Below are 57,671 nucleotides of genomic sequence, written 5' to 3'. Positions count from 1 at the left end.
GTGAACGGGTGCGGGTCAGACGGACTCGCACCCGTTTTCTTATGCGGCGATGCGTAAAGCGGGCGTAGTAGAATCTGAACCACTGATTAGACCCGTACAAAAGGAGATTCCCATGCATGACGTCGGAATGAACATGAGCCAGCTTACCATGAGCGTCAGGCAGGTCGACGACACGATCGAGCTCGCCCACGAGTGGAGCCATCAGCTGCTGCATGCGACCGAGAACTTTGACATGGAGCGCATTGGCGCCAAGCTCGAGGCCGCCATGGCGGCGCTCCACGAGGCGCACGACGCACTCGAGGGCTACGAGGAGGCCATCGAGGCCGACCATAACTCCGTTGGCTCCGTAAAGCTGGTGTAGCGTGGCCGAGCACGAGCACGCCTGCGAGCACGAGCATCCGCACGGGCCGACCGGCGACGTGGGCTGCCGCCTCAGCGGCTCCGCCTCCGAGCTGGTCCGTTTTTCGGTCACCGCTCCCGACGACCTGCTGCGCCGCTTTGACGAGCAGATCGCGCGCCGCGGCGACGTTGCTAACCGCTCCGAGGCCGTGCGCGACCTGATTCGCGCCTCGATCGCCAAGGAGCAGATGCGAACGCCCGACGAGCAGGTCATCGGGTCGCTCACCATGATCTATGACCACCATACCGGCGATCTGACGCGCCGTCTGGACGAGGTGCAGCACGACTACACCGACGAGATTGTCTCGACCATGCACGTGCATCTGGACCACCACAACTGCTTGGAGATTCTGGCGCTCAAGGGTCGCGGCGAGCGTGTCTACGAGCTGGCTGACCGTCTGCTGGGCCTGCGCGGCGTTAAACACGGCGAGCTCACCTGCGCCGCCACCGAGCAGAGCCTGGGGCTGTAGCGGGTCTTTGCGCGGCGCACCTGCCAAGAAGGGACAGGTTTGTTTTGGCAGGTTTAACGTTTTACCTACCAAAATAAACCTGTCCCTTTTTGGCAGGTCTCGATGAAGGAGGGTCGCATGCGACATGCGCATATCCATGTAACGGGCATTGTGCAGGGCGTCGGCATGCGACCGGTTGTGTATCGCGAGGCCATGGCGCACGGCATTTGCGGCTGGGTGCTTAACGCGGGCGATGGCGTGCATATCGAGGCGCACGCTCTAAGCGAGGCGCTCGACGAATTTGTCGCCGCGCTTTCCGAGCATACGCCTGCGGCGGCTCGTGTGGAGCATGTCGAGGTTATGGACCTAGCGCCCGGCGACTGGGACGCCGCCAACGAGCGGGGCTTTCGCATTGTGGCATCGCAGGATCAAACCGCCCACACGACGCTCGTCTCGCCCGACATCGCCACGTGCGACGACTGCCTGCACGAGCTGTTCGACCCCGCCGACCGACGCTTTCACTATCCCTTTATCAACTGCACCAACTGCGGACCGCGCTTTACCATCATCCGGTCGCTGCCCTATGACCGAGCGGCCACCTCGATGGATTGCTTTCCCATGTGCCCCACCTGTGCCGCAGAGTATGGCGACCCGCTTGACCGGCGGTTTCACGCGCAGCCCGATGCCTGCTTTGATTGCGGGCCGCACATTACGTGGCGCGAGGCCGGCGAAGCCGCCGCGTCGCTGACCGTCGGCACCACGCGCAAGACCAGCGACGCCATTATCGACCGCTGTGTTGAGCTGCTGGCCAACGGCGGTATCGTCGCCATCAAGGGTCTGGGCGGATTTCACTTGGTATGCGACGCCTCCAACGAGAAGACGGTAGCCGAGCTTCGCCGCCGCAAACGCCGCAGCAACAAACCGCTTGCCGTTATGGTACGCGGCCTTGCCGATACTGAACGCCTGTGCCATGTCAACGACGTTGAACGCGGCTTGCTGACCGGCAGCATTCGCCCCATCGTGCTGCTGCACCGACGTGCCGTTTGCGAGAGCGGCGGCTCCCCCAACGCGCTCGCGCCGTCCGTCGCGCACAACCTTCCTGAGCTTGGCGTTATGCTCCCCTACACCCCGCTTCAGCATCTGTTGCTTGCCGCGGCAGAAGCCCGCGGTATGCACGCGCTCGTCATGACCAGCGGAAACCTGAGCGAAGAACCCATCGAGACCGATGATACCCTTGCATGGGAGCACCTTGTTGCCGCCGGCATCGCTGACGCGCTACTTGGCAACGACCGTGCGATTCTCTCGCGCTACGATGATTCCGTGGTGCGCGTGGTCGGTGGGGTCGCCATGCCCGTTCGCCGCGCTCGCGGATATGCACCCCAGCCGCTGCCGTTGCCGGCGCTCGACGGCGCTCCGTCCTGCGTGCTCGCCTGCGGGCCACAACAAAAGGCCACGATTGCGCTCACGCGTGAAGGGACGAACGGCGAGGCAACCTGTTTTGTATCGCAGTATATCGGCGATGTTGAAAACGGCAGGACCTTCGATGCCTGGAACGCCGCGCGCACGCGCTTGGAAGATCTCTTTGACTTGGCGCCCGCCGCCTTGGCCTGCGATCTACACCCCAGCTATCTATCGAGCCAGTGGGCGCGCGAGCAGGCGCGAAAATGCAATCTGCCGCTCGTCGAGGTGCAGCACCATCATGCGCACATCGCGAGCGTAATGGCAGAGGCTATCGCCGCGGGCCAGCTTACAACCGACGCGCGCGTCCTTGGCATCGCCTTTGACGGCACCGGCGCCGGCACCGATGGGACCATTTGGGGCGGCGAGTTTCTTGTTGCCAGCCTTGGCGGCTTTGAGCGCGCCGCGCATTTGCGCACCTGGACGCTCCCCGGCGGGGCGGCCTCCGTGCGCGACGCCCGCCGCAACGCCTTTGCCCTGCTCAGTGAGCTCGGCCTGCTTGAACATCCGGGGGCCGAGCGGCTCTTGGACGGCCTAGACGAGCAAACACGCAGCGTGACGGCAACGATGATCGAGCGGAACATCAACAGCCCACGCACGAGCAGTATGGGGCGTCTCTTTGACGCCGCCGCTGCAGTTTTGGGCATTTGCGGGCAGGCAACCTACGAAGGCGAGCCCGCCATCGAACTCGAAGCCGCCGCCTGGCGCGCGCTCGGCAGCAAAATTACCCATGTTCCCGGCGATAAAGACGGCTGTTCCGCATCTGACCCATCGCGACTGGACAGTTTGTTCAGATTTGTATTAAAAACAGACCCTCTAACCAACGGTTTTGGCTCAGATTACCCCGAAGAGGACTCTCCAGGCACCTCATTTGCGATTAATTCGCCCGCCGGATACCCCAAATCAACCCATTCGGGGTCCTCGCAGACGATTTATACCACCCATTACCACTCTAAAAAGTACAAATCTGAACTAACTGTCCAAGCAACCTCGAGCAGGTCTCTTGTCCTGGGCCCCAGCTCACTTTTTGCGGCGCTTTTGGAGGGAACCAGAGCCAGTGTGCCCGCCGACAGGCTCGCACTCGACTTCCATGTCGCCGTCGCGCGCTCCTCGGCACGCATCGCCAGCGAGATCTGCACCCGTGAAGGCCTCGATACCGTTGCGCTCTCGGGCGGTGTGTTCATGAACCGACTTCTGCTCCAGCTCCTCACCCGCGAGCTCAAAAGCGCAGGTCTTACTGTCCTTATCCCCCATACCGTGCCCGTCAATGACGGCTGCATCGCCTACGGTCAGGCGGCGGTCGCAAGCGCTCGTCTTGCGCAGATTGCATCGCAGTAGCTCGCTCTCGCACACCGCTGCGCCCAGCCGTCTCACAGGCGTAACGCGTTTGCCCGCGAACCCCGCGAGCGCTACCATCAACTGATGGATTATCGAGCGCCTATCCAGCGCAAAGCGTCTAAAAGGGGAACAATATGTGCCTTGCCGTCCCCGGTAAAGTAGTCAAACGCGACGACGGCCTCAAGGCCACCGTCGATATGATGGGCGTCGAGCGTCCGGTGTCGCTGCGACTCGTGCCGACGGCGCAGGTTGGCGACTATATTCTCGTGCACGCCGGCTTTGGCATCCAAATCGTCGACGAGCAGGAAGCGCAAGAAACGCTCGAGCTCGTTAACGCCATGACCGAACTGGCCGAAGAAGACCAACTGGCCAGCAACCCGGCCGAGGCATACTAGTGGCGGCCGGACAGCCGGTGCGCTCCGGTATCGACTTTTCGGCATTTCGCGACCCCAAGCTGGCTCGCGAGCTCATCGAACGCATTCGCGGTCTTGTCGACGACCGTACCATCAACCTTATGGAAGTCTGCGGCACGCACACCGTGAGCATCGGCCGCTATGGCTTTCGCTCCATTATGCCGGCCGGGCTCAAGCTGCTGAGCGGCCCGGGCTGCCCCGTCTGCGTTACCGCCAACCGTGACATCGACCACGCGATCGCGCTCGCCAACATAGACGGCGCCATCATCACCACCTTTGGCGACATGATGCGCGTGCCCGGATCGTCCACCTCGCTCGCAGCGCAAAAGGCGGCAGGGCGCGATATCCGCATCGTCTACTCCCCGCTCGATGCGCTCGACATTGCCGAGCAAAACCCCGATCGTCCGGTCATTTTTATGGGCGTGGGCTTTGAGACTACGACGCCCACCATCGCCGCTGCCATCTTGGAGGCCGAGACGCGCGGGCTTTTGAACTTTTCGGTCTATTGCGCCCACAAGACCACGCCGCCGGCGTTGCGCGCCATCGCCAACGATCCCGAGACCGCCATCGACGGCTTTATCCTGCCGGGCCACGTCGCCACCATCACGGGCTTGGCGCCCTTTAGCTTTTTGGTCGACGAGTTCGATACCCCGGGCGTGGTCACGGGATTTGAACCGGTCGACATCCTGCAGGGCATCTGCATGCTGGTCCAGATGGCTGTCGAGGGCAGGCCCGCGATCGACAACGCCTACCGCCGTGGCGTCAACGCAGGCGGCAACCCCGTGGCGCGACAGCTGGTCGAGCAGGTGTTTGAGCCATGCGACACCACATGGCGCGGGCTGGGGCCGATTGCCGACTCGGGCCTTTCCATCCGCCCTGAGTTCTCGCGCTTTGATGCCCGTACCCGCTTTGACGTGCCCGTTGAGGCGACGGTCGAGCCGCGTGGGTGCCGCTGCGGCGACGTGCTGCGCGGGGCCATTACGCCGAGCAGCTGCCCGCTCTTTGGCCGCACTTGCACGCCCGAGCACCCCGTCGGCCCGTGCATGGTGAGCTCCGAAGGCAGCTGCGCGGCGTACTACCGTTATCGCGACTATTAGGTTCCGCCGTTCTAACGAGCGGCGGACCGGTCGACGCTGCGCCTCACCCATATAATTCCACCCTCGATTGGAGTTTTCGATATGTCCCGTACTGCCACCGATAGCACCGTCCTGTTGGGCCATGGCTCCGGCGGTCAGATGATGAAACGCATCATCGATGAGGTCTTTTTGGATGCCTTTGGGGCGCCCGAGTTGCTCGAAGGCAACGACGCCGGCGTCGCCGCGCTGCCCGCGAGCGGGCGCATCGCCATGTCGACCGACAGCTTTGTAGTCTCGCCGCAGTTCTTCCCCGGTGGCAACATCGGCCGTCTCGCCGTGTGCGGAACCGTCAACGACGTCGCGACCTCGGGCGCCAACGTGCGCTACCTCTCGTGCGGCTTTATCCTCGAAGAGGGCTATCCCATGGATAAGCTCCGCCAGATTGTGCAGACGATGGCCGAGACGGCGCGCGAGGCGGGCGTGTCCATAATCACGGGCGACACCAAGGTGGTCGAGCGCGGCGGGGCCGACGGCGTCTACATCAATACCGCCGGCGTGGGCGAGGTTCCCACGGGCGTGGCGCTCAGCGGCGCCAACTGCCGCCCCGGCGACGTTATCCTGGTGTCAGGCACACTGGGCGACCACGGGATCGCCATCATGAGCCAACGCGAGGGCCTGGCGTTTTCGAGCACGATCGAAAGCGACGCCGCGCCGCTCAACCACCTGATTGCCGACGTTTTGGCCGCAGCGCCCGGCACGCGTTGCTTTCGCGACCCCACGCGCGGTGGCCTGGCGTCCACACTCAACGAGTTTGCCCAGGCCAGCGGTGTTGCCATGGAGATCGACGAGGATGCCGTGCCCGTGCGTCCCGACGTGCAGGCGGCATGTGAAATGCTCGGCTACGATGTGCTGCAGGTGGCAAACGAGGGCAAGATGGTCGCCGTGGTGCCGGCCGAGCAGGCCGATGCGGCTCTAGCCGCCATGCGTTCCGCCCGCTACGGCGAGAACGCCGCGATCATCGGCCGCGTGCTGCCACTTGCCGAGGGCTCCCGTCCCGCCGTGCGCGTGCGCACCGGCTGGGGCTCGACCCGCATCCTCGACATGCTCGTGGGAGAGCAGCTGCCGAGAATTTGCTAACGACGGCATCCGTGCGCCACCGCGCTTTGAACAATGCGCTTTTGATCGCTCAGCACAAGAGACCCCCACGACCGAGTTGAATCGGTCGCGGGGGTCCTTGCATTTGCGAGCTTTGCCGTTATCTACACTCGGAACTTTGGATACGTCAGCAGTACGAGCGAGACGCTCACGCCCAGCTGTATGAGAATCTGGCGAACGTCGCCGACGCCTCCAAGCGCCATGATAGGCAGCAAGGTAACGAGCATCGACGTGGCTTTTGCCCGCCTACTCCCCGCAGCCGCTCTCGATTAGCGCCACGAGGGCATCGACGGCGGCCGCCTCGTCGGCGCCGTCGGCTGCAATCTCAATCTCGCAACCACAGGCCATTCCCAGGCTCATAACCATCAGGATCGACTTGGCGTCTTTGGCGTCTCCGCCCACCTTACCAACGGTGATCGAGCTCTCGTACTTGCTCGCCTCCTGCACAAACAGCGATGCAGGGCGCGCGTGGATGCCGCTCGGATTCTTGACGACCGTCGTCTTGGAAACCATCTCTACTCCTTACTCCACCACGATGTTATCGGTTGCGGTGTCGGCGCCGTTGCTGGCGATGAGTTTCTTGTAGTAGAAATAGGACTTCTTTCGCCCCAGCGCCATGCTTCCATTGCCAAAATCGTCAACATCGACCGAAACAAAGCCGTATCGTTTGCTTACCTCGGAAGTTCCGGAACTTACCAGATCAATCGGACCCCACCACGCATAACCAAATACATCCACACCATCCTTAATTGCTTCAGCGAGCTGCTCGACATGGCGCTTCATATAGTCGATACGATAGTCGTCCTCGACATATCCATTCTCGTCGAGCTCATCTATGGCTCCAAGACCGTTCTCAGAGATAAAAATAGGCAAATGGTAACGATCGTAAATATGATTAAGAGTGATACGGAAACCAATGGGGTCGATAGGCCATCCCCATTCCGACGCCTCAAGATAGGGATTTTTAATTGCCGTAACCAAAGAGCCCGAGGGCTTGGGGACCGGCTCACCCTTATAGCGCATGATGTAGGTCATGTAGTAACTGATCGTTACGAAATCGACAGTACCCGACTTGAGCACCTCAGCATCACCCGGCTGCATATCAATATGAATATCGTTCTCATCAAAGAAACGATCCATGTAATACGGGTATTCGCCTTTAGCCTGGACGTCACTGTAGAACCAGTTGAAGTGGTCTTCGAACAGAACCTGGAGCTGATCTTCGGGCTTGGGGGTCTCAGCATAGTTCTCGAGTCGGCAGAGCATGTTTCCGATCTTTGCATCCGGATCAATTTCGTGGCACTTCATAACGGCCTTGGCGCTCGCAACAAATTGATTATGGGAAACCTGATACTTAAGCTCCCAATTGTCGCGATACGGATTCTCCGGAGTCTTAGAATCCTCTTCGCTCATAATGACGCCACTGCAGGTGAAAGGATTGGTAAGAACATTGTTGATTTCGTTGAACGTAAGCCAGTATTTAACTTTCCCCTTGTAACGCCTAAAGCAAGTCTCCGCATAACGCTCAAATGCTTCGACAGTGTGGCGGCTTTTGAAACCACCGTATGCTTCGGCAAGATGAAGCGGGGTATCGAAGTGGCACAGCGTCACCATTGGCTCCATACCGAGCTTGTGGCATTCATCAAACACGCGGTCATAAAAAGCCAAACCGACCTCGTTTGGCTGAGCATCGTCACCGTTGGGGAAAATGCGGCTCCAGCTGATCGACATGCGGAAAACCTTAAATCCCATACCCGCAATCTCGGCCAGTTGCTCCTTATAGCGATGATAAAAATCGATTCCCCGACGCTTGGGAAGATTGTATTGCTCGGGATGTAGCTTCATTTGCTCCAACATCTCGGCGGTAACGGAATTATGCGGGAGAGGCTGACCTTCATATCCACGATTCGCCTCGCGAGAAATAAACGGAGCGAAATCAGAGGTTGCAAGCCCGCGACCCCCCTCATCAAACGCACCCTCAATCTGATTTGCAGCCGTTGCTCCTCCCCAGAGGAAGCCATCAGGAAATGCGCTCTGCTTCTTAACAGTATCCATAAATCTAGTTCCTTAAAGATGGAGTTCTTAAAAATAGAGGGAGACCTTTGTCGCAATCTCCCTCGCGTCAACCAATTGGAAGATTCGAATTACTGACCGGCGCGGATAGCCAGTGCGCGCACAATCGGCATCATCTTTTTAACCATATGAAGTTCAGCACTAATGGTCATGAGAGTGTCCTGAGCATGCGTAAAAAGCAACGAGTACTCGACTTCCTCACCTGCCGCTTGGGCTTGAATCGTGGCAGTCTGCACTTTATGCGCGGTCAGAATCTTTGCATCCGCTTGGGCAAGGTGCTCCTCTGCCGCATCAAAATCAAACTCCGCCAAGCTATCCAACGCCTGGTCAATACAAGTCCTACCGTCACCAGTATTTAAAATGACTTCCATAGCCACAGCGCTGATGTCAATTGCGTCACTCATCGTTCGCTCCCGTCGTTGTAGAATCTGCAGCTGCCAGCACAACTTTTTCGGATGGACCATTCTCAGAAGCAGTCTCGGAAATGTTTGCAGCCTTCCTTGCCTCACGAGCGACACGTTTTGCCGCCTTCTTCGCAGCGCGCTCAGCCTCGATTTTCTGCTCGTCCTCTGCGGCATGTTTGTCGAAAACCTTAAAGAAGGGATACCAAATGATTGCCGCAAGAATCAGGTTCACCACGACAAGCACCACGTTGCGAAAATCTCCGTTGGAAAGGAAGTAAGCCGAAACCGCGTTGGGAAGGAAGTTCATCGCAAACATCTGGGTATGGAGACTTGCCCAGTCGAACTGCAGCCACAGATAGGCATTTGCGGGCAGAATGATAGCTTGAAGAATAACCGGGATGAACAGATAGGGATTATTAACGATAGTGGAAAAAACCAGAGGCTCATTGATATTAAAGAGGGACGGCACGAACGTCGCCTTACCGAGCGTGCGGTTCTTTTTGGATTTCGAGAACAGCATCATAAACGCCAGAGGCAAAGTGTTGAGCTCTCCGCCAATCATGTAGTAGCGCGAAAGGCCATACGCATTGATGTTGGTCGGCGTAGCCCCCGCGGCAACTGCAGCCATATTCTCAGCCATACCACCCTGGGTGATCGGAAGCGTCACCGAAATAAACGCCCAGCCCGAAACACCAAAGAAGTAGAACACGTCCATCACCAAAGCCATAAACACAACGCCGGGGAGAGACTGGCCAAAACTGGTAACGGGTGAAAGAATCAGCGCAATTACGGTAAAGACATCAATTCGAACAAGAAACGTCAGCAGAAACGCAATTGTAAGGCTCAGCAAAATTGGGATAATGCTGTCGAACCAGCTTTTAACAAAATCAGGGATAACCGATTCTTCACCGAAGAAGCTATGATGCGCTGCGAACTTGTAGATTGCACCGACCGTGATACCCACTGCCATAGCCGCAAACATGCCGCTCGAGCCGAACTTCCACATCTCGAAGGCCATGCCCTCATCGACCGTCTGGGGATTCATGCACAGCATAAAAGCGCCGACGCCGGTAAAGCCAGCGATCAGGGCCCTACCTTTATCGTCCTCCTTGACACAGACGCTGTGAGGAATGATAAAAGCGATGAACATTCCTACGAGACCAAACGAGTAGGTATTAAGCGCTGACAGGTCAGGTAGAGCGGGCACAAAATTACGAACCACATTAAAAAGGCTCGGAATTGCCGAGACCATTGTAAACGGAACGATATACAAAACGGCATTGGCAACGATTCCAAACCAATAGCTCGACGTAAGCTTATTGACAACGGGGACAACGTTCTTTTCGATGCTCCCTTGGACTTTTTCCATCACATTAGACATATCAAGCACACCCTATTCGCCATCAAAATCTATGTCGAGAAGATCGTAGGCATCTTCGAGAATTCCCTCGCCATCAAGCGACGCATAATAATCAGGGTCGATTGACATTACCTTTACACCGTAAGGCTCAAGCATTTTTTGCGTCGCCGGAACCTCGGCGGCAAAATGCGGCCCCAAGAGGAGGGCATCGATCTTATCGGCATAGTCCATAATTTCAGATTTGCTGACCGCATTGATGGTGCAGTCAAGGCCCTTGGACTTTGCGACCCTGCGCATGCCCGCCGCCATAAAGCCGGTCGAGGCACCGATGCCGCAAGCGAGGAGAATACGGACGGTGCCGTTCTCGTCTGCCATGGGGTACTCCTTTCCCAATAAGCGGGCCCAAGGCAGCTCCGATGCCGCCGCAGTCCCCGCCATGTTCTTGAGCGTCCGTGTCGACCCGGCCGCCCTTGACCGTGACCGCACTATACGCGGCAGAGGGTTCTTGCCGCCAACCGTCTTTTTGCCGCATGGCGGCAAGGCGGCAGATTTTCCGCTTGCGCGGCAAGCCGGGCGGTTTTCCGCTTGGGCGGCAAATTGAAAAAGACGCCCCGTCTTTCCCTGAGATACCATGGGGCGGTACACCCTATCTGCCGATCATCTCTGGGAGAAAACCATGTCGAGCGCCAAGCAGAACCGCATCAACCGCATGATCAATGTGCTCGAAAACAGCAGCTCCTGGATATCTTCCTCTATGCTCGCCAGCTTGTTGGGCGCAAGCGAGCGCAGCATCCGCAACTATGTTGCCGAGGTCAACGAGGCCGGTACACGACATATCGAATCATCTAAAGAGGGGTATCGTCTTGCTGCAACAACGTCGGCCGCCGGCAATGCCCCGGCCTCCCTCCTCGGCAACGCCGATATCGTCCCCGCTGGCAGCGATTCGCGGCGCGACTTCACCATCTCGCGCCTTGTGAACGCGCGCGACGGACTCTCCGTCTTCGATGTGTCCGACGAGCTCTTTATCAGCGAAAGCACGTTTCAGAGTTCCGTGATGCCGCAGGCGCGGGCGCTCGTGCGACAGTTTGACCTCAATATCGAGACACATGACTACCGCATGACGCTCACGGGGCGTGAGGCCGACAAGCGCAAACTTCTCGGCCACATAGCCACGCACAACTCCTATGGCTACTTCACCTCGACCAAGACGCTCGAGAACATGTTTCCCGGCTTTGATGTGCAAGGAATCCTCTCGAGCCTGGTCGAGATTTGTCAGCGCTCGGACCTGTTTATCAACAACTACGCGTTCTCCAACCTGCTCATGCACCTGCTGGTGATCATTATCAGGCTCACCTCGAACAACGAGCTCAGCGAGGTGGACGGCCCCATCGACGGAGACGGCCTGGTGGCGCAGCTTGGGCAGCGTGAGCAGATTGTGCGCTGCGCCCAGTGCATCGCCGCCTACTTTGAGAAGGAGTTTGGCTGCGCCGTCCCGCGTGCCGATTTTCAGCAGATCCTGCTGCTTCTGGCGCTTTCCGTCGAGCGCTGCGATTTTGGCGACCTCAACCGCGAGAAGCTTGCAAGCATCATCGACCGCGATTTTATGGACATGGTCCTGGGGATTCTCGACGAGTGTGGCGAGCGCTACAACCTGCCGCGCTTTATCGACGAGCCTATGCGCTTGCAGCTCGTCCTGCATATGTTTAACGCCTACCAGCGCGCCGTCTACCACGTAAGCTACCCCAACCCGCTCGCCGCGCAAATCAAAAGCGAACACGCACCGGTCTACGACATGGCGGTCTATATCGCCCACCGTTTCTCGACCGCCATGAATGTTGAGGTAGGCGAGAACGAAATCGCGTTTATCGCCTTTCACATCGGCGCCTACTTTGAGAAGTTCTCTGCGCCCGACGGTGCCATCACCTGCACGGTGATTATCGAGGAGTATCACGATTTTGCACGCAGGCTCGTCGACGACCTCAAGTCCGAGTTTGGCGACGACATAAGTGTTGTTGCCGTGATGAGCTGTGATGGCTACCTGGCCGATCCTCCCGAGAGCGATGTGGTGATTGCAACGATCGACGTGCCGGTTTGCGGCGGCAGCACCAAGATCTTGATTGGGCCAATCCTCACTAAGCAAAACGTGCGAAAGATCCGCGACCGGCTTTGCGCTATCCAAGAGCAACGGCGGCGCCTCTATGCCCAGGGCCTTTTGGGGCGCCTGCTACAGCCGGGGCTGTTTATGCGCAACGTAGACGCAAACGACGCCACAAGCTGCATCGACCGAATGGGAGAGCTTTTGGCCGCTCAGGGGCTCGCAACGCCCGAGTATATCGCTGACGTGCATCTGCGCGAGAGTGTCTCGTCGACGGCGTTTACCGACAGCCTTGCCATGCCTCACGCGATCTCGGTATATCCCGAGCGCTCGTTTATCGCCGTGGCCCACAATGACGCCTCGATTCCCTGGGGACGCCACGACGTGCGGTTTGTGCTGCTTATAGGCATCGCGCAGGAAGACATGGGGCTCTTTAGAGATGTGCTCGACCTGATTATCGAGGTGTTCTCCTCGGTAGAGACAACGATGAGGCTCATGCAGACCGACACGTTCGAGGAGTTTCTGGCTGCGCTTACGCATGATATCGGGTAGAGGGCTCGACCCGCATTCTCGACATGCTCGTGGGAAAGCAGCTGTCGAGAATTTGCTAGGGCGGAATCGCATGAGTGGCGCGATGTCACCTGATATCCCTGGAGATGTTCAGATTCCAAGCACACCCAACGCGAAAGCCCAGTATTATGGGGTGCGTTTTGAAACCCAACGACGGGAGCTTTCATGGCGGCAGCTTTTTCCCATGTGATCTTCGATCTGGACGGCACCATCCTCAACACGCTCGAGGACCTGGCAGCCGCCGGCAACCATACCTGCGAGGCGCACGGCTGGCCCACGTTTGCCGTTGACGAGTACCGCTACAAGGTGGGAAACGGCATGCTCAAGCTGGTTGAGCGCTTTATGCCCGCCGAGTACGCGGGCGACGGCCGTATGTTTGAGCAGACGCTTGCCGAGTTTAGGGCTTATTACGGCGAGCACAAGGAGGACCACACCGCCCCCTATGCCGGCACGATCGAGATGCTCGACCGCCTGCGCGCCGCGGGTGTGCAGCTTGCCGTGCTCACTAACAAGGACCACGTCTCGGCGGCCCCGCTTATCGAGAAGTATTTTGGTTCCGAGCGCTTTGCGCTGGTACAGGGCCGTGTCGATGCGTTTCCGCCCAAGCCCGAGGCACCCGTCACGCTGCATGTGATGGAAGAGTTGGGCGCCGACCCGGCGACCACGCTCTACGTAGGCGATTCCAATGTCGATATCCTGACCGGCCACAACGCCGGTCTTAAGAGCGCAGGCGTCAGTTGGGGCTTCCGCGGCCGCGCAGAGCTGGAAGCCGCCGGCGCCGACTACGTGGTGGACAGCCAGGCAGAGCTCGCGGCGCTGGTGCTGGGCGAGTAGCGAGCGGGCACCAGAGCGAACAAATTGGCATGAAAAGAGGACGGCATAGACCTTCTGGTCATGCCGTCCTCTTTGAATGACAAGTTGTCGCTCTGGTGCCCACGCAGCGTCGAGCAGCTGCGGCGTTTGGTAAAACGCCGCAACGAACTAGTTCATCATCGCATTCATCATCTCGGTGGTTGCGGAATCGTCGGCAGACCACTCGTTATCCTCGTTGGCGGAATACTTAAAGGTGACCTTGGTGTCCTTGGTCTTAGCGGCCTTGGTCACGTCGACCATCACCTGGCCGGCCATCTTGTACAGCTCGTCCTCGGAAGGCATCGTATCGAGTGCGGCGATCTTCTCCTGATACTGGGTGGCGAAATCTTCGACGATCTTGTTCATGGACTTGCAGGTGATGGTGACCTCGGCGGTCGCGGTGCCCTTGTCCTCATCGACCGTCACATCACCGATCTTGTAATCAAAACCCTCGAGATAGCTCTTGGCATACTCCTTGGGATCGATGCCCAGCTGCTCAAACTCGTCGCCCGAAGCCTCTTCCAGGCCGGAGAGGAAATCATCGCCGCCGTTCTTGATCTCGTCAAACTGACTCGTAAGGTCGTTGGTGATGAGCTCCTCCACCGAAGGCCCTCCGCAGCCGGAAAGCAAAACCACGCACGCGACCAGGGCAGCCATCAGGGGCGCAAGCAGCAGCTTCTTTTTCATGACATTCCTCCAAACAAGCGGCGCTGCGTTTCCCGCGCAGCGCACGTCGCAACAGTAAGTCCATATTAGCGGCTCCGTTCAACCCCCTACGTCGCAAAAGCGTGGGCGGCTCAATTTGACGAGTGAATGGCCCATAAAGCAAGCCCCCTGCAATAAAATGCGCCTGCTCGGCCTATTAAAAAAGGGTGGCCGGATAACCCGACCACCCTTGTGCATCTTCTGGATGCCGCAGACTACTTGCGGACGACCTTAACGATGGCGTCACCGGCGACGACGGCAGACTCGGCCTCGACGGCGAGCTCGACATCGGCAAACTCGGCGGTGTTGGACACGGCCACGACGACGCAGTCCTTGTAACCGGCGGCAGCGATCTTGGCGCGGTCGATCTTGAGCAAGGGCTGGCCGGCCTTCACGACGTCGTCGGCCTTGACGAAGCCGTCGAAGCCGTCGCCATTCATGTTGACGGTATCGACGCCAACGTGCACCAGAACCTCGATGCCGCTATCGGACTGCAGGCCCACGGCGTGACCCATGGTGACGGTCACCTTGCCGTCGCAGGGAGCGTAGACCAGGTCGTCCTCGGGCCACACGGCGCAGCCCTTGCCCAAAACCTCGCCAGCAAAGACGGGATCGGGCACGTCGGCCATCTTGATGACCTTGCCCTTGACGGGCGAACACAGCACGTCGGCGCCGGCAGAAGCAGAAATGGAGGCCGGAGCAGCGGCAGCCACGGGCTCAGCCTTCTTCTTGAACATATCAAACAGACCCATACGTTTTCTCCTCTTGATTAAGCGCAACGTTATGCGCATACCTATGGTGATTATAGTGCCAAATGGCCAAAATGCTAAGGCGAGGGCCCAAATCACAAGCCCTTCCAAGCCCTTCCAAAACCTTTTCCCATGGGGACTCATATTGTCGATTAAGCCTCGATAAGCCCCAGGTGAACAAAAGCGTTCCAGATGCCGTCGTCATCGACGTCGGTGGTCACGTAGTCGGCGGCCGGTCCGGCGTTCGGCGGAACGCCGGAGCTCAATTATTCCAAGCCCTCGGTGCCGTTGGACTTGATGATCTTCTGGTATGCGAAGAAGCTGTCCTTGCGGCGGCGCTCGTAGGTACCGGTGCCGTCGTCGTACTTATCGACGTGGATGAAGCCGTAGCGCTTGCGCATCTCGCCAGTGCCGGCGGAAACCAGGTCGATGGGACCCCACCAGGTGTAGGCTATCAGGTCAACGCCATCGGCAATGGCCTCGCCCATGGCCTTGATGTGGCTCTGCAGGTAGGCGATGCGATACGGGTCATGGATGGAGCCGTCCTCCTCGACCTCGTCGTAGGCGCCCATGCCGTTCTCGACCACCATCAGCGGAATCTCGTAGCGGGCGTAAATCTCGTTGAGGGCGATGCGCAGGCCCAGCGGATCGATCTGCCAGCCCCAGTCGGTGGGGACGTTCTTAAACGACTAGTCAAACAAGAATGTCCCCAACGACTAGTCGTTTAAGAACGTCCCCAATGACTACTCTGGCAGCGGCAGCAAGCGGGCCGCATTCGGAGCAAGACAACGCCGCAAGTAGAGGACGGACAGCGAGCGACGTCCAGGGCGAACAAGTTGGCATGAAAAAGGCGAGGCATTGACCTTCTGGTCATGCCTCGCCTTTTGAATGACAAATTGTCGCCCTGGGCGGCGCGCAGCGTCGGCCGGTTACGGCGTTTGGTAAAACGCCGTAACTACTCCTGTGCTCCGTACTGCTCGTAGTAGGCGTCGATGGCAGTCTTAAGTTCGTCATCGATGACGACCTTGCCATCGATCTCGTGATTGTAGAGGGTCTCGACGACCTCGGCCATGGAAACGATGCTCGCGACGGGGAAACCGTACTTTGCCTCGATCTCCTTCTGCGCGGTGGTCACGCCGCCCTTGCCGACCTCCATGCGGTTGAGGGACACAATCAGGCCCTTGATTTCGACGTCGGCGGCAGCCTTAACCTTGGGATAGGTCTCGTCGATGGACTTGCCGCTGGTGGTAACGTCCTCGACCATGACCACGCGGTCGCCGTCCTGGGGCTCATAACCCAGCAGGTTGCCCTTATCGGCACCGTGGTCCTTGGCCTCCTTGCGGTCGCAGCAGTACTTGACCTCCTTGCCGTACAGCTCGTGGTAGGCAATTGCGGTCACGACGGCCAGCGGAATACCCTTGTAGGCCGGTCCAAACAGCACATCAAAGTCGTCGCCAAAGTTATCGTGGATGGCCTGGGCGTAATACTCGCCCAGCTTCTTGAGCTGGTAGCCTGTCACGTAAGCGCCGGCGTTCATAAAGAACGGGGACTGACGGCCGCTCTTGAGCATAAAGCTGCCGAACTTAAGAACGTCGGACTCAACCATAAACTTGATGAACTCTTGCTTGTAAGCCTCCATGCGGGCTCCTCTCGTAATCGCGTACGTGCCTTCCAGTTTAGCGCAGGCGAAACGTCGATGCGGGTGCGCTTTGGAGCCACATCCCCCGTTAGAGTAAGGAACTGGGCGGCGGCTCATACGCTAGTCCTTGGGTGCCCAGGACCAGAAGAAGTTGATAAGGGCCACACGCGAGGCGGTACCGGTCTTTTTGTTGATCGAGGAAATGTGGCGGTAGAGCGTGGAGCGCGAAAGGAAAAGCGTTACGGCAATGTCCTGAACGCTCTGATCCGAAACGACCAGGGCCTCAAGAATATCGCGCTCGCGCTCTGTAAGCCCAAAGGCGGCGACGAAGGCATCGAGGCGCTCATCAGGCGTGAGCTCCGCTGCCTCCACGAGCGCGGGGTCGGAACATGCGGGCGCAAGATCTCCACCAAGATTGTCGGCAGCAAGCGCCAGCCCGTCCCGCATCACGGCATCATCGGTTCGTTGCCCCAACTGTCCCAGCAGCGTAATCGCAATACCCACAAACATCACGAGTGCCGCGCCGACTGCAGCCAGCACGTTTTGACTCGAGATAATCGCCACAGCCGGCGCCGTCACGAGCATCGAGCACACGTTATTGACGACGCGCCCCATGCACGGCCAAAAATATGACCAGTGCGCATAGAGCGAGATAGCGGCGAATTTTGTGGTAAAGAACACCACAAAGAAGCCCGAGCCCAGATAAAAGATAATCGTGGCAGCAAGCTCGTTACCACCATTACCATCGATGATGAGCACAAAGAACGAAAGCGTGGACAGCATGGCGACACATGTCATGCCGATATTCATATACGAACGGCCGTGCAGGTCAAATAGGGCGCCGGCGGCCAACGAGCTCGCAACAAGCAGCAGGCGCGGCCAGTCACCCAAATCAACGGCTCCGGTAGCATGCAAGGTTGTGAGGCCCGCGTTGAGAGCGGCGAATACGCCGGAAAGATACGCCGTCGCCACGGTCAGGCGAACTACGGCGCGGCGGAATGCCGCCTTTGCCTCGGGATCGTCATGCCACTTGGCGCCATATTCCAAGGCATCTACCGAAAGCCCGGCAACACTGGGTTCAAAGTTGGGATCGGACTCGTCGCGCAGTTTGGCGCGTCGGACACCGTGTAGCAACGCTACCTGCGCGATCGTACAGACAACCAGAACAGCCTGCTGAGGAATGCCGGCAGGCATCACCATATGGTTGAAGACCTGCACCAGAACGCCCATGGCGTAAGAAAGTGCGGCGGCGCGCGCCAAGCAGGGCGTCCGCGCAAAGCGCCGCGCAAAGTTTGCATGGGCAGTCGATCCGCAGTAGCCCAGCGCGCAGCACGCCACCAAACCGCCGGCGATTACCACCTCAGTCCGAACCGCCATAATCAACAGCAGGAATGCCGCCACCAGCAAAACACCCGTGACGTCACTCGTTGCATCGATGGCATGGGGACGGCGATAGTACAGAACGGGACGCACAAAAAAGCCAATCACGCTCGCGCCGAGGACAAGGCTCTCATAAATAACGACCTCGTTCGGAGACACGAGCTCGGCCATGCGAGTATCAAAGAGATACTCGCACGCCAAAAACGTGAAGAAGAACAGCGCCAGGCATATAATCTCCCGAATGCCCCGACGCAAATATGCGGTTGTGTCTCCCATGCCCCTCATGGTTAACCCCCAGCCGCTCAATTGTCTGGAATTCCATTTTAATAAAGAACCAGTCTCAATATCGAAGCCAGGCTCGAAATGCCGCTAATTTCGACCCCACCGTCCACATCACGCCGCGATTTTGAGCCGCATGGACCAGAAGGGACACGCGAGACCTCTAGCTCGGCTAGGAGCGTCTCCCACTACCACTCATTTAAGTACGTCCCCAATGAGTGGCCGAAAATGGGCCATGTGTCCCAGTTGTGGAGACTCCTTGAGCCGTCTGGGTATCGTGAAAGATCGCGCGCTCACCCATCATCAAAAGTGACACACGCTACCTGTTGATGGGAGGCAGCCATGGGCTTCTTTGACAAGATGTTCGAGAAGAAAGAGTGCGCGATTTGCGGTACCGAACTGGGGCTTTTGGGAAAGACCAAAATCAACGAAGGCTACCTGTGCAAAGAGTGCGCAGGCAAGCTCTCCCCCTTCTTTAGTGGTTGGCGCTCCAGCACCGCGAACGATATCCGCGAGCAACTCGCCTACCGCGAGGCCAACGCCGAGCGCCTGGCCTCGTTCAACCCCACGCGCACGCTCTCTGCCGGGCGCACCAACATCATGCTCGATGAGGACGCGGGCCTGCTGATCATCACTTCGCAGAGCCGCTGGCGCGACGCCAATCCCGACATCATCGAGTTCTCACAGGTACTCGGCTGCGATATGGATATCGACGAGCATCGCACCGAGATCTATCGCGAGACCAAGGACGGCGAGCGCGAGAGCTACAACCCGCCGCGCTACGACCTGGATTACGACTTTAACCTGACCATTCACGTCAACACGCCGTACTTTACCGAGATCAACCTGCGCGTGAACGACTCCACCATCGATCAGCGTGGCTCCATCGAATATCGCGAGGCCAAGCGCCAGGCAACCGAAGTCCGCGATGCGCTGGTACAGCTGCGTCAGGAGACACGCGACAGCGTCGTGGCCGCCAAGGCCCCCAAGACCGCGGTCACCTGCCCCTTCTGCGGTGCAACCACCATTCCCGATGCCAGTGGACGCTGCGAGTACTGCGGCGGCGCCATCGGCGCATAGCCTCCGGCACGGAAAGGACCGATCATGGCCTTCGAGAGTGTCAACTATCAGTGCCCCGCGTGTGGCGGCCCCCTTCACTTTGCCAGTGCCGAACAAAAGCTTGTCTGCGACTACTGCGATTCGCGTTTTGAAGTCGAAGAAGTCGAGGCCCTCTATCGCGAGCGCCAGGACAAGGCAGATGCCAAAGCCGATGCCGCAGCCGCGGCCCCCAAACCTGCTGTCGACGATGCCGTGCAGGATCTGGCCCAAAACGCCGGCTACATCTGCTCGTCGTGCGGCGCCGAGCTGGTCTCGGACGGCACCGTCGCCGTTACCACCTGCCCATACTGCGGCAACTCCGCCGTGGCGCCCGGCCAGCTCTCGGGCGACTTCTCACCCGACCTGGTGATTCCGTTTAAGCTCGGGCGCGATGATGTTATGGCAGCACTCAAAGAGCACTACAAGGGCAAAATCCTGCTGCCCAAGAGCTTTGTCACCGGCAACCACATCGACGAGGTCCAAGGCGTTTACGTGCCGTTTTGGCTCTACGGCGCCCGCGTGGACGGCGAAGTGTACTTCGATGCGACCAACGAGACCGTGACCGAGGAATCCGACCGCACCGTCACGACCACCGACCACTACGACGCCTACCGTAAGGGCAAAATCTCGTTTGAGCGCGTGCCCGTCGACGGATCGTCCAAGATGCCCGACGGCCATATGGATGCTATCGAGCCGTTTGACTACGACGCGCTGCGCCCGTTCTCGGTCGCGTATATGCCCGGCTACATCGCCAACCGCTACGATGAGGATTGCGAGACCTGCAAGGCGCGCGCCGAGCGTCGTATGGAAGAAAGTACGATTTCGGCCCTGCGCGAGACCGTCGTCGACGAATATGACGATGCCACGGTCGAAAGCAAGCAGCTCGACTACACCTGGGAAGACAGCAACTACGCTCTGTTCCCCGTGTGGATGCTTTCCACCTCGTGGAACGGCAAGAGCTACCTGTTTGCCATGAACGGCCAAACCGGCCGCATGGTCGGCGAGCTGCCCTGCTCCAAGCCCAAGCTCGCCATCGCCTCGGTGCTGTTCTTTGTGATCGGGTTTGTCCTCTCCCAGATTCTCTTTATGGGCGAGAACGCCTTCAATCCGGACTACCTCACCTTTGATATCGAGGGCATCCTCATCAACATCGTCGCGCCGCTGATCATCGTAATCATCGGAGACGTGCTGCTGGTAGGCCAGCTCAAGACGGCCAACGAGGCCACCCACGCCGATTGCTACTGCGGTGAGCTCGACTTGACCGAGAAGCACGACACCTTCAGCCACACCGAGACCACCGTTGTCATGAAGGACAACAAGGACGATTAGCCATTCTAACCAATACCACCCGGCCTTTGACGAGAAAGGAAGATCACCATGGGACTCTTGAAAGCTGGATTGGGTGCTGCCGGCGGCGTCATGGCCGACCAGTGGAAGGAATATATCTATTGCGAATCGATGCCCGCTGACGTCTTGGCCTGCAAGGGCAGCAAGCGCACCGGCGGCCGCAGCTCCAACACGCGCGGCGAGGACAACGTCATCTCCAACGGCTCCGTCATCGCCGTCAACGACGGCCAGGGCATGCTCGTGGTGCAAAACGGCAAGATCATCGAGGTCGCGCTGGAGCCCGGCGAGTTTGTCTTTGACACCGGCAGCGAGCCGAGCGTCTTTAGCGGCAACCTGGGCGACTCCATCAAGGAGACGTTCGCCAATATCGGCAGCCGTTTTACCTTTGGCGGCGACGCGGGCAAAGACCAGCGCGTCTACTTCATCAACACCAAGGAGATCATCGGCAACAAGTACGGCACCGCCTCGCCTGTGCCCTTCCGCGTGGTCGACAACAACATTGGCCTGGATGTCGACATCTCCGTTCGCTGCAACGGCGAGTATTCGTACCGCATCACCAACCCGCTGCTGTTCTACACCAACGTGTGCGGCAACGTGACCGATAGCTACACGCGCGATAAGATCGACAGCCAGCTTAAGTCCGAGCTGCTCACCGCTCTGCAACCCGCCTTTGCCAAGATCTCGGAGATGGGCATCCGCTACAGCGCTATCCCCGGCCACACCACCGAGCTCGCCCGCGCGCTCAACGAGGTTCTCTCCGCCGACTGGCGCGACCTGCGCGGCGTCGAGATCGTGAGCTTTGGCGTCAACTCCATCGCCGCCTCGCAAGAAGACGAGCAAATGATCAAGGACCTGCAGAAGGCCGCAGTCATGCGCGATCCCACCATGGCAGCCGCCAACATCGCCAGCGCCCAGAGCGATGCGATGCGCGCGGCAGCCGCCAACCCCAACGGCGCGATGGCCGGCTTTATGGGCATGGGCATGGCGGGCGGCATGGGCGGCATGAACGCCAGCCAGCTGTTCGCCGCCGGCCAGGCACATCAGCAGGCCGCCCCACAGCCGGCTCCGGCACCCGCCCCCGCACCGGCTCCTGCCGCTGCCCCCGCGGCCGGCGCATGGACCTGCAGCTGCGGTGCCACCAACACCGGCAAGTTCTGCCCCGAGTGTGGCAGTCCCGCACCCGCCCCGGCACCGGCCAAGTGGTTCTGCCCCAACTGCGGCAGCGAAAACGGCGGCAAGTTCTGCAGCAACTGCGGAACGCCTAGGCCCTAACCCCTCTATCTGGTAATTGGCGGGGGTCCGCCACCCCCGCATTTGCTTCTATGGGTTTCGTTCGATAAAGGAGGACACCATGAAGACAACGTTCAAAAAGTCCGTACTCGCATTTCTGACATGCGTCCTGGCGCTCGCCTTTGCCCTGACGGGCTGCAGCGGCGGCGGCAAGGACCCCAAGGCCAACTTCGTCGGCAGCTGGGAACTCTCGGGTGGAACCCTGGAGGGCGAAGAGCTCACCGATGAGTACATGGATATGCTCAAGGAGTGGGGCCTCAACTGTATCCTGATCCTCGACGAAGACGGCACGGGCGTCCTCGACATGTTCCTTGAGGTCGCCGACCTGAAATGGGAGGCCAAGGACGCCACCACTGCAACCATCACCGCCGACGGCGATTCGCAGGACATGAAACTCAAGGACGGCAAGCTCGTCCTCGAGGTGGAAGGCGACAAGCTTATCTTTACGAAGTCCGACAAGGATCTGTCCGGTACGCTAAAAAAGGATCGCGAGGCGGCCGAGAAGGAAGAGGAGATCGATGAGGCCGTCGAAGACGACGATGTCCAGAGCGTCGAAATCTCCCCCGCCGTCACCGTCGCCGATGACGATCTGTGCACCATCACCATCACCGAGAAGTTCAAGGACGAATGGGGCGACATCGGCTTTGTCGTCAACATCACCAACAAGAGCGACAAGGACCTGACCTTCTACGCTCCCTCCGGCAAGACCAACGTCAACGGCACCATGAAGGAACCCTGGTTCTCGGCTAACCTGATGCCCGGCACCAACGCCACCGAGGAATTCACGTTCTCGAGCGGCGAGCTTGACAGCCTTGACGACCTGGTCAACACGACCATCGGCATCGACGCCTACCTGACCGATTCCTACGAGGACGTCGCCTCCTACACCGCAACCATCGCGTAGCGGCACGTAACATCAGCCGCGGATTGGCGGACGCATCCGCGCACTTGCCAGGCGGGGCCGCAGGAGTTGATCCTGCGGCCCCGTCGTTTTTATGCCGACAGCACAGCCGCACAAGCAGGCCGCCCGTCGTTTTCTGATGCAAAACGGCGGGCGGCCTATCTTTACGGCGCCGGAACACGGCGAGCGCGTCGATTACGGGCGCTCCATGTTGGGAACGATGCTGCCCTCCGTTACCGCGCGCACGGCCAGGCGCATGATGTTATCGTAGCCGGTCTTGCTTAGGATCTCCGAGATGCGACGCTTGATGGTACCCTCACTCATAAACAGCTCGGCCGCGATCTCGCGGCGGCTTTTGCCCTCGCAGGCAAGGCGCAAAATCGACAGCTCGACATCGTCGAGTGCCGCCGTGCCCGAAAAAATGCTTTCGGGCGGCTTGGGAAACGTGCAATAGCCCGCCAGCGTGGAGCGCATCACGGCGAACAGCTCGTCGATACCGACGTTCTTGTACACAAAGCTATCGACGCCCGCCTCGCGAGCCTGATCGACAAAGGTGATCTCGGGCATGCCTGTCATGATGATGACGCGGCACTCGGGCAGCTGCTCCTTGATGCGCGCCGCCGCCACGATGCCGTTTGAATCGTGTTCGGTGCACACGTCCATCAATATCATGTCCGGGCGCTCCTTGAGCGCGACACCCAAGGCCTCGGAGGCATCGGCGATCGCGGCGACGACGGTCATATCGGGCTGGTCGCCAACGGAGCGCGCCAGGCTTTCGCGCAGAATGGCCTGATCTTCGACAATTAACACGCGGATCATGAACTTCTCCTTTGGACCGTGGCGTTGGGGCTCAGCGGGATGGACACCGCAAGCGTAAAGGGCTGGGCGGCGTGGACTTCCAGGCCGCCGCCCAAATCTTGCGCGACATGCCTCATACCTGGGATACCCGTTCCCTCGCGATACGATACGGGGGCCGGGGACCCGTCGTTAGAAATCGTCATGCGCGCGACGGCGCTAGCATTCGTCCCCTCCTGCCACAGGCGCACGTGGACCCGATGCGCCTGCGCATGCCTGGTGGCATTGGTCGAGGCCTCGCGGATAATCTGCAAAAATGCGGCGGCGACACGCGCGTCCTCAGGCAGCGCACCCTCAACATCGATCTGCACACTCACCAAGCCAAAGGCGTGGACGATATCGCTCAGCTGCTCTGCAGGCTCGCTGGCACCGCCACTGCGCAAATCGGCGGCGATTGAGCGCAGCAACGGGTCAATCTGCTCGAGCGACTCATCATCCAGACGTCCCTCCTCCAAATAGCGATGAAGAATGGACAGGCGCTGGCCGATCACATCGTGAACGCGGGCACGCATACGTAGGTAGGCCGCATTGTCGGCAACCTTTTTGGCTTCTTCGATCTGGGCCTGGAGCTCTTGGCCAGCACGCTCAAGCAGGTGGTTGGCTTGCGCCAGACGGTCGTAGGCGTGTGCGTATTCCGTCACGTCCAGGCCGACGACGCGCTCGAACGGACGGCTCGAGACCGTAACGGAGTCACGCACGAACAGACGAATCTCGGAAGGAGAGATCTCGACCACGGCGCGATCCCTACCAAAGCGATCAAGGTCGATATGGGCGCGATTAGCGCTGCTTTCGGGCATTTGCATGCTCAGTTTGCGCAGGTCGTTCCATGTGCTGCTCATGTCGCCCAGGTCGGTGGGCATATGGAGCTCTACGAGGTTTTTGCGCATGCAGCGGTTCATGAGCAGCGGACGGCCCCTCGGGTCTAGATACAGGATGCCCACGGGAATCACGTTGATGGTCTCGATCGTCGAGAACATGGTGATATCCTCTTGGCGGTTACGGACGTCCATCAAGAGCGCCGCGATGGAACGGAACAGGAAGAACGCTCCCTCTGCGATAAGGACAACGGTCCACGCCGAGCCCATGGCAAAAACCACCGGTGGTGTAACGGCGACAACAAGCAACAGCTCGACCAGCATGACGGGACGACGATAGTGCACCATAAGTACCACGCCATAGGCAAAGATTGCGGCATTGAGCCACAACGCTCCGCCCATTGCCCTGGCGCAAACGTCAAGCGGCGCCACCAGATACGAGCCAGACGACGTGAACAAGATGAGCGCCGAAATCATCAGGTGAAGCACAAGACTCGCCTCGTAGGCGCAAATCACCTTACGGTTATAGGACGAGCGGCGCGATGCGATGAGCGGGACGTGGATCGTCTGCAGACACGCAGCCAGGGCAAAGACAACATCGAGCGCAACGATCTGGGGAAGTATGAGCGAAATCTGCATCGTCACTCACCCACCCTCGGCATCAAGACGATCATGCGCAGCTGACCGGACTCGCCCTCAAGGCGGTATGCCACGTTGCGCCCTTGCAAAGCGCTTTCGAGCTCTTGCGCAGCGGGCGTCTGCGAAAGATCTTCATCATCGTTGGAAAAAAGTGTGGCGCGCAGCTCGACGCTGCATCGGTCATGGTCGCCCAAGTGATACATAAGTGCCGGATGATCGGTGGTGTAGGCAAAAAACGCAAAGTCATACACGCAGTCGTACAGCGCGCTTACCGTACTGGCGTGCATCGGGCGCCGTATGGCAATAATCGAGGCGCAATCGACATCGATCGTGCGCAGGTCGCTTGCGAGCTCGTTGGCAATGAGCTGAATGCGGTCGCGGTCAAAACCGCTCTCCCCGTGCTGTGCCAACGTGAGCGACCCCTTCCGTTTGCAATAGGCAACGAGCATCTTGGCGCGCTGCAGCATGCGGTAGCGCTCGCGCGAAGATTCCTCGTCAGTCAACGGCGGCAGCGAGCTCAACAAGTCGTACATCTCTTCGAGCGCGCGGGCAAGCGCCTGGTCCACGTCTTGGACTAGCAAGGTCTCGGCCTCTTGATCTGCCAAATGTGTCTTAAGGTCGTAGTCGGCGGCAAGCAGCTCGTTTTGGCGTTGCAGCTCCATGCGACGATGTGCCAGTTCGCGATTGAGCTCGTTGAGCTCCGATACGTCTTGGGCAAGCAGGGCCGATCCCCCCAGCAGCGGAAAAGCACGATACATCACATCGGGATCGGACGCCACGGTAAAGGCATGGGCGCGGCCGTGCTCCTGGGTCCGCAGCTCCTCGCGCACGCCTACCGGCATTGGCTTTGACACCGGCGTGGCATAGACCTCCTGCAGGTCGCGCGTTAGAACTTTGAGGTCAAGCGGCAAGGTGTCGAAGATGCCGGCGATATCGTGGTACGACGGAATGACACCGCAATCGAGACAGATTTCCATCGCCACCACGCACATGATGCAATAGACGAGCGAAAAGTTGAGCCTCCATGCCCAGGGCACGCGCAGAGCATATGAGATGCCAAAGAATGCGCCGCCCAGCAGCACGAGCGCCGCCGTGCCCGAGAAACGTTGGATGCGAAAGGACGAGGACCGACCAACCAGGACAAAAAAGGCCACGAAGTTAAAGGCCGTCCACACGAGGAAGGCGAAATAACCCCGGCCGTACGTGTAATCGTTGCTCCAGGTGTCGCTTGTACGGTCAAAGCGGAAGACCTGCTGGTGAAAATCGTTGGTGAGCACAAATCCGATAAGCAGGATGGCCACAATCCACAGCGCAGCACGGTAGCGGCGACCCAGGCGGCGTTGCTCCAGGCCCGCAAGGCGCAGGCCGCAGAGCTGGTAGAGCAGCGGAATGAGCGTCATGGGCACGTAGTACAGGTACCACAGCAAGGTGGCATAGAACGGCGTGTACGACTTGTACTTGAGAATGACCTCGATCATCCACAGGGCACAGATGGTGGCGATGGCAACAAGGCGGCGGCGCAACACATAGTCCAAACAACGCAGATAGACCAACACGCCCCAAATCGAGAATACAATTGCGGCGACAAGCAGCGGGAGAGGGCTCGAATGGGTGAGCGCGTCCACGACCTCTTCGGACACCTCGCTATAGGCGGGCACGGCGTTAGAAAGTTTGGGGTCGAAGGCGAACAGCACCGGCAAGATCGCCAAAAGCATGAGGAACAGCGCGGTGATGGCGCCGGCGATAGCAAAGACGCGGTGACGGTACACCTGATGCGTTATGCCAACAAGGAATCGCGGCATGGCGAAGAGCCTGCCGCCCCTGGGATCCGCAACCGGAGCGGTCCGGGCGGCCGCGTGGCCGATATGTCGCTCGCGGGTACTCATAGTCCCTTTAGTGTACCGACAGGCGGGCCCAAAAAGCGGGCCGCATGTCCCAAAATCCGCAGACGGCAAGGCGCCCGGCGAGCAATAACTACTCGCCGGGCGCCTTGGTTAGAAGGCTATGAAGTTGAGCGTCTCAGCTTCCTTAGGACAGGTCCTCACCATTAGAAGCAATAACCTTCTTGTACCAGTCGAAGCTCTTCTTTTTGGAACGCTTGAGGGTACCGTTGCCTGCATCGTCGCGGTCCACATAGATAAAGCCGTAGCGCTTGGACATCTCACCCGTGCCGGCAGACACCAGGTCGATCGGGCCCCAGGTGGTGTAGCCCAGCAGGTCAACGCCGTCCTCGGTCACCGCATCGCGCATCGCGGCGATATGCTGGCGCAGGTAGTCGATACGGTAGTCGTCGTTGATGGAGCCATCCTCCTCGACAACATCCTTGGCGCCCAGACCGTTCTCGACCACAAACAGCGGCTTCTGATAACGGTCGTACAGGTCGTTGAGGGTGATGCGGAAGCCCAGCGGATCGATGGCCCAGCCCCACTGGCTCTCCTGCAGGTAGGGGTTCTTGGCGCCGGCGAAGGCGTTACCCTGGGTGCGCTCGACATCGGGGTTATCGGCACCGGCAGAGCAGCGGGTGCTGTAATAGCTAAAGCTGATGAAGTCGACGGTGTTAGCGGCCAGGATCTCGCGGTCCTCGTCCGTCATGCCCACATCGATGCCTAGACGCTCGAGCTTCTTGACGGCATATGCCGGGTAGTAGCCGCGGCTCTGGACGTCGACGAAGAAGTAGTTGTCCTGGTTATCGAGCTGCGCCTGGCGCACATCGCCCGGACGGCAGCTGTAGGGGTAGTAGCTACCCGCGGCGAGCATGCAGCTTGGCCAGGCCGCGGCCGTCCACGTCGTAGGCACCCTCGCACTGGTTGGCAGCCGTTGCGCCGCCCCACAGGAAGTCTTTACGGAAAGCCATACATCGATCCTTTCACACGCTGTTGTCATAGGCTCAGTATCCCTGCAAACGGGGTACCGCCCAACGGCAACGGCACAGGCCGATACTTCTTTTCGCGTGCAGGCGCCCGGCAGCCACCCCACCTGACACTTTTTGATACCCGCCTGCCCAAACCGCCACAAAGGGGACAGGCGCCTTTGTGGCGGTTTGGGGCGATTTGTCTCGATCTGTAACAGGTAGGCCGCCAAAACCGGGCCAGGTGTTACAGATTGAGATTGTTCGGTCAGTCCTTTGCAGTTTGTCTAAATCTGTAACAGGTAGAGACGATTTAGCCCGCTAGATGTTACAGATCGAGACAGAAGATTCTAGTCGCAGGCGATGTCGAGGTTTTTGCCGATGAGACCTACGTAGCCGCCTTCGCTCAGCAACTCATTTGACTGAATAGGAAAAAAAGGAAAAAATAGGAAAAAAAGGAAAGGAGACTTATGACTGAAACCATCTTCTCCCCCTCATTTGGAAATCGTCCGTCCTATCTGGTGGGACGCGGGAGCGTGATTTCGACATTCATCTCCGGCCTTGAGCAGGAGCCGGGCAATCGAGACCGAGCCATGCTCATGCTCGGCCAGCGAGGCAGCGGCAAAACGGTTCTGTTGTGGGAACTTGCCGATCGCGCCCGCAAGCTCGGCTTTGTTGTCGCCACGCCCACCGTAGCCTCCGAGGATATGCTCGAGCGCATTGTTGAGAAAATCCAGGAAGCGGGCGAGCCTTACGCCAACAAGCATCGTCTCCCCAAACTTACAGGTGGCAGTTTGAGCGTCTTCGGTTTCTCAGCCGGCCTCGAGTTTACGCGCGACGTACAGGAAACTAAGAGTTTCCAGTTCAAATTCACGCAGTTGGCACGCAAGTTAACCGAGCAGGGACACGGCATCCTCATCCTCATCGACGAGCTCCAGGCAAATTCACCCGAGATCAGACAGCTCGTCACCGCCTATCAAGAGCTGGTCGGCGAGGGACTCAACGTCGCGCTCGTCATGGCGGGCCTCCCGGGAGCAGTCTCCGCGACACTCAACGACCGCGTACTGACATTTCTCAACCGCGCACGCAAAGTCACGCTCGAACCGCTTTCAGTCGGAGATGTCGATGCCTATTATCAGCGGGCTTTCGAAGAGCTCGACCTTGATATTCCAGGCGATCTTCGCCTCCGTGCCGCTCGTGCAACCCAAGGATCGCCCTATATGCTGCAGCTCATCGGCTACAACATCGCCAATCGCTGCCAGGCAGGAGAATACGTAACGCCAGAGCAAGTCGACGGAGCTATCGAAGCGTCAAAGGCCGATTTCGAAAACGATGTTTGTGAAACGACGCTCGCCGCGCTATCGGACCAAGACGTCGCGTTTCTCGACGCAATGACTGATGACAAAGACGGCGTGTCGCGCATCTCCAATGTGGCCGAGCGCATGTCAGTCACACCCGACTATGCGCAAAAGTATCGCCGACGCCTCATCGACGCCGGCGTTATCGAACAGGCACGCCGCGGTTACGTGCGTTTCGCTGTTCCATATATGGCTGACTATCTGCGCAGCCAGCTCTAGACAGCCACCACAATGGGGACAGGCACCTTTGTGGTGGCTGGGGGGCGGTATGTCTCGATCTGTAACAGGTAGAGACGATTTAGCCCGCTAGATGTTACAGATCGAGACAGAAGATTCTAGTCGCAGGCGATGTCGAGGTTTTTGCCGATGAGGCCTACGTAGCCGCCTTCGGCTGCCTTGGGGCTGTCAGCATGGCAGAGAACCCACTTGTCGGCCTTCCAGTAGCAGTAGCTGTCGCCGGCAGCAGGCATATCGGCCGCAGCCTCGGGACGCGGACCGTTGGTACCGGCGGGCAGCGCCACCATCACCTGGAAGCCACCGTCGTCGACCATGCACGGCGTGTAGTGGAGCGTGGTGTTGAAAACCTCGACAACCTTGCCCGCCGGCACGCGAAACGCCTTGACGCACGCGGTGTCGAGCTTGCCGCCCTCGATCTCCCAGCGATGCGCCACGAGTAGGATAAAGTCACGCGCCCCCAGGTTGAACTCGCTCGCGCGGTGGTACTCCAGGCAGTTGAGACGCGTGTTGTGGCCATTGCACCAGCCGAGCTGGAAGGGGCGGCCGCCAAACATGAGAAAGCCCAGTTTATCGGCACCCTTAACGCCCTCGAGCTCCGGCGTACTCGCTACGTACTTACTGCCCTCGGGGATGGGCGTAGCGGAGAGTGCCTCGACGAGTGGAGCGGTCAGGCCGGACGGGACGTCGTCCCACACGCGGCCATAGGACTTGAACTCGGGATCGTTGACAGAGTAGATATGCATGTTCACTCCTGTTCGTAAATGTGACTATACGAACATTCTAGAACAAACATGAGCGATTTTGAACGCTCGTCCAGACCACTCAACAAAAAGGCGCCCCCGCATAAGCGAAGGCGCCCAATGTGCATGTTTTGGGCGATAAGCCCTTACGCCTGCTGATAGTGCAGGTGCTTCTCGTCGATATCGGCCAGGTCGCGGTCGAGGTAGCGGCGCGCGAGCCAGTTTGCCATGGGAAGGTTCTGGTCCAGGTAGTTGCCGCACTCCTCGGGAGCGGCTCCGGGGACATCGCCCTCAAAGTCGGCGACAAACTCAAACAACTCACGCACGAGCGGCAGAATCTCCTCGCTCGTTACCTCACCAAAAACGACCAGGTAAAAGCCCGTGCGGCAGCCCATGGGGCCAAAGTAGACAATGCGGCTCGACCACTCGGCATGGTTGCGAAGGAATGTCGCGCCTAGGTGCTCGATGGTGTGGCACTCTGCCGTGTTCATGACCGGCTCCTTGTTGGGCGTGGTCAGGCGCAGGTCAAAGGTGGTAACGACAGCGGCGGTCGCCGGATCGCGGTCGATGCGGCTTACATACACGCCGGGCTCAAGCTGCAAATGGTCAACGGAAAAACTCGCGATGCGCTCCATGGCAGATCCTCTCGATAGTCAATTTGGGACGGGGCTCTTTTAGCTGGTTCGAATGGTCGCACCAATCATACCAGTCAAAAAAGCCCCGTCCCAAATGAGCTGCCCGGGACGGGGATCAATGAGTTTTTAATCCCCGTCCCAGAAAAATCATGCTAGGCAGTGTACGAAATGGTCGCGTCGACGGCTTTGCCGCCCTGCGGCCCGGCGTTGCCTTTGCCTAGATCTCACGCACGCTCTGACGCTCGACAAAATAGGTCGATACGGCTGTCTTGCAGGTATAGCTCTTGGGATTGCGGATGTTGCCCACCAGGCGGCGCACCGCGATCTCGCCCACCTCGTGCTTGGGAACGTGCACCGTGGTGAGCGGCGGGTTGGAGAAGGCGCCCAAAGACAGATCGTCAAAGCCGATGATCGAGACATCCTCGGGCACGCGTATGCCGTGCTCGTTGAGCGCGCGCATGGCACCCACGGCGAGCACGTCGTTTTCGGCAAAGAAAGCCGTCGGCAGGTCGTCGCGCGAGACGCTGTCGAGCCATGCGCCCATGTCGCGATAGGCGCCCTCGAGCGTGGTGCCCAGCGTAACGCGCCATGTCGGGTTGGCCTCAAGGTCTGCGTCCTCAAGCGCTTGGCGATAGCCGCGCTCGCGATCCTTAAAGTTGCGGATGCGAAGGTCGCCTGCCAGATAGCCGATCTGTCTGTGACCTTTCTCGATGAGGTGATCCACGGCGCGCAGCACCGAGTCGGTGTTGGCAATGACCACGGCATCGAAGTATTGACGATCGCTCCAGCCATCGAGCACGATCAGGTGGGCGGCAGCGTTGGCAAACAGGGCGTAGTCTTCCTCGCCCAGCTCGGTGCCCATCAGCACGATAGCGGCGGACGGATCGGCGATCAGGCCCTCGACCTGCGGACGCACGGCGTCCAAGTCGCTAAAGTCGAGCGAGACAAAGCTCGTGCTCATGCCGTGACGACGCGCCTGGCGCTCCACGCCCTCGATGACCGCGGGATGGAAGGTGCTCTCGTCCAGAATGGCGCCCGTCTTGCGCGCGAGCACAAACTGAATGCTCTCGAGCTGCGTCGACTGCTGATAGCCAAGCGATTGCGCGCACTCCAGGATGACCTTGGCGGTCTCTTCACTCACGCTGCGCTTGCGGTTGAGCGCGTTGGACACGGTCGCAGGCGAAAAACCGGTGATGCGGCTGATCTCGCGAACACTTGCTTTGGCCATTGTTCCCCCTAGCAACGGCCGTGGCGGAGCATCGCAACTTGATGACTCGACAACTAAACGACCGCAAATTCAATCTAAACAGAATAGTAAATGTTTATGAGCTAGTTTAGCCTGTTGTCAAGCGAAGTGGCACGACTATTCCCCCAACGGGCACATTTACTCGGTAGCTAAAAAAGCCCCGTCCCAAATTGACTACATGGGGCGGGGCACGGAAATCATTTAGCCAAGAACACGGGCCATGCGCGTCTTGAACTCGGACAGGAAGCGCGGGGCATCCACGGTCAGCGCCACTAGCGCGCTCTTGTCCGGATCGGACAGGCGATGCTCGTCGCAAATGGTGCGGCCGCGATACTCGCCCAGCAGATCAACACGCAGGTTGCAGCCGAGCGCACCTACAAGCGTGGGGTCAATCGCCACGGCAACGGCCAGCGGATCGTGCAGCGCACAACCACCCAGGTAGGGTGCGTTCATCTCGTACGAGCCAATGTAGTGCTCGACCATGCTCGCAAATGCGCAGCCGGCCATGGTGCCCGAGCCCGTCCATCCGGCAATGTCGCGACGCGTGAGCACCACGCGATGCGTCACGTCCAGACCCACCATGGTGAGCTTGCGGCCCGAGCGCAGCACGGCATCGGCCGCCTCGGGATCGCTTGCCATGTTGGCCTCAGCGCCCGCGCTCACGTTGCCGGGCACGGTCAGGGCGCCGCCCATCACCACCACGCGGCCGATAGACATCACCGCCGCCGCATCGCGCTCCAGGGCAAGCGCCAGGTTGGAGAGCGGGCCGGTCGCTACGTAGACCAGATCGGGACCATAGGTGCGCGCGGCATCGATCAGATAATCGACTGCAGCGTTGCCGTCGGCCGACGTCGCCCCCACCGGCTCGTAGGACGACGCGGGCACGCTCGCGCCGCCGATGCCGTTCTTGCCGTGAATGAGTACGGTGGACGCCGGCGGCGTATAAGGCTCAGTCGCCTGCAGAGGACGGTCGGCGCCCAGGTACACCGGCACCTCGGGACGGCCCAACAGGTCCAGCACCGCCAGGCAGTTGCGCGCCGACTGGTCGACGCGCACATTGCCAAAACACGTGGTAATGCCCACGAGCTCAACCTCGGGGCTCGCGATGGCATAGGCAAGCGCCATCGCATCGTCCACACCCATATCCAGATCAAGGATCAGCTTCTTGATTGCCATTGTTCTACTCCGCTTCTCCGTCTTGTACTAAATCGTCTAAACCAAACACGCGCTCAACTTCGGCGCGCGTGGGAATCGACTGCTGCGCGCCCAAGCGCGACACCGTCACCGCCGAGGCGCGAGCACCCGCGGCCATGCACTCAAAGAGTGGCAAGCCCTCCAAACGAGCCGCAGCAAGCGCACCGATAAATGTATCGCCCGCGGCCGTCGTATCGACCACCGCGCTCGAAAGCACCGGCATGCGCAGCAGCTCGCCGTCGTCGCCGAGCGTAACCGAGCCGGCGCCGCCCAGCGTGATGACCGCGGCTTCGGCACCCTTGGCGAGCAAGGCATTGAGCGCCGCGACGCAGCTCGCATCGTCTGCAGGCAAGATGCCCGTCAGCATCTGGCACTCAGTCTCGTTGGGACAAACCAGGTCGACTGCAGGCCAGACCTCCGCAGGCACTTCGCAGGCAGGCGCTGGATTAAAGACCGTATAGAACCCCAGCTCGTGAGCGCAAACAAGCGCCTCGGCCGTCGCTGCAAGGTCACATTCGCCCTGGGCGATAAAGACGCTTCCGGCAGCCGGGGCAATATCGCTGGCGTCGCCGTCGAGCTCATCGGCCACCAGGCGCCTCAGCGCGCGAGCAACGTCCTCGCCCGCGAGCGCATGGTTAGCGCCCGGCGACAGCACGATGCGGTTATCGCCCTCACAGCGAATGATGGTCGCCGTTCCCGTCTCCACGTCGTCGCGACACGCCACAAAGTCACAGTCCACGCCAGCATCTTGGAGCCCCGCCACGAGCGACGAGCCAAACGCGTCGCGGCCGACCGCGCCGATCATGCGCGTGCGCGCGCCCATGCGCGCAGCTGCTACGGCCTGGTTGGCGCCTTTGCCGCCGGCGTTGGTGATAAACCCGCTGCCGCCGACGGTCTCGCCCGCACGCGGCATGCGCTCGCACGCCACCGAAAGGTCCATGTTCATGCTGCCGAACACCGCAACGATGCCGCAATCTGCCATGGAAACCTCCTCGTCCGCGGGCTCTGCACCCGCTGTCGGCCGTCAATCGTGCGCTCTCGCACTTCTATAACTTTAGTTCACTTTGATGTGGACGCGCACTTGAGCTTACGCCAGCAGCAAGCATTCACAGGAGTAGGCGGCTACAATGAAAGCGTGCTGATTATTCTCGTCATTGGATGATGTTTTATGGAACAATTCCCGCGATCGAGCTCGCGCAGCTCACGCCATGCGAGCGATCAACAAGCGCCGCACGAACGTTCGCGCACTAACCGCCAAACCACCGAGCCGCGCCGCGCTGCAGGCTCCCATCGCTCGCCCGCCAACAAGGGCGCCCGCACCGACAGCGCCGCAAAAGAACAGGCGCCCACGCGTCCCAAATCTCGCTACATCCCCGCCCTCGACGGCCTTCGCACGCTCGCCGTTGTCGCGGTGGTGCTCTATCACCTCAACCTCACGTGGGCACAGGGCGGCCTGCTCGGTGTCACGATCTTCTTTGTGCTCTCGGGATACTTGATCACGCGCCTGCTCATCAACGAAATAGCAAAGACCGGTCGTATCGATCTTAAGAGCTTCTGGATCCGCCGCATCCGTCGCCTGTTCCCCGCCGTGGTAACCGTCGTGGTGGTGACCTGCGCACTGTGCACTGTCTTTAACCATGTGATGCTCACCAAGATGCGCCCCGACATCCTGCCGTCGCTGCTGTTCTTTAATAACTGGTGGCAGATTATGCAGGACGTTTCGTACTTTAACGCCTTGGGCGACCCCTCGCCGCTCACGCACTTTTGGTCGCTTGCCATCGAGGAACAGTTCTATCTTATTTGGCCGCCGCTGCTGCTCGCCATGGTGTCGGTGCACATGAGCAAGCCCAACACGCGCCGCGTGGTCCTGGGCCTTGCCGCGGTATCCGCCGTCGCCATGATGGTGCTCTACAACCCCGCCACCGACCCCAGCCGCGTGTACTACGGCACCGACACCCGCGTGTTCTCGTTGCTGCTGGGTGCCTGGATGGCCTTTATTCCCGATCGCGACCTGGCGCCTGCGCGCCTTGTCCGCCATCTGGGGCTCGACCGACTGGCCGGCGCCGGCAAGCACGACAAGTCAAAGAGCGACACCGCCGAGGCCGCCACGACAAAGCCAAGTGAGCCTGCACGCTTTTGGTCCTCCCCCGCATCCATCGATTTGATGGGCGGCGTTGGCCTGGTCGGACTCGCCGCCATGGTCGCGCTCACCAACGGCTATACCGCGTTTCAGTATCGCGGAGGCACGCTGCTGTGCTCCATCCTCACACTGATGGTTATCGCGGCATGTGTGCAGCCCCAGGGCATGGTCGCACGGGCCTTGGCCGCCGAGCCGCTCGTATGGATCGGCAAGCGCTCCTACAGCATCTACCTGTGGCACTATCCGCTGCTGCTGCTTATGAACCCGGTCGCCAACATCAACGATACGCCCTGGTGGCAGTACATTTTGCAGGTGTTGTTGGTGGTCGCCGTGGCCGAGTGCTCCTATCGCTTTATCGAAACGCCGTTTAGGAAGGGCGCTTTTGGGCGCACCGTTTCCGAGCTCCGCGACGGCACCACCACGCCCGCCGGCTGGATGCGCGCACATGTCCCCACCTGCGCCGTTTGCGCCGTCGTGCTTGTTGTGGCGCTGGGCGGCCTGGTCTTTGTGCCCGACACATCCGCGCTGAGCGGCGAGGGCGCCGAAATCCTAAACAAGGAAGCCAAAAATGCAAAGCCTCAAGATCAGCGGGCGGCCGATGACACCGACAAAGATGACGACGGCTTCCCCGACGGAGCCTACGACCTGCTAATGATTGGCGACTCCGTGTCCCTGCGCGCCGTCGATGCCTTTGACGGCGTGTTCCCGCACAGCCACATCGATGCCGAAAAGGGCCGCCAGTTTGATGCGGGCCGCGCGACATTTGAGGGCTATATCCAGCAGAACCTTGCCGGCAAGATCGTGGTCTTTGCCCTGGGCACCAACGGTTTGGTAACGGACGCCCAGGTCGACGCGATCATGGCCGACGCCGGTGATCAGCGTATTGTCGTGTTTGTAAACACGCGCAGCCCGCAGCCGTGGGTCGGGCCCACGAACCAGGCCATCGCCAACGCCGCTACGCGCTACAAGAATGTACGCGTTATCGACTGGTACGGGCACAGCGCCAACCGCAACGACCTGTTCGATGGCGACGGCACGCATCTTTCGACCGCCGGTGTGACCGAGTACCTTAAGCTCATCCACGATGCCGTCAAGAAGGACCTACCCGTGCACCCCGAGGACCACGTTAACGATCCGCAGCCGGCGGCTGTCAAATCCGCTGCCGAGGCACTCGTCAACGCCCTTGCCTACAAACCGCACAAGCTAGGCACCGACAAGTAACGCACAGCCAAATCTGCTTACAATCCGGCACTTGGGACCACTTCCGCGACTTACAAAGCCGCCTCTGGGCTGTTAGTTCACCCCAGAGGCGGCTTTATAGCTGCACATCGGTATATAACTAGCACCCTATAGCAGACAAAAACAGGCCGCAGCCCATGGCGGCGGCCTGTTTAGAGTCCAAGAGAGGTGCTACGCGCTGTAACCCATCGCTTGCAGAACAAACATAACGACCGTCAGCACCGTAATAACGCCGATAGTCGCCCAAGTGAGCACATTCCACACACGGCCGTTGCGGTTGGCGCCCATAATGTGTCGATCGGCGGCAATAACCACCTGGAACACCAGAACCACGGGCAGCAACACGCCGTTGATGACTTGCGAGGTCATCATAATCTGGAACAGGTCGACGCCGGGCATGAGCACCAGCACGGCAGAAATGCCAATGATTGCCGTAATGATGCCGCGATAGACCGGGGCCTCGTCCCAGCTGCGATCGGCACCGCGTTCCCAGCCAAACGCCTCGCAGATAGCGCTGGACGTAACGCCCGGCAGCACGCAGGCGGCCAAGAAGCTCGCCGCGACCAGGCCCGAGGCAAACAGCACCGTGGACCACTGGCCCGCAATGGGCTCCAGCGCGCGGGCAGCGTCTGCAGCGTCGCTAATCTGAATGCCCGCGGGGAACAATACCGTACCGGTCGTGATGATAATAAAACCGGCAATGACATCGGCGGCAATCGAGCCGCTCACGGTATCGATGCGCTGCAACACGATATCGTCCTCGCCCGCATTCTTATCGACCACGTTGTTCTGTGCCAGGAAAATCATCCAGGGCGCGATGGTGGTACCGATCGTCGCGACCACAAGCGACACGTAGCTGGGGTCATTTTGAATGTTGGGTACAACCAGATCGACCGCCACCTCGCCCCAACTGGGACCAGCCATAATTGCAGCGACAATGTAGGTCACAAACACGCAGCTCACCAGCAACAGAATCTTCTCGATGCGCTGGAAGCTACCCGACATGGTAAGCATCCAAACCATCAGCGCCACAAGCGGCACCGAGATGCTCGCCGGCACGCCAAAGAGGGCAAGGCCGCTCGCGATACCCGCAAACTCCGAAATGGTCACGGCTGTGTTGGCAATCAGTAGCGCCGCCATGGCCAACACACTCCTGCGCACGCCAAAGCGCTCGCGAATGAGCGAGGCCAGGCCCTTGCCCGTCACGCAGCCGCAACGCGCCGCGGTCTCCTGCGTCACGATGAGCAGCACGGTCATGACGGGAAGCATCCAGAGCATCTTGTAGCCATAGCTGGCACCGGCGCTGGAATACGTGGCGATGCCGCCGGCGTCATTGCCCGAAAGCGCCGCCAGAAGGCCAGGGCCCATGGCACCAAAGATGGCCGCGATGGTCAGCTTTTGCTTGGTGCCCTGCTTTTGCTTGCTATTTTGCACGCGACCACCTAACCCATGACCGACATGGTGAGCAGCACCGCAGCGGCACAGTATGCCACGCACGAGATCATGACGGCAATGACGTTCATGGCGGTACCCGACGTATTGAGGTCGTGCTCGTCACGCCAGAACAGCACCATCAGGTAAATCACAGCGCTCATGTTACCAATCAGGCAGACGATGGCCGCGATGTTAAAGCAGCCGGTAAAGAGCTGCTCCTCAAGCATGGGCGCGTCGGGGAACGCCGTGGTGCGCACCAGCTGAGCGCACAGGTAGGTCACGAGCGACAGGATCAGGCCCATGCCCGTGCTCTGGAAGAAGAATCCCAGATACGGCTTGGGTTCATCGTCATGGCCGTCGTACTCCAGGAAGTAGTTCTTGACGAACGACACCATACGCGAGGCAGCCAGCAGCACGAGCGGCATGGCGCACATGGGGAACACCACCAGATGCGCGGAGCCCAGCGCCGTCCCCAGCACTGCCGCCATGATGCACGAGGAAATGCCCCACACGACAACCCAGTACTGGCGATGCACAAACCAGCTGAGCACATTCGTCGAGTCGTCGGACGCGCTATCGCCCGAGCCGACGCCTGCGATCTGCAGGTCCTCCTGGTGCTCCTCGGCGATAACGTCCATGGCGTCGTCGAAGGTCACAATGCCCAAGATGTGGCGGTTCTCATCGCAAACGGGGATGGCGACCAGGTCGTACTTGGTCATCTCGTCCGTTACGTCTTCCTGGTCCTCGTCGGGCGACACATAAACCAGGTCGCGGTAGGCCAGCTGGCCCAGCGTGGCGTCGCGGTCGGCCACGATCAGCGTGCGCAGCGAGAGCACGCCGGTCAGCATACCGCTCGGATCCTCGGTATAGACGTAGTAGACGCTTTCGAAATCCTCGTCGAGCTTGCGGATCGCCTCGATGGCGTCACCGACCGTCGCCGTGGCGGGCAGGGAGACAAACTCCGAGGTCATAATGCGACCGGCAGTGTTTTCCTCATAGCCCAGCAGGTTACGAATCGCCTTCTCCTCCTGAACGCCCATCAGGCGCAGAAGCTTCTCGGCCTTCTCGTAATCGAGCTCGTCGATCAGGTCGGCGGCGTCGTCCGGGTCCATCATGGCCAGCATCGACGACGCATCCGTGTCGGACAGGCCCTCGAGCATCTCGGTCATGAGCTCGTCGTCATCGAACTCCGAGATGGCCTCGGCGGCCTGGGCGGTGTCGAGCTGCGCGAACACCTGCGCGCGCAGGCGAGGATCGAGCTGCTCGATAATGTCGGCAATGTCGGCAGGATGCAGCTCGCCGAGCGTCTTATGCGACACCGACAGCTGGATGTTCTTAGTCGAGCGATCGAGCAGGTCCATGTAGGACCAGGCGATGATGTCCTCGCCGAGCGGTTTGCCCAGGTGCTTCATAAAGCCCTCGACGACATGTTCAAGAGCGGGGCTGATTGCGCGCAGCAGACCGCGGGCACCGACTTCGGCACCCAGCAGGCGCAGCTGATTTTCGCCCGACATGGAAAACTTGATGTCGTTTACGCGCACGACCTTCATGCCCTGCGTGTCGACGATTTGTTTATTGAGCACGTCGCGCGCGAGCAAGAGTTCGGTCGGCTGCAGGTACGAAAAACGGATTTCGGTGGCCGACGTCTTAAGGTATACGCCCGTCTCGTCGATACGGTCGACCCATTTTCGCCAGCTGATCATGAACGGCGTCTTGCCGGGACCGCGGAACGCGAGCGACGTCACGTGCGGAAAAACTTCGCCGGTAGCAATGCCAAAATCGTTCACAACGCCGAGCTTTTCGCCATCGACGTCCAAGACCGGCAGCTTGAGCATCTCACTCAGATAATTCACTGGTGCTCCCCATCATTATTCCTTCGGACCGTGGCCATGCCGGCACGCCATCCGTGGACTTTTAGATATGTATACGCATGCGCGGGCGGCACACCGCTCGGCGCTCACACCCCGTGCATGCGCAAGAAGCACCTGCAAGGGGTCATCGACTGTATGGTCGAGGTTTGGATTTCACCTGCAACCTTTCTCTTGACCCTTGTTATCCGCAGTAACTATAGCATCAGCATCGCGCCGTGACGCCAAATTTATGCTCCAAACATCGCAGGCATATCAAACGCTGACGCATCCGTGACATAGTCGTTTAAGAACGTCCCCCATGACTAGTCTGCGGTGTCGTTATCTCCGGCGAGCTGGGGAAACACGGCGTTCTTGGGCATGGAAGTCTTCGTTAGCGAGGTGAGTTTTTTGCTCAGCGACGTATCCGTCTTAACCAAATCGCTCAGCGTCACGATCTTGTAGCCCTTGGCGACAAGGCCATCGATGATCTGCGGCAGCGCTTCGAGCGTCTGTTCGGAGCACTCGTCGCTATCGGTGAACAAAACAATGTTGCCCGGAGTCACCGATTCGAGCACTGTCGAAACCTGTTCGTCGGCGCCGTTGAGCAGCCAGTCGCCCGAATCGATATTCCACGAGACCACGGCAGACACCAGGTCCATCGCATCGATCCAGTTTTGCTCGTCAAACGCGGCGTAGGGAGCACGCAGCAGCATCGTCTCGACGCCGGTCGCCGACTTAATCGCCTCGGTGCCCTTCGTGATCTGCTTGCGCACCGCCTCGCGATCCTTGCCCTTGAGCGAATCATCGCTGTAGCTGTTGGAGCCGATCTCGCATCCGGCATCGACAATCGCTTTGGCAGTAGCGGGCGAGGCTTCCGCAGCATCGCCCGAAAGGAAGAACGTCGCCGTGACGCCCTTTTCCTTGAGCACCTGCAAGACCTGCTTGGTCGCGCCGCTCGGACCCTCGTCAAATGTCAGGGCCACGTACTTTTCGTTGCCCTTGGGCGCTACGCTCGCGCACTCGACTACACAGTCGGTGGCGGGCACGACCTCGCCGCGGTCCTGCGTCTTGCCCGACTGCTCGCCGACCCATACCTCGGAGCGGCCCTGAACGCCCCAGGTTTTAACGTATTCGATAGCGCCCGTGCCCTCGACCTTCAACTTAGGCTCAATGGTCGTGGCCTGGACCTCGTGCTTCTCGTACGTGTCGCGGCCGTCTTTGACCGTCACTTTCTCGCCGCCCGTTAGCTCGCGGCTATTCCACTTGCCCTGCTTCACCCGTTTGCCGTCCACCTTCACCGACAGCTTTTCGCCGCCACGGCGGGTAAGCACGCTATCGTCGACAGCCAACAAGTCGCCGGCATCGTAGGTGTCGGTCAGGCCTTGGTCATCGATAAGGTTCTGCAACGTGGAGCCCACGCGCACCGAAGCCTGCTCCCCATTGAGCACAATGTCCACGCTGCGATTGACATAGCCCACGACGGCAGCGATAAACAGCACGAGCGCACAGCCGACAGCGATGAGCGCATAGGGCAGGCGGGACGGTCGGCGCGGTGAGCGCCCGTTGCCGATGCGCGCGCTGCGATCGCTAAACCCACGGCTATGGTTGAGGTACATCGCGCCGGGTTTACGGCGACGTCGACGCTGACCGCTGGGCAGCTGCCCCAGGTCGCGTCGCGCCGTCGGACGCGCACCCGAGCGCCCGTTTAAGTTAGATCCGTTTTGGCGCATGTGCCCTCCCCCATAAACACAGCGAGCCGGAGCAACATGTCTCCGGCTCGCCTCCCATCATTTGGTACGTCGCTATTTGCTAGCTTTTGACGAGCCCCCGCTCGCCTTTTGATATTCGTCCTTAAAGGCCTTGAACATACCGCGCGTCTTACCGAGCTGCTTGCCCAGTGCGCGACTGCCCTTGTCCACGGCGACCGACCCCTTGTCATCGAGCACCTTGGCGCCCTTCTTGACCTTATCGCCCACCACGACACTGGCCTCGGCAGCCTTGGCGGCCGCGCCACCCGAATACCCGAGCGACTTGACCTCGTCCGAGACAATCATCGCGCCGTTCTCGTAGCCGCGCAGCATCGTCGGCGGCATCTGCGTGTCGCCCACCAGCACACTCGAGGCAGTGCCGGCGGTCACGTAGAACGTCTGCACGATACCCGAACGCGGCTTGAACTCAACGTCCGAGCAGTAGCCCACGACATCGCCCGATTCCGTGCGCACGTCCATGCCAACCCAGATGATGCAGTCGTCCAGGTTGATATCGAGGCGCTTGGCCGCGGCGGCATCGTAGGTGCCCTTGACGTCGTCGACCGCGACAGCACCCTCATAGACGCCGATGGCATCGAGCGCCACAAATCGATCGGGGCGCTCGATCATGCCCGCGATATCGGACTGGCGAACCATAAAGCCCACCACGCGCGTACCGCCCGGGGTAAAGACCGGAAAGTGAATCTTGCCGAGCTTTTTGGGGCTGCGCGGCGTGCCGTCCTTTTTGGTGCGCTTGTCTTCGGCAGGCTTACGATAAACCTTGACGCCGACAAAATCCCCTGCGCGCATTATGCCTCGGTCGAGGGCTCCGTGGCCTCGGTGTCGGCCTCAGTGACGTTCTCGACCACGACGTCGGCAGCGGGCGTCACGTTGCCGCCCGAGATGGCGTCGTTGAGCTGCTCGCGAAGCTGGTCCATGCGCTCGCGGGCCAGGTCGACCTTGGCGCGCAGGTCATCGGTCTTGGCGTCGACCATCGGACCAAAGTCGTTGACCGCGGCACGAGCCTCCTCGGCACCGTGCTCGTAGGTGTCGCGCAAGTTGTCCCAGGCATCGTTGGCGATATCGGCGGCCATGGCACGGGTCTCGGCACCCGAGCGCGGGGCCAGAGCAACGCCGATGATAGCGCCGGCGGCAGCGCCAAAGAGCGCACCGGAGACAAAGCTGAAAGTCTTTCCCATGATCATTCCTCTCCTGCGGGCACCTCGATGCCCACCGTTTGAATGCTGTCCATTATACCCGCAGCGCAACACTTGCCGTCGCGCACATCTGCGTACGGTAAAAGCGCAGGTACATGATAGTGATAAGCGAGTGATCCTACTCCTGCGGCATGGCAGGCATGGCTACCGTGGCCGCCGGGTCCTCGCCGGCGCCATCAACGAGCGGAAGCGCAGCTTCCTGTGCGGGGCCTGCCGGAACCGTCGCCGCGCCACCGTAGACGGCAGCGGGGGCCTCGTGGCTCTCGGCGGTCGCGCCCTCGGTGTCGATTGCCTCCTGCAGCTCATCGTCAAAGCTCGGAACACCCTGGGGCTCCACGGGCTCGGACTCAACAGCTTCCTCAGCAGCTGCCTCGACGCCGGGTTCGGAATCGGCAGGAGCCTCGCCTTCGGCCCCGTCCTCGGCGTTTGCGGCGGCGATGGCCTCGTGCGGATCCTTGCCCTCGGCCTCGGCGCGCATACCCAGCACCAGGTTGCGCAGGCCCGCGACCGTGCCCTCCACGTCAGGGGCAGGCTGGTCGGCGTGCAGATAGGCCCAGTCCATCATAAAGGTCGCCGAAGACAGCGCGCCGATGGCCAGCGCGTCATCGGGGCATGAAAGCTCAACCTCAAAGACACGCTCATCGTGCTCGCTTACGCGGGTACGGCCGCACGAAATGCTGCCGGCGAGACCGGTCTCGTTCATGAGCTCCACTGTCACGTGCTCAAGCAGATGGCAAAGCTCGGTCTGGCCCATGCAGTCCTGGAATTCACGACCGGAATCGCCTAGGCACAGGTGCTTGGCAATCGCGGGCACCAGGTAGTACACGCGCGCCGTGGCCTCGATGTCCTCCGAGGTCATGAGCGGCATGCCGGGGTTCACCAGCACATGCGCGCAGATCTTGTCCTCGCTGACGGTGACCTTAAGGATGTTGAACAGGCCTGCCATAACTCTCCCCTACTCTTCCTTGCCCTACTCGTCGCCGTCGTGCGGGTCCGCAGAGCCCGCGCCCGGCGTCGCCGGCTTATCTGCCGAGGACTCGGAATCCTTCTTATCGGTTTCGGCCGGAGCGATCACGCGAATAAGCGAGATGCGCTGGCCACGCATCGACTGCACCTTGAACTTGTACCCTGCAACCTCAAACACCTCTCCGATGTCGGGCACCGAGTCGCAAAGTTCCAAAATCCAGCCGGCGATGGTCTCATAATCATCGCTTTCCTCGAGCGGCCAACCAAGCTCAATCGCATCATCGCACGAAAAACGCCCATCGACGAGCCACTCACGGCGCGAAAGACGCGTGAGGTACTTGTTGTCGGGGTCGAACTCATCCTCGATCTCGCCCACGATCTCCTCGACGATGTCCTCGATGGTAATGATGCCGGCCGTGCCGCCGTACTCGTCCACGACCACCACGATCTGGTCGTGCGAAGTCTGCATCTCGGACAGCAGCGGCAGGATGTCCTTGGTGTCGGGCACAAAGGTGGCGTCGCGCAAATAACCGGCGATGGGCTGGTCGCCCTCGCCGTCGAGCGAGGGCTGAATCAGGTCCTTGATGTGCGCGATGCCCGCCACGTTGTCGGGATCTTCGTGATAGACGGGGATGCGGCTAAAGCCGGTCTGGCGCATAGTGGACAGCACGTCGGCGACCGTCTCGTCGTCCTCGCACATGGTGGTGTCCACGCGCGGCACCATGACCTCGCGGGCAACGGTATCGCCCAGGTCGAAGATCTCGTGGATCATACGCTTTTCCTCGTCGAGCAGGTCGTCCTGCTCCGAGACCATGTACTTAATCTCTTCCTCCGAGACGTTTTGGCGATCGTCGGCGCTCTTGATGCGCAGGATGCGGGCCAGACCATCGGAGCAAGCACCAGTCAGCCACACGAGCGGACGGGCAATCTTTTGGAAAAACGACAGCGGCCCCACGACCTGCTTGGACACGCCTTCGGCATTGGCCAGACCAATGCGCTTGGGCACAAGCTCGCCAATCACGATGGACACGAAGGCAACCGCAACGGTGATGATGACCGGTGCCAGTCCGCGCGCGATGGCAGAGAGCGGCGCGATGCCAAAGCTCATGAGCCACGTGGCGAGCGGGTCGGACAGGCTCGTCGAAGCAACGGCGGACGAGGCAAAGCCCACGAGCGTGATGGCGACCTGGATGGTGGCGAGCAGCTGGTCGGAGTCGGCAGCCAGCTTAACGGCACGCTCGGCGCGTTTGTCGCCTTCCTCGGCCTCGTGCTCCAGCACGGCGCGCTTTGCCGTGGTGAGCGCCATCTCGGACATAGAGAAGTAGCCGTTGATGAGGGTCAAAACGAGGGTGGTGATAAGGGAGATGGTTATGTCCATCGGGAGTTTCTCGAACCTCCAAGATTCGGGACGTTAGGTAGTAAGCGTAGATAACGGATAGGGCAGTTGCGTCCGGCGGCCGCTTGGATGGGTCCGCAGGCACAGACGTGATCGCTAGATTACGAAGAGGATCACCGCCATGAACTGGAAGATACTGCCGGCGAGCACCCACAAGTGAAACACACTGTGCAGGTAGCGCACGTTTTTAGCGATGTAGAACGGCACGCCCACGGTGTAGCACACGCCGCCGACAGCGAGCAGGGCAAGTGCCACGGGGTTGAGCAGCGACACGAGCTCTGGCAGCTTAAAGACGACGAGCCAGCCCATCAGCAGGTAGACCAGGCCGCTTACCCAGTGCGGTTGACGCTCGCGCATAAAGCACTCGAGGGCGATGCCGATAATGGCGATGGCCCATACGGCAAAGAACAGCATAGGGCCGCCGTCGTTTGCCAGTGTGATGAGGCAAAACGGCGTATAGCTGCCGGCTATGAGCAGGTAGATGCAGCTGTGGTCGATGATGCGAAACACGCGCTTGGCGCGCGCGGGCTGAATCGCGTGGTAGAGCGTAGAGGCTAGGTATTCGAGGATAATACTGACACCATAGACAATCGCCGCGGCCATGTGGGCTGGGCCTCCGCCGCGAAGAGCGGCAAATACGATCAGGAGCACCAGGCCCGCGATGCCCAGCAGGCAACCGACACCATGGGTGACAGAGTTCATGATCTCCTCACCCACCGTGTAATGTGGAACGGCCGCGGCCTTGGGTCGCGGCTTGGAACTGTCGCTCGAATCGGACATGCCGGTTACATCCTCCAAGTAAATAGTTCTCAACACTATATCAAAGCGTCTGGGTACGTGCGAAATTTGCACCATACGTGACCCCTTGTTTACCCATTCTTTGCTTGTTGACGCATCAACGGCGAACAATCATGGTTGATTACAGCGCTGGAGGACCGTTTTGGCTCCCGCCTTCGGAAGTATGCGGCAAAATCTGGAACTTCCGACCAGACCGCAGTTTTACCAACAATTTATCAGGGGTTTTATTGCCAAAAAATGTCGTGTGCTCGGCGGTCTCGAAATTTGCCGCATACTTCCGGAAAACCGCCCGCGAGCGCTGTACTCACGGGCGGCTTTTACTAAATGACAAGCTAGGACATATGCAGCCACACAGCCAAACTATTTTTGGAGGCGCGATGCCCGGCCGGTCGTCTTGCGGGTCGTGGACCATGTACCAGCTGTTTTTGTAATGGCGAATCTCGCGGGCAGTGTCGTTTTTGAGAACCACACGACAAGATTCGCAAACATGGTCGTTTCCCATCGCCCAGGAGCGCGGAGTGTACGATTCGATCTCTTTGAATGGATAGACGGCGCCGTCGTACCACTTGATGCCCCAGGGGACGTACTCGCCGTCGGGACGGCATTCGACCAGGGCCGTGACTAGGCGGATGGTTTTAGCGTCTGCGGACAAAGGCACCTCCCGTGCAATACGAACTTGTGTTCTATTATTGCAAGGGAGGCTTGTTGGGGCTGCGGGTTCTTCGGCGTACCGCGGTAATCTGGAGGTCCTGAATCAGATCAGGCAGGGAATGGTTACGCGAAGCTAGACCGAAGAAATTCACAAGGTATCGGTGATAAGGTCATCACCGGCTCTAGTCAATAGTGCTTGCGATCTCCTTCGACCATAGGGCACTCTTCTTGATGACACGACGTTGTGTCTCGAAATCGATATAGAAAAGGCCGTAGCGTTTGTTGTATCCATTCGACCAAGAGAATTGATCCTGGAAAGACCAAACGAAATAACCTCTCACGTCTACGCCGTCTTCACGAGCTTTCAGGAGAGCATCCAAATGCTGATCGATGAAGTCGATCCTATCATCGTCATCGACGAAATCGCCGGCTGCGCCCAACACGTCTTTGCTGCCAAGGCCGTTTTCCGTAATGTAAATTGCGGGATGAGCAGGATAGTTCGCATCGACCTGTCGAAGAATGTCGTACAGACCTTGCGGGTAGATATTCCAATCCCAGTCGGTCGTCGGAACATCAGGGTTCTTGACAAGTTCCGCAATGCCCTTCATGCGGAGGGTCGTCGTTCCCTTTTCGCCGGTCGCGTTGTACTTGGAACGATTTTCACCTGCATAGGCCTGTACGAACTGCGGCTGATAGTAATTGATACCGAGGTAGTCGTTGAGACCAACAGCCGCCTGCATCTCATCGTAATCTCCGTCTTCTACTGAGAACGAAGCCTCCTGCACCCCACATATCTCCTCAATGAGCGCGCTGGTGCGATCCGTGAGTTTGCCGAAGAACGTTAAATCAAGCAGGAACCTATTCAGATAGGCATCCCAAAGCTCGGCGGCATGTCGGTTGTCGGGTGTATCAACGATTGGATACACGGGCTTAAGCGCGTGTATGACTCCAATGCGTCCTCGATGTCCGCCTTCCTTGAAAGCCTTGACAACGCGAGCGTGGGCAAGCGCCATGTTATGCATAGCTTGGAAAGACGACGAGAAATTGAACAGATCGGCTGGGGGGAATTCAGCTACAACATATTGGAAAAACGCCAGGCTAATCGGTTCATTGATCGTGAACCACTGGGAGACCTCTGTGAACTCCTCGAAGCAGAACTGTGCGTAGTTTACGAAGGAATCGATATTGGCGCGATTCAGCCAATCTCCCCGACTGAACATTCCGATTGGGGAATCGAGGTGATGTAGCGTTACGTACGGCTCGATTCCATGTTTGCGGCATTCAGCGAACAACTCGTGATAATACTTGACGCCCACGGGATTCGGGTCACCATCAGTATTCGGAAACACGCGTGCCCAGGAAATCGAGATGCGCAGCGCCTTGATGCCATGCTCGGCAGCGAGGCGGATGTCTTCTGGGTATCGGTGATAGAAGTCGCTTGCGGGATCAGGCAGGAAACGGCCCTTCGAAACGAGAAAATCGTCCCACATGGTCTTCCCCATGCCGTCTTTGCCCGTCGACCCCTCTACCTGGTAGGCGGCAGTGGCGGCCCCCCATACAAACCCCTCGGGCAACCGCTTGACGCGCTTGAGCAGCGTCATCGTTCATCTCCTCCATCCTCAAGGAACAAGCTGGCACCGTTTGTCTCGATCACTTTCCGATACCAGTAAAAGCTCTTCTTCTTGGTGCGATCGTAGGTACCTTTTCCGTCATCATCTAGATCGACATAGATGAAGCCGTAGCGCTTTGACATCTGATTCGTCGACGTCGACACGACGTCTATGCAACCCCATGAGGTGTATCCCATGACCTCGACGCCATCGTCAATCGCCTCCGCGATAGCCCGGATATGACGGCGGAAATAATCGATGCGGTAGTCGTCGTTGATGGAGCCGTCCTCCTCGACAACGTCACGGGCACCCAGGCCGTTCTCGACTATGAACAGCGGCTTTTGGTACCGATCGTACATATCGACAAGGGCGTAGCGCAGGCCATCGGGATCGATCTGCCAACCCCATTCGGAAACATCGAGATAGGGGTTCTTAACGCCCGTAGCCAGATTGCCGCATACCTTTTCTCGGTCATCCGCATCAACAGAATCGACGAGCGACATGTAGTAGCTGAAGGAGACGAAGTCCGCCGGATAGCACCGCAGAATCTCTTCATCACCCTGCTCGAATCTGACATCGATGCCATGCTTGTCCCAGTAGTCGAATATGAATGCTGGATATGCTCCACGGGCCTGAACATCGGAGTAGAAGTAGTTCTCGCGATTCGATCTCTGGGAAAGCAACATGTTCTTAGGATTGCAATTCTCAGGATAGGTTAGGGTCCGCGTGATCATACATCCCATCAAGGCATCAGGATCGATCTCGTGTAGCTCTTTCGTCGCGAGTGCGGCTGCGACAAATTGATGGTGGACGGCTTGGTATATCACCTCTTCGAGGTTGGCATCGGCGAAACGGTCTGGAACGATCCCCGCGGTCACGTAAGGGTGCCTGAAAATCGAGTCGATCTCGTTGAACGTGATCCAATACTTCACAAGGCCCTTATATCGCTCGAAGCACACGCGCGCGAAACGGGCGAAAAGGTCGACAAGACGGCGGTCGTACCACCCTTGATAGTGGTCTGAAAGATACAGCGGCATATCATAATGATGGAGCGTTACAAGCGGCTCGATTCCATGTTCGCGCATTGTTTTGAACATGTCCTCGTAGAACGAAAGCCCGGCCTCGTTCGGCTCTTCCTCATTGCCCATGGGAAAGATTCGAGCCCATTGAATGGACACGCGCAGGCACTTGAAGCCCATCTCGGCGAATAGAGCGATGTCCTCGCGATAACGATGGTAAAAATCAATGCCGTGTCGTTTCGGATACATAAGCTCGTCATCCGTTTGCATCGCCTGGGCGATCTCCTCGGATGTAATTCCATGCTGGGCGCTGTAATCGCTTGGGTCGATGCCGGGTTTATAGCGGGAAACATCCGCGACGGTAGGGCCCTTGCCCCCTTCTCGCCAAGCGCCCTCGCATTGGCACCCGGCGATGGCGCCGCCCCAAAGGAAACCTTCGGGGAAGGGAGACTCGAGATGATGGAAAGCGATACTGGTGTCCATGGCTAATTGACTCCGCAGGTAGCGTCGACTTCTGCTTCCTCGAGGGCAGCAGCGTCCTGTTCTTTCTTCTTCTCCTGCTCCAGCTTGGCCTGGCGGTTGGAGATGAGCACAAATGGGACCCAAATCGCAGTCGTGACGGCGATGCAGATGATTTGCACCACAACACCCTGCCAACCGTGGCTGATGAAGGGAGAGATCAGAACAGGGAGACCCAAGGGCACGTCAACGGTGTTGCACGGCAGGAATCCGATGTTCGTGGCGAACATGGCAATCGCGGTCGAGATGGGCGATGTGATGGCAAGGGGGATCGCGAACGTCGGATTAAGCACGACGGGCAGGCCGAAGTAGACGGGCTCGGGGATACCGCAAATGGTCGAGGGAAGTCCGAACTTCGCGACCTCACGATAATCGTCGCGTTTTGAGAACAGCATGATCGCGATGATGAGGGAAAGGATGCAGCCCGCTCCACCGGGGACCACGAAGTTCATCCAGAAGCCGTAGGTGACCGGCTGATCGGGCACTGCGCCAGAGCTGGCGGCAGCGATATTCGCCGCGATGGCGGCGGCCATCAGAGGATTGCGGATGGGCGAGATGACCAAGCCGCCGTGAATTCCCAACACCCAGAAGATCTGCGAGATGAGAACCACGAGAACGATACCGACAGGGCTCTGGAACATGATCTCCAGAGGGGTCTGCAGGAACGTATAGATAAAATCGTTTACATACGTACCCGTCAGGCTCTTGAATGCGATTCCGAAAATCGAGGAGCAGAGCAGCGTAATCAGAATCGGGAGCAGGACGTTGAAGGAAGTCGCGATCGCGGGAGGCACCGAGTCGGGCATCTTGATCTTGATGCGATCGATCTTCGTCAGCTTGCCGAACAGCTGAGAGTAGACGACGGCGCTGATCATGCCGATGAACAGCCCCTGAGCGCCCAAGATGCCCGTTACCAGTCCAGACACCGTCGTTCCATCGGGACCCGGTATGACGTTGGGAACCATGCTGATGTATGCTGCGATGCACACGATGCCCGTGATATGCTCGGGGACTTTGTCTCGGCGGGCGAGATTGGTCGCTACCAGGAAAATGATAGGAACCGTCATAAACGACATCGTGCAGTAATTCAGAAGCGTGAACGCCGGACCGAGAGCCGTCAGTGACGGAATCCACTGAGCGAGCCCACTTGTCGGTGATGCGATCAGGTTATTCAACAGTGATCCGAGAGAACCGACGATTACAAAAGGCAGAAAGGTTGTGAACGCGTTCTTTATGCTTGCGAGATACTTGTTGTCATCAACCTTTTCCGCAACAATAAGAATTGCATCCTCAAATTTGTGTGACATTGCCACAGAAAGCACCTTCTTTCACGAAATGGCGTGTTGCGTCCGCCGGTAGTGCCAGCTGCCGGCGGGTCATTTTTTAGCTACTTGGACGACGCCACCAAATCCTCAGCTTGCTTGAGAACCGCCGCTCCGTCACAGCGTCCATAGGAGACGGGATCGATAACGCCAACCGGAGCACGCCCTTCAACAATCTTCGTCACTTTGCGTAAAATATGACGTACTTGTGGACCAAGCATCAAGACATCGAAATTACCCAGCTCATCGGAAATCTGGCCCTGCTCAACAGCCCAGATTTTATAGTCCTTACCCTGGGCCTTAGCAGCCTCCTGCATCTTGGTCACAACGAGTGATGTGCTCATTCCAGCACAGCAGGCAAGCATGATATTCATGTCTCTCTCCTTTGTTCTCACGCACTTGCGCACTTATGGACAAATGCTTAGTTAGTACCGTTCTTGTACAGATCGATGAATCGCTCGGCAAGATCGCTTGCGAGTATCGCCATCGTTAGATGGTCCTCTGCGTGCACCAAGATGATGTTCACCTCAACGGAGTTGCCGTTTGCCTCATCGCGTATAAGGTTGAACTGCACTTCATGGGCTGCATGCATCTCGTCCCGAGCCTCTTTAAGTTGGGCGTCGGCAGCTTCAAAATCGCCGTCGGCGGCAGAGTCGATCGCCATAAGGGCGGCAGACTTTGCGTTGCCGGCATGCAAGATAATCTGCATCGCATCCAAATATTTATCCTCGTCCATTTCCCCTCCTCCTATAGATCGCAGTGTCCGTGCAATAGCTCCATCAGTGTCGAGAGACTCTGATGGCTGATCAGCGTGTCGATGTCGTGTTCACTGGTAAGCAGCTTGGCCGCGTGCTGGTAAAAACCTTGGAGGTTTTTATCGCGCTTCTTGGATATGCTCAACAGGAAAACAACCTGGACATCATGAGTGTTCCAAGAAACAGGTTTATCAAGGATTCCGATGCATACGAACGTCTCATCCGTCACCGCCTCAAAGGGATGAGGAATGGCCACGCGATTTCCGAAAGATGTCTCAGCCAGTGATTCGCGCCTCAGTACCGAGGACTCAAATGAATCAGGGATTGGTTTAACGTCGGCGATTCGTTGACAGAGTTCAGAAATGACCTCTTCCTTGCTCTCGCAGTGCATGTGGGTGAAAAACAGATCCTCAGAAAAGAACGAGTCGATGACGTCATCCTGAATGCCACTGTTCAGGATGTGCTGAACGTTACCGATTTCACTCTCGTCGAGAAAAGCGCTCACGTGGAAGACAGGTATATCGAGCTTCTGTCGAATCGGCACAGTGGTAAAGACATAGTCGATATTGTGCAGGCTTGCCGCGTTGAGACTTCCGGCGTCACAGGTCCTAATCGTTCCGAGCATGCCTCCGAAAGCACTTCGGTATTGATACTCCAGCAGATGCGCGCTACCGGCACCCGATGCGCAAACAATCAGGATGTTCTTCTTGCTCTGTCCGTTTTTCTGTCGCTCAAGTGCGAGAGCGAACGCAAGGGCGATATACCCTATCTCCTCCTCAGAAGGTTTTTGCCGATACTTATCGGCCAGCACGGAAGAGCTGTCCGACGCCATGGAATACGCCAATGGAAACCGTCTTTTTATATCGCTCAGCAGAGGATTGTCGAGATTCATATGGCACTTCAGTCGCACAGAAAGAGGAACGATATGACGAGCCAGATTGAGGCACAGTTCGAAGTCTTCGCGAAAATCGAAACGGAATGATTCCCATACGCGCTCAATCATCTGCGCGGCAACACCCCAGGCTTCGCCTAAGATTTCGAAACCTTCATCATCTTTCCCGTCTGTATCGACAGTCTGTTTGCCAGCGAGATGAATTGCGATGTAGGCCACCTCTTCAACCGGCATCCCAATATCAAATTGAGCTGCCAATTTTCTCGCAATAGTCTCGGCTATGGCGTATTCGCGCCGCGTCTTAATATCCTTGATCTGAAGTTGTTCCATGGGCACATAGCAGTTGTTTCTTATGCGTTCAATTGCCACGGCGATATGAACAAGAAGATTATGGTATGCGACCGCATTGATATGGAATTCGTTTTGCTCAAGAGATTGATCGACACACTCTGCGATTTCAACGAGGTCATCCCCGAAAGGAGCATCCATTGCAAGGCTCGCCAAACAAAGACGGTGCATAAACTCGGGACCGATGACTCGAATCCCGTGTCTTGGTTTTCTTTCGATCTGCAACCCGAAACGACCGATATAGTCCTCGGCGGCCTTGAGATCATTCGAAATCGTCACCCTTGAAACATATAAGGTGTCGGCAAGGCGGTCTAGTGTGACCCACCCGTTTCGATAGAGCAGTTCATTTAGAATGAAACGAATTCGGCCCCTAGACGTGTCTGGCAGGGCATGGATACTATCAGCGTCGGCTTTGATAATCCCGTTGAACGCGTCGTTATCGCGAATCGATAACTCATATCCCTCGCCGCGTTTCATATCTATGCGCGCCGAATCATGGAAAAGCTGGTTCAGCTGAGAGATATACGTACGGATGGTACGAGTGCTCACCCCAAGTATCCGGGATAAATCACTTGCAGGAACCGACGGGCTACGCCTGAGCTCCTGAATGATGCACAACAACTTATCGTCCACGGTTCCTCCTCTCGCTATTGATAATAGGAAGGAACGTTACGCGATTCCACAAAGGATATTTCCTTCCAAACGGAAGATGTCCTTATGATTGAGTAGGCGTGTATGCAAGACAAAATGCCCGAGCAGCTCTCCAGCACGGCGCATCCAGTTATACGCCATACCCATGCTTTGCAAGAAAGCGCGCCACCAAATGCGCCCAACATAGGTGCCACCTTGTCGATATTCCCGGAAAGATGGATCGTCCCGGCTGGTAAACCTGATGCTTTATACGGTATGCGTCAGTATATCTAGCGCGCAACAACTTTCCGTGCATAGGCCGGCGGCACCCTGACACCATCCGGGAGATCTGACTGACGGACAGATATTGGGAATTGACATTCGGGGGCCACTTTTCGCGAGCCTTGTTATCGGCGAGGACCACGCGCCAGGATTCGCAAGCGCGATCGTTTCCCAACGCCCAGGAACGGGGTTTGTATGACTCGATTTCTTTGAAGGGATAGACAGTGCCGTCGTACCACTTGATGCCCCAGGGAGCGTATTCTCCGTCGGGGCGGCACTCCACGATGGCAGTGACCAAGCGGATTGATTTGGAATCTTTAGACAACAGGGCCTCCCGTGCTGTGCGAACTTATGTTCTATTATCGTACGGGAGGCCTGGCTTAGTCCTCGGGAAACTCGATGGGGTAGTGGGCGGCCAGGCTGCGGTACTTGCGGTAGAACCCCGACAGCAGGTCGGCCACGCGGTGGCGCTGCCTGTCCCTCGCCTCGGCCTTCGCGCCGAAACGCGAGCCGGGCGGCATGACCCTCGTCACCGCCGTGCCCTCCTGCGGCACGCCGCCGACCTCGAACGCCTCGCGCATGAGGTCGCGGATCTGCTAGGCCTTCAGCTTCTCGGCCTCGGTGATGCCCGACATCTCGTCCTCCATGGAGTCGGCCACGAACTTGCGCCAGTTGCGCTCGGACTCGGGCGCGGCCGAGTCGATGTCGAACTGAGCGTCCGCCTCTCCGAAACCGGCGATCTCGAGGAACCGCTCGATGAGTTCGGACTTGTCACGCAGCTCCGGCGATGCTGCCACCGAGAACATGATCCGCGCGGCGATCCCCCGTTCCTTCAACTGGGAAAACGGCGTCCCCGGGCCCCGGAAGGGGCCGCGGGGGCGTTCGGCTAGGTGCGGGAACGGCCTATTTGCTCAATGTGTTCGGCTGAGACCGGAAATCAACCCTGACTATCAAAGTTCATTCATTCATCGTTCATGTGATGTGAAGCACAGCGACAGAAGCCGCTCGGGACAGTTTTCTGAGAATCGAATAAATCGCCGTTGTCGAGCGAGCGCCAGTTGGTTATCCACCGTTCGCGGTTCCAAACTGACCACTCGCAGTGAACGGCGGCAGCGTCGAAAAAATCTTTTTGAACCCTCGCGCGATGGCTCGTTTTAGCTGGGAAAACTGGACTTTTTAGGCGGATATCGACATTTTCAGCTCTAACCGACCCTTTTTTCGAAAGTGTGGGGAAAATGTCGGGAACCCCGAGCAGACCGCACTTTTACCAACAATTTATCAGGGGTTTTGTTGCCAAAAACGCCTTGTGGTCGGCGGTATTCGACTTTCCCTGAACTTCCGAAAAGCCGCCCGTGAGCGCTGTGCTCGCGGGCGGCTTTTGCTCGAATTACGCCACAAAGGCGCTTATATTGTCCAATAGCTAGGCGCTATTTGACCTCGATAAGCTCGTACTTGCTCGTGCCCAGGCCGATCTTCTCGGCGTGCGCGATGCACGTGCGCCAGTCGGTGTCGGGATGCGTGATGCAGAAGGGGTCACGCGCCTGCTCGCCCTCCAGATGCTCGTGGTTATGCTCCATCTTGGCCGCGCTATCGGTGAGCTCGGTGTTGGGCAGCGGCTCGGACGCCATGACGGCATCGGCACAGGCCTGGTCGATGGCGACCGGGTCGAAGCTCGCGAACATGCCGATATCGTTGACGATGGGCGTATCGTTTTCGGGATGGCAATCACAGTTGGGGCTGATATCCATGGCAAGCGAGATGTGGAAGCTCGGGCGGCCGTCGACGACGGCCTTGGTGTACTCGGCGATCTTGCAGTTGAGCACGTCGGCCGCGGCGTCATAGACGGGCTTGATGGCGTCCTGGTTGCACACGCCGATGCAGCGTCCGCAGCCCACGCAGCGATCGTGGTCGATGGCAGCCACGTGCACCGTGCGAGTAGCGCCGCTGGCAAGCTCGCGCTCGCGGGTGTCGTCGAACGAGATAGCGTTGTGCGCGCAGATCTTTTCGCAGGCACGGCAGCCAATGCAGTGCTCGGTCGCGACGTTCGGCTTGCCGGCGGCATGCTGCTCCATCTTGCCGGCACGGCTGCCGCCTCCCATGCCCAGGTTCTTCATGGCGCCGCCAAAACCGGCCTGCTCATGGCCCTTAAAGTGGGTGAGGCTAATCACGATATCGGCATCCATGAGCGCCTGGCCGATCTTGGCCTCGCGCACGTACTCTCCGCCCTCGACCGGGACGAGCGCCTCGTCGGTACCCTTGAGGCCGTCGGCGATGATGATCTGGCAACCCGTGGCATACGGGGTAAAGCCGTTCTGGTAGGCGGTATCGATGTGCTCGAGCGCGTTTTTGCGGCTACCCACATAGAGCGTGTTGCAGTCGGTGAGGAAGGGCTTGCCACCCAGCTCCTTCACGACATCCGCGACGGCGCGGGCGTAGTTGGGGCGCAAAAAGCTCAGGTTGCCCAGCTCGCCAAAGTGAATCTTGATAGCGACGAACTTGTTCTCAAAGTCGATCTGCTCAATACCGGCACGGCGGATGAGGCGCTTGAGCTTGTCGAGCTGGCTCTCGCGAGCATGCGTACGCAAGTTGGTGAAGTACACCTTAGCGGGTGCTGCGGGTGAAGTTGCGGTCATATATATCCCCTCGGTCTATATGGCGTTACAGACATAGAGGATGGTACCCGTTAAAGCGGGGTCAATGTCAAGTACGGCGCCTAGTCATTGGGGACAGACTTAAATGACTGAAACCACTCATTGGGGACGGACTTAAATGAGTGCCTCGCCACCTGGAAGCTAGGGACGTTCCTTTCCTGCCGGCAGCCAGGGACAGTCCTTTCCAGCTGGCTGGCGAGCCGGCGAATCGGCAAAGACTGTTCCCCGTGACTAGTCGTTTAAGAACGTCCCCAATGACTAGATAGCTAGGCGTGGGATTTGGCGCGTGCGAGGGCTAGGCCTACGGCAGCGATGGCCGCGGCAAAGAGCACCGTGACGCCCAGATCGCAGGCGATGTCTCCCAGCACGGCGGACGTCAGATCCGCGGCGAGCGCCTTGCCGATCGCGTCGTTCACCCAAAACGTCGGTACAAAGTGCGCCACCGTCTGCACGGCCGGGCCCATCAGCGACAGCGGCATCCAGGCGCCGCCCAAAAACGTCATGAGCATGCCGAGCAGGTTACCCACACCGTTGAGCAGCTCCTCGCGCGCGCCCAAGCCCGACAACGCAAAGCCAACGGCCAGCGGCGTGCACGCCAGGGCAAACG

Annotated in this window: 50 protein-coding genes and 2 pseudogenes (1 of these 52 only partly in view); 14 read left to right on the top strand and 38 right to left on the bottom strand. The window is 59.0% G+C overall.

Annotated elements, in window-relative coordinates; genetic code table 11:
- Positions 1-112 precede the first annotated feature (112 nt).
- The 6 genes from ACTQZF_RS00495 to hypE all read left to right on the top strand — a co-directional run bounded on the left by ACTQZF_RS00495 (position 113) and on the right by hypE (position 6,270).
- Positions 113-361, top strand: coding sequence for a hypothetical protein (locus ACTQZF_RS00495; protein ID WP_441554242.1), 249 nt, complete (start codon positions 113-115; stop codon positions 359-361).
- 1 nt (position 362) lies between these two features.
- Positions 363-869: a nickel-responsive transcriptional regulator NikR gene (nikR, locus tag ACTQZF_RS00490; RefSeq protein ID WP_370450671.1), complete on the top strand. Its 507-nt coding sequence runs from the start codon at positions 363-365 to the stop codon at positions 867-869.
- 117 nt (positions 870-986) lie between these two features.
- Positions 987-3,644, top strand: coding sequence for a carbamoyltransferase HypF (hypF, locus tag ACTQZF_RS00485; protein ID WP_441554241.1), 2,658 nt, complete (start codon positions 987-989; stop codon positions 3,642-3,644).
- A gap of 134 nt (positions 3,645-3,778) precedes the next feature.
- Complete coding sequence (locus tag ACTQZF_RS00480; RefSeq protein WP_427727316.1) at positions 3,779-4,039, top strand: HypC/HybG/HupF family hydrogenase formation chaperone; 261 nt, start codon at positions 3,779-3,781, stop codon at positions 4,037-4,039.
- Positions 4,039-5,154, top strand: coding sequence for a hydrogenase formation protein HypD (gene hypD / locus ACTQZF_RS00475; protein WP_441554240.1), 1,116 nt, complete (start codon positions 4,039-4,041; stop codon positions 5,152-5,154). The genes ACTQZF_RS00480 and hypD overlap by 1 nt, the downstream gene beginning before the upstream one ends.
- An 81-nt stretch (positions 5,155-5,235) precedes the next feature.
- A complete protein-coding gene (hypE, locus tag ACTQZF_RS00470; protein ID WP_441554238.1) occupies positions 5,236-6,270 on the top strand; it encodes a hydrogenase expression/formation protein HypE in 1,035 nt (344 codons plus the stop codon).
- A gap of 264 nt (positions 6,271-6,534) precedes the next feature.
- On the opposite strand, the gene ACTQZF_RS00465 is transcribed toward hypE, so the two are convergent.
- The 5 genes from ACTQZF_RS00465 to ACTQZF_RS00445 form a co-directional block, all read right to left on the bottom strand.
- On the bottom strand, positions 6,535-6,801 hold the full coding sequence (locus ACTQZF_RS00465; protein ID WP_117583648.1) for an HPr family phosphocarrier protein: 267 nt from the start codon (positions 6,799-6,801) through the stop codon (positions 6,535-6,537).
- Between the two features lie 9 nt (positions 6,802-6,810).
- Positions 6,811-8,343, bottom strand: a complete 1,533-nt coding sequence (locus ACTQZF_RS00460) for a glycoside hydrolase family 1 protein (RefSeq protein ID WP_154518173.1) — start codon at positions 8,341-8,343, stop codon at positions 6,811-6,813.
- Between the two features lie 89 nt (positions 8,344-8,432).
- Complete coding sequence (locus ACTQZF_RS00455) at positions 8,433-8,765, bottom strand: PTS lactose/cellobiose transporter subunit IIA (protein WP_117583650.1); 333 nt, start codon at positions 8,763-8,765, stop codon at positions 8,433-8,435.
- Positions 8,758-10,146, bottom strand: coding sequence for a PTS sugar transporter subunit IIC (locus tag ACTQZF_RS00450; protein ID WP_441554237.1), 1,389 nt, complete (start codon positions 10,144-10,146; stop codon positions 8,758-8,760). Before ACTQZF_RS00450 ends, ACTQZF_RS00455 begins: the two co-directional genes overlap by 8 nt.
- Before the next feature lie 12 nt (positions 10,147-10,158).
- Positions 10,159-10,500, bottom strand: coding sequence for a PTS sugar transporter subunit IIB (locus ACTQZF_RS00445; RefSeq protein ID WP_117583652.1), 342 nt, complete (start codon positions 10,498-10,500; stop codon positions 10,159-10,161).
- Between the two features lie 301 nt (positions 10,501-10,801).
- Between ACTQZF_RS00445 and ACTQZF_RS00440 the strand changes: the two genes are divergently transcribed.
- Both ACTQZF_RS00440 and ACTQZF_RS00435 read left to right on the top strand, forming a co-directional pair.
- Positions 10,802-12,772: a BglG family transcription antiterminator gene (locus tag ACTQZF_RS00440; RefSeq protein WP_158556923.1), complete on the top strand. Its 1,971-nt coding sequence runs from the start codon at positions 10,802-10,804 to the stop codon at positions 12,770-12,772.
- Positions 12,773-12,955: 183 nt separating this feature from the next.
- Positions 12,956-13,624, top strand: a complete 669-nt coding sequence (locus ACTQZF_RS00435; protein WP_229770728.1) for an HAD family hydrolase — start codon at positions 12,956-12,958, stop codon at positions 13,622-13,624.
- A gap of 147 nt (positions 13,625-13,771) precedes the next feature.
- Here ACTQZF_RS00435 and ACTQZF_RS00430 read toward each other — a convergent pair whose 3' ends face one another.
- From ACTQZF_RS00430 to ACTQZF_RS00410, 5 genes and pseudogenes are all read right to left on the bottom strand, one after another.
- Positions 13,772-14,329: a hypothetical protein gene (locus ACTQZF_RS00430; RefSeq protein ID WP_427795241.1), complete on the bottom strand. Its 558-nt coding sequence runs from the start codon at positions 14,327-14,329 to the stop codon at positions 13,772-13,774.
- Positions 14,330-14,562: 233 nt separating this feature from the next.
- Positions 14,563-15,099, bottom strand: a complete 537-nt coding sequence (locus tag ACTQZF_RS00425; protein ID WP_441554236.1) for a PTS sugar transporter subunit IIA — start codon at positions 15,097-15,099, stop codon at positions 14,563-14,565.
- Between the two features lie 263 nt (positions 15,100-15,362).
- Positions 15,363-15,767, bottom strand: a pseudogene (locus tag ACTQZF_RS00420) (family 1 glycosylhydrolase); the annotation flags it as partial.
- 284 nt (positions 15,768-16,051) lie between these two features.
- Positions 16,052-16,735, bottom strand: coding sequence for an orotate phosphoribosyltransferase (gene pyrE, locus ACTQZF_RS00415; protein WP_441554235.1), 684 nt, complete (start codon positions 16,733-16,735; stop codon positions 16,052-16,054).
- Between the two features lie 120 nt (positions 16,736-16,855).
- On the bottom strand, positions 16,856-18,391 hold the full coding sequence (locus ACTQZF_RS00410) for a LuxR C-terminal-related transcriptional regulator (protein WP_441554234.1): 1,536 nt from the start codon (positions 18,389-18,391) through the stop codon (positions 16,856-16,858).
- 345 nt (positions 18,392-18,736) lie between these two features.
- On the opposite strand from ACTQZF_RS00410, the gene ACTQZF_RS00405 reads away from it, so the two are divergent.
- From ACTQZF_RS00405 to ACTQZF_RS00390, 4 genes are all read left to right on the top strand, one after another.
- Positions 18,737-19,474, top strand: a complete 738-nt coding sequence (locus ACTQZF_RS00405; RefSeq protein WP_441554233.1) for a DUF4428 domain-containing protein — start codon at positions 18,737-18,739, stop codon at positions 19,472-19,474.
- Positions 19,475-19,498: 24 nt separating this feature from the next.
- A complete protein-coding gene (locus ACTQZF_RS00400; protein WP_441554232.1) occupies positions 19,499-20,821 on the top strand; it encodes a hypothetical protein in 1,323 nt (440 codons plus the stop codon).
- A gap of 48 nt (positions 20,822-20,869) precedes the next feature.
- A complete protein-coding gene (locus ACTQZF_RS00395) occupies positions 20,870-22,111 on the top strand; it encodes an SPFH domain-containing protein (RefSeq protein WP_441554231.1) in 1,242 nt (413 codons plus the stop codon).
- 79 nt (positions 22,112-22,190) lie between these two features.
- Complete coding sequence (locus tag ACTQZF_RS00390) at positions 22,191-23,033, top strand: hypothetical protein (protein WP_427727291.1); 843 nt, start codon at positions 22,191-22,193, stop codon at positions 23,031-23,033.
- A 192-nt stretch (positions 23,034-23,225) separates the two neighbouring features.
- Here the strand turns inward: ACTQZF_RS00390 and ACTQZF_RS00385 are convergent, their stop codons facing one another.
- From ACTQZF_RS00385 to ACTQZF_RS00365, 5 genes and pseudogenes are all read right to left on the bottom strand, one after another.
- Positions 23,226-23,849, bottom strand: coding sequence for a response regulator transcription factor (locus ACTQZF_RS00385; protein ID WP_418825693.1), 624 nt, complete (start codon positions 23,847-23,849; stop codon positions 23,226-23,228).
- Positions 23,846-25,345, bottom strand: coding sequence for a sensor histidine kinase (locus tag ACTQZF_RS00380; protein WP_441032077.1), 1,500 nt, complete (start codon positions 25,343-25,345; stop codon positions 23,846-23,848). Before ACTQZF_RS00380 ends, ACTQZF_RS00385 begins: the two co-directional genes overlap by 4 nt.
- Positions 25,342-27,141 (bottom strand): histidine kinase N-terminal 7TM domain-containing protein, encoded by a 1,800-nt coding sequence (locus ACTQZF_RS00375; RefSeq protein ID WP_441554230.1) that lies wholly within the window; start codon positions 27,139-27,141, stop codon positions 25,342-25,344. Before ACTQZF_RS00375 ends, ACTQZF_RS00380 begins: the two co-directional genes overlap by 4 nt.
- Before the next feature lie 226 nt (positions 27,142-27,367).
- Positions 27,368-28,099, bottom strand: a pseudogene (locus ACTQZF_RS00370) (family 1 glycosylhydrolase); the annotation flags it as partial.
- The gene (locus tag ACTQZF_RS00365; RefSeq protein WP_441554229.1) at positions 28,080-28,193 is read right to left on the bottom strand and encodes a family 1 glycosylhydrolase; all 114 of its coding nucleotides are present in this window, start codon (positions 28,191-28,193) and stop codon (positions 28,080-28,082) included. The pseudogene ACTQZF_RS00370 and the gene ACTQZF_RS00365, both read right to left, overlap by 20 nt.
- A 464-nt stretch (positions 28,194-28,657) precedes the next feature.
- Here ACTQZF_RS00365 and ACTQZF_RS00360 point away from each other — a divergent pair, with 464 nt between their 5' ends.
- Positions 28,658-29,764, top strand: a complete 1,107-nt coding sequence (locus ACTQZF_RS00360; RefSeq protein WP_441015332.1) for an ATP-binding protein — start codon at positions 28,658-28,660, stop codon at positions 29,762-29,764.
- A gap of 116 nt (positions 29,765-29,880) precedes the next feature.
- Here ACTQZF_RS00360 and ACTQZF_RS00355 read toward each other — a convergent pair whose 3' ends face one another.
- From ACTQZF_RS00355 to ACTQZF_RS00335, 5 genes are all read right to left on the bottom strand, one after another.
- Positions 29,881-30,525 (bottom strand): DUF4867 family protein, encoded by a 645-nt coding sequence (locus ACTQZF_RS00355; protein WP_441554228.1) that lies wholly within the window; start codon positions 30,523-30,525, stop codon positions 29,881-29,883.
- Positions 30,526-30,668: 143 nt separating this feature from the next.
- A complete protein-coding gene (locus ACTQZF_RS00350; protein ID WP_427727273.1) occupies positions 30,669-31,157 on the bottom strand; it encodes an S-ribosylhomocysteine lyase in 489 nt (162 codons plus the stop codon).
- Positions 31,158-31,374: 217 nt separating this feature from the next.
- The gene (locus tag ACTQZF_RS00345) at positions 31,375-32,385 is read right to left on the bottom strand and encodes a LacI family DNA-binding transcriptional regulator (protein ID WP_427793677.1); all 1,011 of its coding nucleotides are present in this window, start codon (positions 32,383-32,385) and stop codon (positions 31,375-31,377) included.
- Positions 32,386-32,604: 219 nt separating this feature from the next.
- Positions 32,605-33,579, bottom strand: coding sequence for a nucleoside hydrolase (locus tag ACTQZF_RS00340; protein WP_441041532.1), 975 nt, complete (start codon positions 33,577-33,579; stop codon positions 32,605-32,607).
- A 4-nt stretch (positions 33,580-33,583) separates the two neighbouring features.
- Entirely contained in the window at positions 33,584-34,579 is a 996-nt protein-coding gene (locus ACTQZF_RS00335; protein ID WP_441554227.1) for a ribokinase, read from the bottom strand.
- Positions 34,580-34,765: 186 nt separating this feature from the next.
- Between ACTQZF_RS00335 and ACTQZF_RS00330 the strand changes: the two genes are divergently transcribed.
- Entirely contained in the window at positions 34,766-36,958 is a 2,193-nt protein-coding gene (locus ACTQZF_RS00330) for an acyltransferase family protein (RefSeq protein ID WP_441554226.1), read from the top strand.
- Positions 36,959-37,147: 189 nt separating this feature from the next.
- Here ACTQZF_RS00330 and ACTQZF_RS00325 read toward each other — a convergent pair whose 3' ends face one another.
- The 18 genes from ACTQZF_RS00325 to ACTQZF_RS00240 form a co-directional block, all read right to left on the bottom strand.
- A complete protein-coding gene (locus tag ACTQZF_RS00325; protein WP_441554289.1) occupies positions 37,148-38,344 on the bottom strand; it encodes an Nramp family divalent metal transporter in 1,197 nt (398 codons plus the stop codon).
- A gap of 74 nt (positions 38,345-38,418) precedes the next feature.
- Positions 38,419-40,263, bottom strand: coding sequence for a magnesium transporter (locus ACTQZF_RS00320; protein WP_370450605.1), 1,845 nt, complete (start codon positions 40,261-40,263; stop codon positions 38,419-38,421).
- Between the two features lie 320 nt (positions 40,264-40,583).
- Positions 40,584-41,990: a polysaccharide deacetylase family protein gene (locus ACTQZF_RS00315; protein ID WP_441554225.1), complete on the bottom strand. Its 1,407-nt coding sequence runs from the start codon at positions 41,988-41,990 to the stop codon at positions 40,584-40,586.
- A 72-nt stretch (positions 41,991-42,062) separates the two neighbouring features.
- On the bottom strand, positions 42,063-42,818 hold the full coding sequence (locus ACTQZF_RS00310; protein ID WP_427718078.1) for a PRC-barrel domain containing protein: 756 nt from the start codon (positions 42,816-42,818) through the stop codon (positions 42,063-42,065).
- Positions 42,818-43,207: a YtxH domain-containing protein gene (locus ACTQZF_RS00305; RefSeq protein ID WP_441041524.1), complete on the bottom strand. Its 390-nt coding sequence runs from the start codon at positions 43,205-43,207 to the stop codon at positions 42,818-42,820. The genes ACTQZF_RS00310 and ACTQZF_RS00305 overlap by 1 nt, the downstream gene beginning before the upstream one ends.
- Before the next feature lie 136 nt (positions 43,208-43,343).
- On the bottom strand, positions 43,344-44,171 hold the full coding sequence (locus ACTQZF_RS00300) for a cyanophycin synthetase family protein (protein ID WP_441554223.1): 828 nt from the start codon (positions 44,169-44,171) through the stop codon (positions 43,344-43,346).
- A gap of 24 nt (positions 44,172-44,195) precedes the next feature.
- The gene (locus ACTQZF_RS00295; RefSeq protein ID WP_427793690.1) at positions 44,196-45,569 is read right to left on the bottom strand and encodes a hemolysin family protein; all 1,374 of its coding nucleotides are present in this window, start codon (positions 45,567-45,569) and stop codon (positions 44,196-44,198) included.
- A 114-nt stretch (positions 45,570-45,683) separates the two neighbouring features.
- Entirely contained in the window at positions 45,684-46,367 is a 684-nt protein-coding gene (gene trhA / locus ACTQZF_RS00290; protein WP_441015314.1) for a PAQR family membrane homeostasis protein TrhA, read from the bottom strand.
- A gap of 851 nt (positions 46,368-47,218) precedes the next feature.
- Complete coding sequence (gene lacG, locus ACTQZF_RS00285; RefSeq protein WP_441554222.1) at positions 47,219-48,637, bottom strand: 6-phospho-beta-galactosidase; 1,419 nt, start codon at positions 48,635-48,637, stop codon at positions 47,219-47,221.
- Entirely contained in the window at positions 48,634-50,148 is a 1,515-nt protein-coding gene (locus ACTQZF_RS00280) for a glycoside hydrolase family 1 protein (RefSeq protein ID WP_441054751.1), read from the bottom strand. Before ACTQZF_RS00280 ends, lacG begins: the two co-directional genes overlap by 4 nt.
- Positions 50,149-50,150: 2 nt before the next feature.
- A complete protein-coding gene (locus tag ACTQZF_RS00275) occupies positions 50,151-51,491 on the bottom strand; it encodes a PTS sugar transporter subunit IIC (protein WP_441054783.1) in 1,341 nt (446 codons plus the stop codon).
- A gap of 80 nt (positions 51,492-51,571) precedes the next feature.
- Positions 51,572-51,880 (bottom strand): PTS sugar transporter subunit IIB, encoded by a 309-nt coding sequence (locus tag ACTQZF_RS00270; RefSeq protein WP_441054753.1) that lies wholly within the window; start codon positions 51,878-51,880, stop codon positions 51,572-51,574.
- Between the two features lie 47 nt (positions 51,881-51,927).
- Positions 51,928-52,242 carry a PTS lactose/cellobiose transporter subunit IIA gene (locus tag ACTQZF_RS00265; RefSeq protein ID WP_441554221.1) on the bottom strand — a complete coding sequence of 105 codons (315 nt, stop codon included), beginning with the start codon at positions 52,240-52,242 and terminating at the stop codon, positions 51,928-51,930.
- An 11-nt stretch (positions 52,243-52,253) separates the two neighbouring features.
- On the bottom strand, positions 52,254-54,134 hold the full coding sequence (locus ACTQZF_RS00260; protein WP_441554220.1) for a BglG family transcription antiterminator: 1,881 nt from the start codon (positions 54,132-54,134) through the stop codon (positions 52,254-52,256).
- Between the two features lie 659 nt (positions 54,135-54,793).
- A complete protein-coding gene (locus ACTQZF_RS00255; protein ID WP_441054759.1) occupies positions 54,794-54,994 on the bottom strand; it encodes a hypothetical protein in 201 nt (66 codons plus the stop codon).
- A gap of 15 nt (positions 54,995-55,009) precedes the next feature.
- Positions 55,010-55,210, bottom strand: a complete 201-nt coding sequence (locus tag ACTQZF_RS00250) for a hypothetical protein (RefSeq protein ID WP_441054760.1) — start codon at positions 55,208-55,210, stop codon at positions 55,010-55,012.
- Positions 55,211-55,840: 630 nt separating this feature from the next.
- Positions 55,841-57,046, bottom strand: coding sequence for a DUF362 domain-containing protein (locus tag ACTQZF_RS00245; RefSeq protein WP_441540365.1), 1,206 nt, complete (start codon positions 57,044-57,046; stop codon positions 55,841-55,843).
- A gap of 284 nt (positions 57,047-57,330) precedes the next feature.
- A protein-coding gene (locus ACTQZF_RS00240; RefSeq protein WP_441554219.1) for an ABC transporter permease crosses the window boundary here: on the bottom strand, positions 57,331-57,671 show its 3' portion. 865 nt of this gene lie beyond the right edge of the window; only the last 341 of its 1,206 coding nucleotides appear in the window; the start codon falls outside the window, past its right edge — the gene reads right to left on this strand; its stop codon occupies positions 57,331-57,333.

The organism is Collinsella sp. LCP19S3_H3, assembly GCF_052119145.1.
Classification (GTDB): Bacteria; Actinomycetota; Coriobacteriia; order Coriobacteriales; family Coriobacteriaceae; genus Collinsella.
Note: the sequence above shows the minus strand (reverse complement) of the source record. Positions and strands in the feature narration are given on the sequence as shown.

Bases quoted from the DNA above. Each gene is read 5' to 3' on its own strand.
- ACTQZF_RS00495 (WP_441554242.1), top strand. From the start codon at position 113: ATGCATGACGTCGGAATGAACATGAGCCAGCTTACCATGAGCGTCAGG.
- hypF (WP_441554241.1), top strand. From the start codon at position 987: ATGCGACATGCGCATATCCATGTAACGGGCATTGTGCAGGGCGTCGGC.
- ACTQZF_RS00480 (WP_427727316.1), top strand. From the start codon at position 3,779: ATGTGCCTTGCCGTCCCCGGTAAAGTAGTCAAACGCGACGACGGCCTC.
- hypE (WP_441554238.1), top strand. From the start codon at position 5,236: ATGTCCCGTACTGCCACCGATAGCACCGTCCTGTTGGGCCATGGCTCC.
- ACTQZF_RS00465 (WP_117583648.1), bottom strand. From the start codon at position 6,801: ATGGTTTCCAAGACGACGGTCGTCAAGAATCCGAGCGGCATCCACGCG.
- ACTQZF_RS00460 (WP_154518173.1), bottom strand. From the start codon at position 8,343: ATGGATACTGTTAAGAAGCAGAGCGCATTTCCTGATGGCTTCCTCTGG.
- ACTQZF_RS00455 (WP_117583650.1), bottom strand. From the start codon at position 8,765: ATGAGTGACGCAATTGACATCAGCGCTGTGGCTATGGAAGTCATTTTA.
- ACTQZF_RS00450 (WP_441554237.1), bottom strand. From the start codon at position 10,146: ATGTCTAATGTGATGGAAAAAGTCCAAGGGAGCATCGAAAAGAACGTT.
- ACTQZF_RS00445 (WP_117583652.1), bottom strand. From the start codon at position 10,500: ATGGCAGACGAGAACGGCACCGTCCGTATTCTCCTCGCTTGCGGCATC.
- ACTQZF_RS00440 (WP_158556923.1), top strand. From the start codon at position 10,802: ATGTCGAGCGCCAAGCAGAACCGCATCAACCGCATGATCAATGTGCTC.
- ACTQZF_RS00435 (WP_229770728.1), top strand. From the start codon at position 12,956: ATGGCGGCAGCTTTTTCCCATGTGATCTTCGATCTGGACGGCACCATC.
- ACTQZF_RS00430 (WP_427795241.1), bottom strand. From the start codon at position 14,329: ATGAAAAAGAAGCTGCTGCTTGCGCCCCTGATGGCTGCCCTGGTCGCG.
- ACTQZF_RS00425 (WP_441554236.1), bottom strand. From the start codon at position 15,099: ATGGGTCTGTTTGATATGTTCAAGAAGAAGGCTGAGCCCGTGGCTGCC.
- pyrE (WP_441554235.1), bottom strand. From the start codon at position 16,735: ATGGAGGCTTACAAGCAAGAGTTCATCAAGTTTATGGTTGAGTCCGAC.
- ACTQZF_RS00410 (WP_441554234.1), bottom strand. From the start codon at position 18,391: ATGGGAGACACAACCGCATATTTGCGTCGGGGCATTCGGGAGATTATA.
- ACTQZF_RS00405 (WP_441554233.1), top strand. From the start codon at position 18,737: ATGGGCTTCTTTGACAAGATGTTCGAGAAGAAAGAGTGCGCGATTTGC.
- ACTQZF_RS00400 (WP_441554232.1), top strand. From the start codon at position 19,499: ATGGCCTTCGAGAGTGTCAACTATCAGTGCCCCGCGTGTGGCGGCCCC.
- ACTQZF_RS00395 (WP_441554231.1), top strand. From the start codon at position 20,870: ATGGGACTCTTGAAAGCTGGATTGGGTGCTGCCGGCGGCGTCATGGCC.
- ACTQZF_RS00390 (WP_427727291.1), top strand. From the start codon at position 22,191: ATGAAGACAACGTTCAAAAAGTCCGTACTCGCATTTCTGACATGCGTC.
- ACTQZF_RS00385 (WP_418825693.1), bottom strand. From the start codon at position 23,849: ATGATCCGCGTGTTAATTGTCGAAGATCAGGCCATTCTGCGCGAAAGC.
- ACTQZF_RS00375 (WP_441554230.1), bottom strand. From the start codon at position 27,141: ATGCCGCGATTCCTTGTTGGCATAACGCATCAGGTGTACCGTCACCGC.
- ACTQZF_RS00365 (WP_441554229.1), bottom strand. From the start codon at position 28,193: ATGGCTTTCCGTAAAGACTTCCTGTGGGGCGGCGCAACGGCTGCCAAC.
- ACTQZF_RS00360 (WP_441015332.1), top strand. From the start codon at position 28,658: ATGACTGAAACCATCTTCTCCCCCTCATTTGGAAATCGTCCGTCCTAT.
- ACTQZF_RS00355 (WP_441554228.1), bottom strand. From the start codon at position 30,525: ATGCATATCTACTCTGTCAACGATCCCGAGTTCAAGTCCTATGGCCGC.
- ACTQZF_RS00350 (WP_427727273.1), bottom strand. From the start codon at position 31,157: ATGGAGCGCATCGCGAGTTTTTCCGTTGACCATTTGCAGCTTGAGCCC.
- ACTQZF_RS00345 (WP_427793677.1), bottom strand. From the start codon at position 32,385: ATGGCCAAAGCAAGTGTTCGCGAGATCAGCCGCATCACCGGTTTTTCG.
- ACTQZF_RS00340 (WP_441041532.1), bottom strand. From the start codon at position 33,579: ATGGCAATCAAGAAGCTGATCCTTGATCTGGATATGGGTGTGGACGAT.
- ACTQZF_RS00335 (WP_441554227.1), bottom strand. From the start codon at position 34,579: ATGGCAGATTGCGGCATCGTTGCGGTGTTCGGCAGCATGAACATGGAC.
- ACTQZF_RS00330 (WP_441554226.1), top strand. From the start codon at position 34,766: ATGGAACAATTCCCGCGATCGAGCTCGCGCAGCTCACGCCATGCGAGC.
- ACTQZF_RS00325 (WP_441554289.1), bottom strand. From the start codon at position 38,344: ATGGGCCCTGGCCTTCTGGCGGCGCTTTCGGGCAATGACGCCGGCGGC.
- ACTQZF_RS00315 (WP_441554225.1), bottom strand. From the start codon at position 41,990: ATGCGCCAAAACGGATCTAACTTAAACGGGCGCTCGGGTGCGCGTCCG.
- ACTQZF_RS00310 (WP_427718078.1), bottom strand. From the start codon at position 42,818: ATGCGCGCAGGGGATTTTGTCGGCGTCAAGGTTTATCGTAAGCCTGCC.
- ACTQZF_RS00305 (WP_441041524.1), bottom strand. From the start codon at position 43,207: ATGGGAAAGACTTTCAGCTTTGTCTCCGGTGCGCTCTTTGGCGCTGCC.
- ACTQZF_RS00300 (WP_441554223.1), bottom strand. From the start codon at position 44,171: ATGGCAGGCCTGTTCAACATCCTTAAGGTCACCGTCAGCGAGGACAAG.
- ACTQZF_RS00295 (WP_427793690.1), bottom strand. From the start codon at position 45,569: ATGGACATAACCATCTCCCTTATCACCACCCTCGTTTTGACCCTCATC.
- trhA (WP_441015314.1), bottom strand. From the start codon at position 46,367: ATGTCCGATTCGAGCGACAGTTCCAAGCCGCGACCCAAGGCCGCGGCC.
- lacG (WP_441554222.1), bottom strand. From the start codon at position 48,637: ATGACGCTGCTCAAGCGCGTCAAGCGGTTGCCCGAGGGGTTTGTATGG.
- ACTQZF_RS00280 (WP_441054751.1), bottom strand. From the start codon at position 50,148: ATGGACACCAGTATCGCTTTCCATCATCTCGAGTCTCCCTTCCCCGAA.
- ACTQZF_RS00275 (WP_441054783.1), bottom strand. From the start codon at position 51,491: ATGTCACACAAATTTGAGGATGCAATTCTTATTGTTGCGGAAAAGGTT.
- ACTQZF_RS00270 (WP_441054753.1), bottom strand. From the start codon at position 51,880: ATGAATATCATGCTTGCCTGCTGTGCTGGAATGAGCACATCACTCGTT.
- ACTQZF_RS00265 (WP_441554221.1), bottom strand. From the start codon at position 52,242: ATGGACGAGGATAAATATTTGGATGCGATGCAGATTATCTTGCATGCC.
- ACTQZF_RS00255 (WP_441054759.1), bottom strand. From the start codon at position 54,994: ATGCGCGAGGCGTTCGAGGTCGGCGGCGTGCCGCAGGAGGGCACGGCG.
- ACTQZF_RS00245 (WP_441540365.1), bottom strand. From the start codon at position 57,046: ATGACCGCAACTTCACCCGCAGCACCCGCTAAGGTGTACTTCACCAAC.